At 53.9% G+C, this 57,568-nt stretch carries 49 protein-coding genes; 30 read left to right on the top strand and 19 right to left on the bottom strand.

Annotated features, from left to right (window positions below; all coding sequences use genetic code 11):
* The first annotated feature begins 811 nt into the window (after positions 1 to 811).
* The 18 genes from Q1Q75_RS13440 to Q1Q75_RS13525 all read left to right on the top strand — a co-directional run bounded on the left by Q1Q75_RS13440 (position 812) and on the right by Q1Q75_RS13525 (position 19,204).
* Entirely contained in the window at positions 812 to 1,132 is a 321-nt protein-coding gene (locus Q1Q75_RS13440) for a hypothetical protein (protein ID WP_300671543.1), read from the top strand.
* A 132-nt stretch (positions 1,133 to 1,264) separates the two neighbouring features.
* On the top strand, positions 1,265 to 2,128 hold the full coding sequence (locus Q1Q75_RS13445; RefSeq protein WP_300671546.1) for a hypothetical protein: 864 nt from the start codon (positions 1,265 to 1,267) through the stop codon (positions 2,126 to 2,128).
* A gap of 176 nt (positions 2,129 to 2,304) precedes the next feature.
* A complete protein-coding gene (locus Q1Q75_RS13450) occupies positions 2,305 to 3,228 on the top strand; it encodes a transposase (protein WP_300671548.1) in 924 nt (307 codons plus the stop codon).
* A gap of 784 nt (positions 3,229 to 4,012) precedes the next feature.
* Positions 4,013 to 4,594 carry a class I SAM-dependent methyltransferase gene (locus Q1Q75_RS13455; protein WP_300671551.1) on the top strand — a complete coding sequence of 194 codons (582 nt, stop codon included), beginning with the start codon at positions 4,013 to 4,015 and terminating at the stop codon, positions 4,592 to 4,594.
* Between the two features lie 94 nt (positions 4,595 to 4,688).
* A complete protein-coding gene (locus tag Q1Q75_RS13460) occupies positions 4,689 to 5,144 on the top strand; it encodes a hypothetical protein (RefSeq protein WP_300671554.1) in 456 nt (151 codons plus the stop codon).
* A gap of 70 nt (positions 5,145 to 5,214) precedes the next feature.
* Positions 5,215 to 5,547: a cupin domain-containing protein gene (locus Q1Q75_RS13465; RefSeq protein ID WP_300671557.1), complete on the top strand. Its 333-nt coding sequence runs from the start codon at positions 5,215 to 5,217 to the stop codon at positions 5,545 to 5,547.
* Between the two features lie 1,209 nt (positions 5,548 to 6,756).
* Positions 6,757 to 7,434 carry a M15 family metallopeptidase gene (locus Q1Q75_RS13470; RefSeq protein WP_300671560.1) on the top strand — a complete coding sequence of 226 codons (678 nt, stop codon included), beginning with the start codon at positions 6,757 to 6,759 and terminating at the stop codon, positions 7,432 to 7,434.
* Positions 7,435 to 7,519: 85 nt separating this feature from the next.
* Positions 7,520 to 8,065 (top strand): hypothetical protein, encoded by a 546-nt coding sequence (locus Q1Q75_RS13475; protein WP_300671563.1) that lies wholly within the window; start codon positions 7,520 to 7,522, stop codon positions 8,063 to 8,065.
* Positions 8,066 to 8,554: 489 nt separating this feature from the next.
* Positions 8,555 to 9,154, top strand: a complete 600-nt coding sequence (locus Q1Q75_RS13480) for a hypothetical protein (protein WP_300671565.1) — start codon at positions 8,555 to 8,557, stop codon at positions 9,152 to 9,154.
* Between the two features lie 200 nt (positions 9,155 to 9,354).
* On the top strand, positions 9,355 to 10,404 hold the full coding sequence (locus Q1Q75_RS13485) for a CsgG/HfaB family protein (RefSeq protein ID WP_300671568.1): 1,050 nt from the start codon (positions 9,355 to 9,357) through the stop codon (positions 10,402 to 10,404).
* A 464-nt stretch (positions 10,405 to 10,868) separates the two neighbouring features.
* A complete protein-coding gene (locus tag Q1Q75_RS13490; protein WP_300671571.1) occupies positions 10,869 to 12,347 on the top strand; it encodes a hypothetical protein in 1,479 nt (492 codons plus the stop codon).
* 565 nt (positions 12,348 to 12,912) lie between these two features.
* On the top strand, positions 12,913 to 13,269 hold the full coding sequence (locus Q1Q75_RS13495; RefSeq protein ID WP_300671574.1) for an MmcQ/YjbR family DNA-binding protein: 357 nt from the start codon (positions 12,913 to 12,915) through the stop codon (positions 13,267 to 13,269).
* Between the two features lie 514 nt (positions 13,270 to 13,783).
* Positions 13,784 to 14,422: a PAS domain-containing protein gene (locus Q1Q75_RS13500; RefSeq protein WP_300671577.1), complete on the top strand. Its 639-nt coding sequence runs from the start codon at positions 13,784 to 13,786 to the stop codon at positions 14,420 to 14,422.
* Positions 14,423 to 14,532: 110 nt separating this feature from the next.
* Entirely contained in the window at positions 14,533 to 14,913 is a 381-nt protein-coding gene (locus Q1Q75_RS13505; RefSeq protein WP_300671580.1) for a RidA family protein, read from the top strand.
* Between the two features lie 187 nt (positions 14,914 to 15,100).
* The gene (locus Q1Q75_RS13510; protein ID WP_300671582.1) at positions 15,101 to 16,225 is read left to right on the top strand and encodes a pyridoxal-phosphate dependent enzyme; all 1,125 of its coding nucleotides are present in this window, start codon (positions 15,101 to 15,103) and stop codon (positions 16,223 to 16,225) included.
* Positions 16,226 to 16,462: 237 nt separating this feature from the next.
* Complete coding sequence (locus Q1Q75_RS13515) at positions 16,463 to 17,596, top strand: DSD1 family PLP-dependent enzyme (RefSeq protein ID WP_300671585.1); 1,134 nt, start codon at positions 16,463 to 16,465, stop codon at positions 17,594 to 17,596.
* Between the two features lie 360 nt (positions 17,597 to 17,956).
* Positions 17,957 to 18,187, top strand: a complete 231-nt coding sequence (locus Q1Q75_RS13520; RefSeq protein ID WP_300671588.1) for an RNA-binding S4 domain-containing protein — start codon at positions 17,957 to 17,959, stop codon at positions 18,185 to 18,187.
* Positions 18,188 to 18,250: 63 nt separating this feature from the next.
* Positions 18,251 to 19,204 (top strand): iron transporter, encoded by a 954-nt coding sequence (locus Q1Q75_RS13525; protein ID WP_300671591.1) that lies wholly within the window; start codon positions 18,251 to 18,253, stop codon positions 19,202 to 19,204.
* A 497-nt stretch (positions 19,205 to 19,701) separates the two neighbouring features.
* On the opposite strand, the gene serB is transcribed toward Q1Q75_RS13525, so the two are convergent.
* Together serB and Q1Q75_RS13535 are read right to left on the bottom strand one after the other, a co-directional pair.
* Entirely contained in the window at positions 19,702 to 20,919 is a 1,218-nt protein-coding gene (gene serB / locus Q1Q75_RS13530; RefSeq protein WP_300671594.1) for a phosphoserine phosphatase SerB, read from the bottom strand.
* A gap of 158 nt (positions 20,920 to 21,077) precedes the next feature.
* Positions 21,078 to 22,439: a radical SAM protein gene (locus tag Q1Q75_RS13535; RefSeq protein ID WP_300671597.1), complete on the bottom strand. Its 1,362-nt coding sequence runs from the start codon at positions 22,437 to 22,439 to the stop codon at positions 21,078 to 21,080.
* Between the two features lie 115 nt (positions 22,440 to 22,554).
* Here Q1Q75_RS13535 and Q1Q75_RS13540 point away from each other — a divergent pair, with 115 nt between their 5' ends.
* On the top strand, positions 22,555 to 22,989 hold the full coding sequence (locus Q1Q75_RS13540) for a CBS domain-containing protein (RefSeq protein ID WP_300671600.1): 435 nt from the start codon (positions 22,555 to 22,557) through the stop codon (positions 22,987 to 22,989).
* Between the two features lie 164 nt (positions 22,990 to 23,153).
* On the opposite strand, the gene Q1Q75_RS13545 is transcribed toward Q1Q75_RS13540, so the two are convergent.
* The gene (locus tag Q1Q75_RS13545) at positions 23,154 to 24,335 is read right to left on the bottom strand and encodes a thiolase family protein (RefSeq protein ID WP_300671603.1); all 1,182 of its coding nucleotides are present in this window, start codon (positions 24,333 to 24,335) and stop codon (positions 23,154 to 23,156) included.
* Between the two features lie 152 nt (positions 24,336 to 24,487).
* Positions 24,488 to 26,899 carry a 3-hydroxyacyl-CoA dehydrogenase/enoyl-CoA hydratase family protein gene (locus Q1Q75_RS13550; protein ID WP_300671606.1) on the bottom strand — a complete coding sequence of 804 codons (2,412 nt, stop codon included), beginning with the start codon at positions 26,897 to 26,899 and terminating at the stop codon, positions 24,488 to 24,490.
* Between the two features lie 444 nt (positions 26,900 to 27,343).
* Between Q1Q75_RS13550 and Q1Q75_RS13555 the strand changes: the two genes are divergently transcribed.
* The 5 genes from Q1Q75_RS13555 (at position 27,344) to dusB (ending at position 31,798) form a co-directional block, all read left to right on the top strand.
* Positions 27,344 to 28,435, top strand: coding sequence for a phenyltransferase domain-containing protein (locus Q1Q75_RS13555; protein WP_300671609.1), 1,092 nt, complete (start codon positions 27,344 to 27,346; stop codon positions 28,433 to 28,435).
* Between the two features lie 37 nt (positions 28,436 to 28,472).
* On the top strand, positions 28,473 to 29,195 hold the full coding sequence (locus tag Q1Q75_RS13560) for an acyltransferase (RefSeq protein ID WP_300671611.1): 723 nt from the start codon (positions 28,473 to 28,475) through the stop codon (positions 29,193 to 29,195).
* A gap of 188 nt (positions 29,196 to 29,383) precedes the next feature.
* Positions 29,384 to 29,785: a hypothetical protein gene (locus Q1Q75_RS13565; RefSeq protein WP_300671614.1), complete on the top strand. Its 402-nt coding sequence runs from the start codon at positions 29,384 to 29,386 to the stop codon at positions 29,783 to 29,785.
* Positions 29,786 to 29,801: 16 nt separating this feature from the next.
* Positions 29,802 to 30,674 carry a DUF1848 family protein gene (locus Q1Q75_RS13570; RefSeq protein WP_300671617.1) on the top strand — a complete coding sequence of 291 codons (873 nt, stop codon included), beginning with the start codon at positions 29,802 to 29,804 and terminating at the stop codon, positions 30,672 to 30,674.
* 98 nt (positions 30,675 to 30,772) lie between these two features.
* Positions 30,773 to 31,798: a tRNA dihydrouridine synthase DusB gene (gene dusB, locus Q1Q75_RS13575; protein ID WP_300671620.1), complete on the top strand. Its 1,026-nt coding sequence runs from the start codon at positions 30,773 to 30,775 to the stop codon at positions 31,796 to 31,798.
* 244 nt (positions 31,799 to 32,042) lie between these two features.
* Here dusB and Q1Q75_RS13580 read toward each other — a convergent pair whose 3' ends face one another.
* Positions 32,043 to 32,237 (bottom strand): hypothetical protein, encoded by a 195-nt coding sequence (locus Q1Q75_RS13580; RefSeq protein WP_300671623.1) that lies wholly within the window; start codon positions 32,235 to 32,237, stop codon positions 32,043 to 32,045.
* Between Q1Q75_RS13580 and Q1Q75_RS13585 the strand changes: the two genes are divergently transcribed.
* Positions 32,236 to 32,973: a hypothetical protein gene (locus tag Q1Q75_RS13585; protein WP_300671624.1), complete on the top strand. Its 738-nt coding sequence runs from the start codon at positions 32,236 to 32,238 to the stop codon at positions 32,971 to 32,973. The genes Q1Q75_RS13580 and Q1Q75_RS13585 overlap by 2 nt on opposite strands.
* Before the next feature lie 105 nt (positions 32,974 to 33,078).
* Here the strand turns inward: Q1Q75_RS13585 and Q1Q75_RS13590 are convergent, their stop codons facing one another.
* The 5 genes from Q1Q75_RS13590 to hisI form a co-directional block, all read right to left on the bottom strand.
* Positions 33,079 to 33,378: an HNH endonuclease gene (locus Q1Q75_RS13590; RefSeq protein WP_300671626.1), complete on the bottom strand. Its 300-nt coding sequence runs from the start codon at positions 33,376 to 33,378 to the stop codon at positions 33,079 to 33,081.
* A gap of 9 nt (positions 33,379 to 33,387) precedes the next feature.
* The gene (gene era / locus Q1Q75_RS13595) at positions 33,388 to 34,287 is read right to left on the bottom strand and encodes a GTPase Era (protein WP_300671627.1); all 900 of its coding nucleotides are present in this window, start codon (positions 34,285 to 34,287) and stop codon (positions 33,388 to 33,390) included.
* A 3-nt stretch (positions 34,288 to 34,290) separates the two neighbouring features.
* Positions 34,291 to 34,899 carry a ribosome biogenesis GTP-binding protein YihA/YsxC gene (yihA, locus tag Q1Q75_RS13600; protein WP_300671630.1) on the bottom strand — a complete coding sequence of 203 codons (609 nt, stop codon included), beginning with the start codon at positions 34,897 to 34,899 and terminating at the stop codon, positions 34,291 to 34,293.
* 240 nt (positions 34,900 to 35,139) lie between these two features.
* Complete coding sequence (hisG, locus tag Q1Q75_RS13605; RefSeq protein WP_300671632.1) at positions 35,140 to 36,021, bottom strand: ATP phosphoribosyltransferase; 882 nt, start codon at positions 36,019 to 36,021, stop codon at positions 35,140 to 35,142.
* 232 nt (positions 36,022 to 36,253) lie between these two features.
* Entirely contained in the window at positions 36,254 to 36,631 is a 378-nt protein-coding gene (hisI, locus tag Q1Q75_RS13610; protein ID WP_300671634.1) for a phosphoribosyl-AMP cyclohydrolase, read from the bottom strand.
* A 241-nt stretch (positions 36,632 to 36,872) separates the two neighbouring features.
* On the opposite strand from hisI, the gene Q1Q75_RS13615 reads away from it, so the two are divergent.
* Positions 36,873 to 39,338 (top strand): penicillin-binding protein 1A, encoded by a 2,466-nt coding sequence (locus Q1Q75_RS13615; protein ID WP_300671637.1) that lies wholly within the window; start codon positions 36,873 to 36,875, stop codon positions 39,336 to 39,338.
* Positions 39,339 to 39,434: 96 nt separating this feature from the next.
* Here the strand turns inward: Q1Q75_RS13615 and Q1Q75_RS13620 are convergent, their stop codons facing one another.
* Positions 39,435 to 39,917 carry a DUF523 domain-containing protein gene (locus tag Q1Q75_RS13620; RefSeq protein WP_300671640.1) on the bottom strand — a complete coding sequence of 161 codons (483 nt, stop codon included), beginning with the start codon at positions 39,915 to 39,917 and terminating at the stop codon, positions 39,435 to 39,437.
* A gap of 78 nt (positions 39,918 to 39,995) precedes the next feature.
* On the opposite strand from Q1Q75_RS13620, the gene Q1Q75_RS13625 reads away from it, so the two are divergent.
* Positions 39,996 to 41,168, top strand: coding sequence for a hypothetical protein (locus tag Q1Q75_RS13625; protein ID WP_300671643.1), 1,173 nt, complete (start codon positions 39,996 to 39,998; stop codon positions 41,166 to 41,168).
* Positions 41,165 to 42,520 carry a cation:proton antiporter gene (locus Q1Q75_RS13630; RefSeq protein WP_300671648.1) on the top strand — a complete coding sequence of 452 codons (1,356 nt, stop codon included), beginning with the start codon at positions 41,165 to 41,167 and terminating at the stop codon, positions 42,518 to 42,520. The genes Q1Q75_RS13625 and Q1Q75_RS13630 overlap by 4 nt, the downstream gene beginning before the upstream one ends.
* Positions 42,521 to 42,981: 461 nt before the next feature.
* Here Q1Q75_RS13630 and Q1Q75_RS13635 read toward each other — a convergent pair whose 3' ends face one another.
* The 6 genes from Q1Q75_RS13635 to Q1Q75_RS13660 form a co-directional block, all read right to left on the bottom strand.
* Positions 42,982 to 43,317, bottom strand: a complete 336-nt coding sequence (locus Q1Q75_RS13635) for a hypothetical protein (RefSeq protein ID WP_300671651.1) — start codon at positions 43,315 to 43,317, stop codon at positions 42,982 to 42,984.
* 2 nt (positions 43,318 to 43,319) lie between these two features.
* Positions 43,320 to 43,808: a PTS sugar transporter subunit IIA gene (locus tag Q1Q75_RS13640; protein WP_300671654.1), complete on the bottom strand. Its 489-nt coding sequence runs from the start codon at positions 43,806 to 43,808 to the stop codon at positions 43,320 to 43,322.
* 111 nt (positions 43,809 to 43,919) lie between these two features.
* The gene (locus tag Q1Q75_RS13645) at positions 43,920 to 45,344 is read right to left on the bottom strand and encodes a transferase (RefSeq protein ID WP_300671657.1); all 1,425 of its coding nucleotides are present in this window, start codon (positions 45,342 to 45,344) and stop codon (positions 43,920 to 43,922) included.
* A 210-nt stretch (positions 45,345 to 45,554) separates the two neighbouring features.
* Complete coding sequence (locus Q1Q75_RS13650; RefSeq protein WP_300671660.1) at positions 45,555 to 47,720, bottom strand: SulP family inorganic anion transporter; 2,166 nt, start codon at positions 47,718 to 47,720, stop codon at positions 45,555 to 45,557.
* Between the two features lie 647 nt (positions 47,721 to 48,367).
* Complete coding sequence (locus tag Q1Q75_RS13655; RefSeq protein WP_300671663.1) at positions 48,368 to 49,420, bottom strand: RNA methyltransferase; 1,053 nt, start codon at positions 49,418 to 49,420, stop codon at positions 48,368 to 48,370.
* 161 nt (positions 49,421 to 49,581) lie between these two features.
* Positions 49,582 to 51,348, bottom strand: coding sequence for a Na/Pi cotransporter family protein (locus Q1Q75_RS13660; RefSeq protein ID WP_300671666.1), 1,767 nt, complete (start codon positions 51,346 to 51,348; stop codon positions 49,582 to 49,584).
* A 718-nt stretch (positions 51,349 to 52,066) separates the two neighbouring features.
* Here Q1Q75_RS13660 and ssb point away from each other — a divergent pair.
* Positions 52,067 to 52,687, top strand: a complete 621-nt coding sequence (ssb, locus tag Q1Q75_RS13665; protein WP_300671669.1) for a single-stranded DNA-binding protein — start codon at positions 52,067 to 52,069, stop codon at positions 52,685 to 52,687.
* Positions 52,688 to 53,042: 355 nt separating this feature from the next.
* Here the strand turns inward: ssb and glpB are convergent, their stop codons facing one another.
* On the bottom strand, positions 53,043 to 54,341 hold the full coding sequence (glpB, locus tag Q1Q75_RS13670; RefSeq protein WP_300671671.1) for a glycerol-3-phosphate dehydrogenase subunit GlpB: 1,299 nt from the start codon (positions 54,339 to 54,341) through the stop codon (positions 53,043 to 53,045).
* Positions 54,334 to 55,893: an anaerobic glycerol-3-phosphate dehydrogenase subunit A gene (glpA, locus tag Q1Q75_RS13675; protein WP_300671673.1), complete on the bottom strand. Its 1,560-nt coding sequence runs from the start codon at positions 55,891 to 55,893 to the stop codon at positions 54,334 to 54,336. Before glpA ends, glpB begins: the two co-directional genes overlap by 8 nt.
* A 408-nt stretch (positions 55,894 to 56,301) precedes the next feature.
* On the opposite strand from glpA, the gene Q1Q75_RS13680 reads away from it, so the two are divergent.
* Positions 56,302 to 57,144: a DeoR family transcriptional regulator gene (locus tag Q1Q75_RS13680; RefSeq protein WP_300671676.1), complete on the top strand. Its 843-nt coding sequence runs from the start codon at positions 56,302 to 56,304 to the stop codon at positions 57,142 to 57,144.
* Positions 57,145 to 57,568 lie beyond the last annotated feature (424 nt).

Below are 57,568 nucleotides of genomic sequence, written 5' to 3' on the forward strand. Positions count from 1 at the left end.
GCCGCCCCTTTATTGGCCCTGACCCGTTTCCATGCGGAATGCACGTTTTCGGTGGAAAAGATCTGTTCCAGTAAGTTGTCTCCTGAGGGCTCCACATCCACGACGCGCTGCACCAACACTCCTCCGTTCGGATTCATTATGCAATGCAAGCTCATGGCGTTTCCTCCTCATCCTTCATGTTCGGTCCTTCGGTGGGTGAGACCTCCAGCGATTACCTCGGGGTATCTCGCGGCTCGTTTCCTTAGCGTTGGCGGAACAATTGGACGCTATTTCACACCTACTATGACCTCTGCTGACTCCTGAACGATCACCCCCCGTGTTACAACGACGGGCGCTGCTGCCCTATGCAGCCGCGATGTCGGTCAGGTCTCCCCGGATAATTGCGTGATCTGTCTCTACACAACCGCAGCATTTACCATATCTCCTTGAATCCTGGACTTTGTCATGTTGTGCTGACTCATCCAGAGACTTGGCCTTGTATGCTGTTTCTGTTCGTCGGCTCATAGATTTGCCGTAGACTTCCTCCGGACGAAACCTCACGGCGCCGCCCTTGTCTTAGGCTAGTACTTATGCTAAACCGTTGTTTGGTCAGCAGGATTCACGTACAGAGGACTTCCCATCATAACGACCGGGTCACCTCATAAGATCACGCCCATGCCGGGCGTACACAAATCATTGCACCGGATCGGGCTACAGTTGCACTTTGTTGATCGTCTTCGGTTTTCGAGCGATTTTAACATATTCACCGCTGTCAGTCTTCGCCGCCCTTACCGGTGAATTATGCGTTAAATGCAATCTGGAGGTAAAGGCCATGACAATCAGTAGATTCGATGAATTAACTAAGTGTGTTGGTATAAAGTCAATTAAGGATATTAACGATCAGTACGATTATAAAGATGAAAAACCTAAAGGCGATGGTGATTCTCCGGTAGTTGCATGCGGGCAAAATGATTCGTACAATGAACTTCAAAATATTTACGACAACAAACTCGCCTCATTTGTTTCTTCGCAACGCATAACTGAAAAAGAAGCTATTCATGCACTTTGCGAAGCGTGTCGTGAATTAAAAAATCCAAGAGGTAGAGATGATTTTTATAAATACCTTTCGAAGAAACTTAGTATAAGCATTTAACAATTCGCTGTTGTGGGACCGCTGCCGCTCCGCGGCAGTACCCTCGCTTCGCTCGGCGGCCCCAAAGCTTTGCGTTATATTTTTGATACCTGAATTTAATAAACTCTTAGTGTTAAGATGGATGATATACAAATGAAATTTAACGAATTTATCAACACCGATTTTGAAAATTTTCAAGTTATATTTAATTATTATTTAGAGTTTCTTGAAGAATTATCAAGTAAGAAATTTCCATTTGAAAACGTAATAAAAATAAAGGGTGCAGGAGGAAAATTTCTTAATACTATTGAAAAAATAAGTTATATCCCGCCTCCTTCAAAAGAAAAATATATGGGGCTCGTAGATGAGGTTCTTGATGAGTCAAGGAACTATCGTCAATATGCCGATAAAACAGGACTTTACAAATTTTTATTCCCTAACCACACAATAAGAATATTATCAAGATTACAGGACTCATTTCAAAAATTATACTCTGATTCATTGGAGTTGATAAATGATACAACAAGTAAACTCTATCATTTCGATGAGTTGAAGTTAAATGACTTTTTCAAACCAGAGAACTCAAACAAAGATATTATTAAGAATCTTGTTAATGAAGCAATTGATCTAATAAAAGAGGATGAATCTCTAACTGAAAAAAGCAAAAAAATCATAATTGAATATTTGGAGAAAGCACTTAAAGAACTAGATTACAAATATGTTAATTGGACAAAATTTATAGGGAGAATTAAAGAGACTGTAATTGTGTTGGGAGCCTTAGGTTCATTAATTGGAGGAGCTGGCACCTTGTATAATGCACATGCCAAATTAGAACAAGTAACTGAAACCATACAGAAAACATCTGTAAATATTAATTATACCGTTCTTAATGAAACCTTTAACGCTCAATACATTCAGAATATTGGTTCAATAAATACGTTCATAAAATTACCCGAAAAAACTGATTCAGAAATTAAAGATAAAGTAAAAATCAGCAATATAGTGGATATCAATTAATGAAAGTAGAATAAAGGACGAACCAGGGGACAGGCACCATGCGCTTGACCTACGCGCCAATCTATGAGACACTCACTTTCAACAAGTAACCTGCCTTATTAATTGAAATTCATTCCAGAACCTAATCAATAACAGACCTGTATTTCTGACATGACACACCAAGGAGATGACGCGCTATGCCTCGTATTCCCCGGATGGTCAGGACAGATCCCGGCCAGAAAACCGTTTATCATGTGATCAGCCGAACCGCGCTGGACGGCCTTCCTTTTAAAGATGCGGAAAAAGACGAACTGGTTCGAGTGATCCGTCGATTTTCCATGGTGTATGCCGTGGAGGTGTTGGGTTTTAGTTTGTTAGGGAATCATTTCCACATTCTCGTAGAAGTGAGTCCAGGGGCGATGCTTTCGGATGAAGAGGTGCGGCGGCGTTTTATGCTTCTTCAGACAAAAGGGTCGGAATTTCCTGAAGGGCAGCTTGAGGCTTTCCGAGAAAGGTTTTCCAGCTTGTCTTGGTATGTGAAGGACATCAAGCAGACCTTCTCACGGTACTACAATCGGAAGAAAAAGCGCCGGGGCACGCTCTGGGGGGAGCGGTTTAAAAGTGTGATCGTGGAGAAGGGCGAGACCGTTATCAACTGCCTGGCGTATATTGATTTAAATGCCGTTAGGGCAGGTATTGTGAAGCGGCCGGAGGACTACCGCTGGTGCTCCATCGGGCACCATGTGCAGACGGAAAACCGGGACGGGTTTCTCTCCCTGGACTTTGGGCTGGTAGAGTTCGGAGTGGAGAGCGCAGAACGACTGCAAAAATACCGCGAATTTCTTTATCACGCTGGATCGGTTAAAAAACGGGGCAAGGCCGCGATCCCGGCGCGAGTGTTTCAGTCTGAAAAGGAGAAAAATTTTGAACTCGATCGCAACCGGCGGTTCAGGTCCCGGACCCGGTATTTTACCGATTCAGGCATCATCGGCTCCAAAGCCTTTGTGATTGGAACCTATGACGTTTTTAAGGATCGACTTTATGGAAGCCGGGAACGGGTTCCCAGTCAGGTGAAAGGGCTTGATGGCATGTATTCCATGAAGCGATTGAGAGAGGCCTGACGATTTTCTGTTGCAGTACCTGATCACGTCCGCAATAAAGACAATAATCTGCAAACATTCAAGATGAATTCAGCATCCATTACTTCGGTCGTGAGGGCCTGCGATTTATATTTTGTTTTGGTCATGATCGTTGGAAGGGCTGTTCCTGCATCGGCCTATTCGGGCCTCGATTGACAATCACATCTTAACCCGGCTCGCCCGAAGGGTGAGAAAATCAAACAGAATACCGTGGATTACATTTTGCATTTTTGAAACGGCCAAAAATATCACCGCAATGAGCTGTAATTATCGACTATTCCTTAGGCCTGATTGTTTTCTCATGAAATATCCGGGTTAAGCTCAAATAGAATCACTGGGATTACAACGCTTTTTTGCGGTTGAAATCATGCGAGATGAAAACCCTATGACATGAGATTTCACATCAAGAGCATGTCGCCTGTCCCCTGGCCTCCTGGCCTCCTGGCCTCCTGGCCTCCTGGCCTCCTGGCCTTCTGGCCTTCTGCGCTGCGATTCCTCATGAATATCCGGGCTCACGGTGCGACCCTTGTCTTAGGTTAGTACTTATGCTAAACAACTGTTTACTCGGCAGGATTCACGTACAGAGGACCTCCCGTCATAACGACCGTTTGGAAGTGCGGTTTTTTATCGCTCTTCTTCGTCGTCCGATTGTTGCCAAATATCAAACACTGTCGTGCTTCGGCACCCGACGGGTAAAGCATGCGTTGTGTGAAAAAAGAAACGACAAAGGGGGATTATCAATTACCAATGTAGCGAGTGGAATAACATGGCGTCTTCTGTAGAATTCTCTATTTCCATTGATATTGACCACATTAAAAGACGCTTGCCTTTTACAGCTAAGATTCTTGATTATGGATGTGGTTATGGGCGAATAAGCCGTTTATTGAAAGATGCTGGGTATGAGAACATAATTGGCTACGATACCTCTCCTGGTATGATCGAAAGAGGTCAACGAGAAAACCCGGATTTGGTTTTAAGGCACAATGAAACATTTGAACTGCCAGAGCCTTCCGAACGTTTTGATGCCGCAATAGTCGCAGCCGTTTTTACAAGCCTTCCCGATGAATCCATGCAGGCTATGGTTCTGAAAGAGATGAATCGTATATTAAATAATGCAGGCGTATTGATTTTGTGTGAGTTTCTTCGTGATGACCAGCGGCAGTATGACGCCAAGGGTTGCTTCGTAAGCAAAATTGGAATTCGGATGAAACATTTTCATGAATCTGAAATCCGCTCATTGCTTCATGGATGGGACATCATTCATTTTGAACGTTTAAAAACCGAAGCAATAGGTCGTTCAATGGTACCAGCAGTACACGTCATCGCACATTCGTCACACAACAAATAAATGATCTCGGACGTCACAAAGCGGCTTCGCCCATTGCTGGCCCCGCAACGTCGTGACGCCGGTTATATAAAGGTTCGGGCTCAAAACTATAAACATGAAAAAAGTTGCGGTTACCACATATAAAAAAGATAAATACTACCCACGAGTGATGCAGGCATTTTCAAAAATCCTTACCAAAACCGATGTCGTTACACCCGTGGATGTTTTCATTGAAATGGGAAATCTTTCCAAAGAGAAGCATGATGATTGGCGACAGGGTAAAGTCCCATACCTTGAACATGTTTTCGAAGGAAATCTCTCTAAAGCAAACCGCATTCTCAAAATTATTGGTTTTCATGCCCATGATCTCAACATGGTGCCAAGAATAACCCACTACCACAAGTGGGGTAAGGGCAAAAAACACGCTTTACAGTTTTCAAAATCGGGAGATAAGAAATTAGAAGAAATTTATTCAAGGCATTTTCTTTGGAATCAATCATTTGAAAAGAAACAGGAATATATTGAACGGGCGAAGCCCTATTTTACCTCTCAAAGCCTTGGTAACCCATAAGATGGGGCACTTGGCTCGTTAAATATCCGGGATAGAGGCGTTATGCCCATAAAAATAAGGAGGAGAGATTATGAACCAAATATTTCCAGACCCTATTAGAAATCTTCAAGAAGCTAATATCCCAATAGACGGAATAACAGCGTATCTCTCGCAATCAGAGACTCATCAGATATTATTCATGGAATTTGAAAAGGATACTGATCTACCAGAGCATGCTCACGCAGGTCAGTTTGGCATCGTCTTGGAAGGTAAGATTGAATTGGTCATTGATGGTAAAATGCAACGTTTTACCAAGGGAGACCGGTATTATATTCCTGAAGGCGTAAAGCATTCTGGAAAAATATACGCAGGCTATGCAGATATGACATTTTTTGATGAACCGAATCGATACGTAAAAAAATAGAATTTGGGTTATGGCCGACCCCAAGAAGTGGGCCACGTCTCTTGCAACTTAAGCCGCTGTCCCCAATCATCTTTTTAGATCAGCACAACCCTGATATGTCGTCAAAAAATGGCCAGCTTTAAATAGGAACTCGTTATTGCGGTCTATTGCCGTGGGCAACCCGGCGCAAGCATATAAAAGGAGAAAAAATGTCATCACCACTCATACTTCTCTTGGGTGTCATAATAGCGGTCGTTGTGATTTCAGGATTGGTTTCTGGCAAAATCATTGCGGGTTCGAAAGGGTTTGAAGCAAATTATTATTCCAGGAAAGACAACCCATTGGCATATTATGCCTTCATAGTCATTTATTCATTCATCGCAATTTTCATTATTTATAACTCAATTTGATAAATAGAAACAGTTACAGCTTATAAAGAAACCAAGGAACAGGCGACATGTGCTTGGGTGGCTGGAAATAAACATTGGCTTGCCAGAATTTCGTTGGGTTTTGCCCCGAGGAACGAGTGAGAACGCACAGCAGAAACCTGCTTTCAAGGTGGCTCACCTTGCAGCCGGAGGCATAGTTTTTGTACTTTTATATTTTTCTTGCGACTTTACTTGTTGCCGCGGACTCGATTCAAGCTCTAAACATATGCCTCTCAAGGCAAATGGAAGGCCTCCTATGTCTCAATTCTGTCCTCCCTTGAGGGGTGTAAACACATGTTTCAGTACGTGGGCGCCGAGTATACGGACAGAGCCGACAGTGGATAGAGGACTTCGCCTTGCGTTGCAGGCTCGTCCCACCCATGCACGCCTCAACTCGGTTTCTGACCGTCACCCCATACTTTCATGGTATCCTGCCGCAACAGGACGAAGTCCTTCCGAAGCACCGATACCCCGTTGTCATACCGCGACACCGTGACAGACCACTTCGTGCCCTCTCGCCCTCACCTGGCTGGGCCTAACCCGGATATTTCATGAGAAAGCAATCAGGACTAAGGAATCATTCGTAATGACAGTTCTTTGCAGTGATATTTTCCGTTGTTTCAAAAATGCAAAATGTAATCCACGGCATTCTGTCTGATTTTCTCACCCTTCGGGCGAGCCGGGTGCACTCATCTGCTGCATTATCAGAGCTTTGAGGTAAACCACTACATCTTCAGCTCTGATGCCTTGCATATGAGTGCACCCAACTCATAAAATATCCGGGCTAAGCGGAATAAATCAAATGCAACCATCTAATTTTTTGAATTCAATCATCATAGCAGCCATTATTTTCTTCGGCAGCACTGTTTATGCAAACGAAGTAGAATCAAAATTCCTCGATGCGGGACTGGTTGATGTGAACCGTATTGATGAGACGATTCAAGTCGACCTCGTTAATTCAGACCCCGCAAAGAATTACTTCCGAGAAAATTTTTATTCGGGTCTCAAAACGGCATACTTAAGAAAGGACATTGCCGTTAAGCTTTCCAAAGCCCAAAAAGCCCTGAAGAATAAACATCCAGACTATTCCCTCCTTATCCTTGATGCTGCGAGACCAAGAAACGTTTCCCAATTAATGTACGACAAAATGAAAGGCACTAAGTTCGAAAAATTTGTTGCAAATCCTCAAAAGGGATCGATGCACAACTATGGAATTGCGGTGGATATAACCCTTGTCGATGGCTTTGGAGATGAACTGGACATGGGGTTTAGTCCCTTTAGAAAAAGCACTCTTAATCTTTACTGGATGTTTGCCAGAAAAAAGCTTGGTGCCACTCTTTCAACAAACCAAAGCAGCAATCGGAAATTGCTGGCAGACGTCATGGTTGAATCTGGTTTTATACCTCTTCGATTCGAATGGTGGCATTTCAACGGTATGCCTAAAGTGGACGCAAGAAAAAGGTATCAAATAATCGAATAATGGGTCACTATTTCGCCGACGCCTGCCTTATCTTCAACCTTTGGCCCCGCATCTTTCCGGGTCGGCTTAGCCACAGGAGATCATCATGAAAATTGCCTTATTTTTATGCGTTATCGTGGCTGTATTGTTCTTTCTCATTACCGCCTACTCCAAGAGGCAACCCAAGGGAACTCCCGGCTTAAATGATGATGGCATGATGTTACTCGATGCTGAGGAGTTGGGAGAAGGACACATAGGTTCCTCGTATGAGAATGACGTTATCCCCTTGTTGACGAAGTACATTAGCCATCCAACGGAAATCGACGAGAATTTCGATTCCGAAACGGGGTCCTACAAGGTATCGTCCCAGAACAAGACGTATGTGATCTATTCACCTGAAATGGATTTGAGTGAGGGGCATCCTTGGGGCAATGCGACGTTCGCTTTGTTCGATATTGTAAATCGCCAATTACAGGATTCACCCTACCGGTTCTACGCGATCAATGGTGGCAACGATCTTTGCGGGATTTTCCTGACCTATGAGGCCAGAACACAAGCCATCGAGTCTCTGGAACAAAAAACAGACTGGCCCTATTTACCAGAGGACAACCCTCCATGGTATGGCCAACCACATGATGAGTCGCCGAACTAACCCGAATATTTCATAAATCGAGGAAAAGTCATGACCGCCGAATTATTATACCGAGATCGTTTGATCGAGATTTCAGATGATTCCATCCTATTTCTGAATTACTATTATCCTTTTGGCAATAAACGTGTCAGTTTCAGTCACATCGACACGGTTAGTGTTCAAAAGCCATCGATTCTCAGCGGCAAGTATCGGTATTATGGCACAGGCGATTTTCGAACCTGGTTTCCACCGGACAATCGTTCCTCAAGAGATAAAATTTTCATTTTGAGGCAAAAAAATAAGTGGTGGCGCGTGGGATTCACGGTTGAAAACTCACAGGTTGTTTTAGACTTGCTAAAGAGCAGGTGTTCACTCATTCATAAGGAAAGCTGAGATAAATACAAGACGAATTGATTAACGCTGACGTCACAGCATGGCATCGCTCGTCTCTCCCTGTGATGCTTGATGATGCCGGATTTAAAACGCAATAGGCCAAATGAAGGAAAGTCCATGAGCCATATAGATTCATTCAAACATGAAATCGTCGGTCTGTTTGGAAACGTGCCTGTTTATCACCCCTTGGAAGAGATACAGGGTGATTTTGTCTGTACGCCAAAAAACTTAGTCCTTGGGGGCGGCAGTGGAGAACACCCGGCCCTTGTCATAGAGAGTCCGCTCAAAGCGGTTGCATGGTTTCTCAATCATGAACTTGAGCCATTACGAAACACGGAATTAAGCGCCGAACGATTCCCGTTAAAAACGAAAGTTGATGCATGGTCACCCATCATTGCACCCTACCTGACATCATCACCCCATGACATTCTGACGTTTTATGAGTGGGACAAGGAGACATACAGCCGTTTTGGCACTCTGTGTAAGTCACCCGCCCTTCCCAACCCATTGGACGACGAACCCCTTGAAACCTGGCTGATACTTGGCATGGGCGAATTTGTCTTTTTCGCCATGCCACATCTGGCCCCAGAAATCATGACAAAACTCGAAGACCCATACCCCTGTTTTCATCATACCTACCACAACAATATCATGGTGATTCCCCCCAACATTCCTGTTTATGCAAACGGTGGAAATGCTTTTAAGTATGACCGCTGATTGACGTGGATCAAAGGGTGACGCACATAGACAGGGGCTCAGACAGACTTGTCATGCCGGTGGTTTTTGCGTACTTACAGGAGATCGGCTTTCAAAACCTGTGTATCCAAAAGCTCAACCCCCTGAGCCCCAACAGGGACGCAGCACAAGCTGAATCGTTACAAGATATGTCTAAATTTGCCTTAATATCAGGAGTATAAATGAAATTCAGTTTGTCCAAATTTCACCTTACGTTTATAATCGCCAGTCTTACGGGCTGTCTTTTGATGACATCGTGTGCCACGAAACTAAAGGTCCCACGGCTGAAACCAGCTGAAATCAATCTCTCTTCGTATAAAAATGTGACGGTCGTCCCGTTTAAGGGGTCCCACGGGCGTGAAATCGGCGATACCCTGACTCAAAAATTATTTGAAAGCGACCGTTTTGATGCCTTGGATCGTTCGAACCTGGACCGTATTTTAAAAGAGCAAAATCTCTCTATTTCCGATATATCCAACCCCAATTCATCCATCAAATTAGGCAAAATCGTGGGGAGCAGTGCCTTGATTTTTGGCCAGGTGTACACCAGAAAGTACACCCAAAAACGAAGTTCCGAAAAAGCGACCTGCCGAAAAAATAAAAAGAAATATACCTGTCGCAGATACAAAGTCAAAGGGGAGTGGAACCTGAAAGTCGGATTTAAAATGATCGATACCTCGACGGGAAAAATCATCGCGACCAAGGTGATCAACGAATCAAAAACGAAATCGAAATCGAGAAGGGAGGAAAGGCCCGAGATAACCTGGGATAAGGAAAATGTCTTCGGCTCTCTGCAGAACAGCCTGGTCGACAGGTTTATGAGAATAATCGCGCCCTACACCGTTTACAGCGATGTAAAACTCTTTGAAGATGATGACCTTCCCTGGCTCGAAACCGGGATTAAATTCGCCAAAAATGGTGAGTGGAACACGGCCATTGAAATGTTCGAATCAGCCACGGCTGAAGCGGAGAGAAACCCGGATATTGAACAGAAAATTCGTGCAAGGGCCCATTATAACCTGGGGGTGGCCTACGGCTACAGCGGTCAATACAGCAAGGGGATCGAAGAATTGAGGCAGGCCTGCAAACTCAACCCGGAAGACATTTTCTTCACCGAACTCAAAAAAATAAAGGAATTCCGCCAGGATGAGAAAAGGCTGAGAGAACAGGGCGTCAACACATCCTGCATAGACCGATCTGTAAAGATTACCGCCTTCACCCTGGCGGCCTGATAGGCGATGTAAAGGCCCGAAGCAAAAATAATCATACAAAAAGCCATTTAATTACCACCCTTTCTCAGCCACCATTAAGGACATGGGTGGTTTGTAAAAAATCGTTCTTGGTTCTTGGTTCTTCGTTCGAGGAGTCGCTACGCTCCATCAATTTAAAAGAAGCCGTGTGCTGGCTGCCGACGTCGCAAGCCTTCATGGGTCTACAGCCTTAAAAGTCACAGCAGCCTTGGAACCTCGTTATTTCATTATGTTGTGACTGGCGTTGCATCTCCCTGGGATGGCTGTGAATAAAGGGTATTCAAAAAAAACAATGCCTCCCGTGGCGAGGTGAGCCACCTCGAAAGCGGGTTTACGAATGCGGTTTATTCAAGGGCTGCCAATGACCTTTCTTTTAAACCTGTTTATCAAACTTTTCAAAAGCTTGGCCCTCGTCAGAGCCGCCGGAGGCACAAGCGGAGACCACCATGCCTTTAAAAAAACTAATCACGGCTTTATTCCTTATAATGGCCTGCGGCTGTACCACCGGAAAGCATCCCACCTGGGTGGGTAATGGCCTCCACCCCGGATACCCACCTGACCAGTTCCTCGTCGGCGTCGGGATCTCATCCAGATCACGCGACAGGCAGGCGGACGTTCAAAAAGCCGATACCCATGCAAGGCTGGAGGTGGCCAAGCAGCTGAAAGTAAGCATTCAAAGCCATCTGACCTCCCGGCAAGAACAAAAAGCCCGGTCCTTCTTACCGGAGACATACACATCAAAAACAGTCCAGAAGGTAAAAGAGGATGTTGACCTCTTGCTTGGCGGGGTCACCATTGCTGAGCGCTGGTACAATGAGAAGGATCATCTTCATTACTCTATGGCCGTACTGAACAAAGGGGAGACGGCAAAACGGCTCTCTTCTGACATTGCCCGGCACAGCCACCAGGTAAACGCGTTATCCCTCCAATCTGATCTCTTGCTTAAAAAGGGGGATATCACCGGGGCGTTGCAGAAAAAGATAAAGGCACTGGATCATTACAGGAATTATCTCACCAAAAAACAGAGGGTGGCCGTCCTGAAGCCCCGGGCATCGGGCAGCGCAGACGTCCCCCCTGGCAATCCATATGACAGCCTGATGGAGCTAAAAAACAGCATGGATCTGATCATCCTCGATGGAGACATGCAGGCAGGCAGAATAGGCCGTGCCCTTGACCGGCCCTTGCGAATAAAAGCCCTCTACAATCAAAATACGCCCATCGACCACTTGCCCGTCACCGCTCACATTGCCGATCAGACAGGAAAACCAGAACAAAACAGGACCACCGGAAAAGACGGCACGGCAGCCATAAGGTCGCTTGACATACAAAAAACAGGCAAGCACATGAACCAGATGACGGTCTCAGTGGACTGGAACCGCCTCATCAAAGAGGCGCTGGGAGGAGAGTCAGAAACATCCTGGGAGGGTTTTCTCTCAGGGCCTTCGGTTCATTTCAAATACAGGTTAAGAGTTCCCGAGGTGTCCCATATTCTGATCAAAATTTGTGAACAAGGCCGCTATTCCGGGGTCGATGCCGCCGCCCTGCTGCACTCGACGAGCGTGGACCTGATGAAGAAAAAGGGATTTTTAATAAAAAAAACAGGCCGAGGACAAAACGACCGCACCCTCTGCTCAGGCGCGCTGGGCATTGAATCCATGGTTCGAAGAGACAAACCGCTGTCAGACATTGTTCTCGTTGAGAAAATCAACGTGGATTTCTCCGGCAGACGCGGGCGGGGATACGTTTTCCGGGCAACGATGTCCGTTACGGCCTACGATATGGCCTATCACGAAATCATTGCCTCCATGAATAGCGAAGCTCTGGGCGGTGCTGGCAACAGGAAAACAGCGGCAGAACGGGCCATAAAAGCAGTGGCAGACGAATTGATCCCCCAGATCGCATCCCGGATAGTCGAAGGATTGTAGCTTAAAACCATTCTTCGTGCGTGACTTTTCAGCTATCCATTTTTTCTTTATGACCCCGGTCTGACAGCACCCTGCGATTTTCGTCTTCCCCGCGCAGGCGGGGATCCATGGTGGTTGTGAGAAAGCGTATGCGTTGTGTCTTTTTATGGTGAGGTAACCCGAGCATGGATCCCCGGTCATCCGGTTGTTCCTGCGTTGCAGGGTGTTTCAGGTTGCGGTCAGGCCGTATGCAACGACTCTCCGAAGAGCCGGGGAAGACGATTCCATGGAGCATGGCGGCCTTTTTGATACCCACCTGTTTCTGTTTTTGTGGGCCCGGCCGGTTTGACGGTACCCTGCGATTTTCGTCTTTCCCGCGCAGGTAGAAGGTGCGGGAGCGCCACCCTACGCGGTGATGAAAAGACGTGACGTATTGGCATTTGAATCTTTCTGTCATTTGCCTCGAACAACCTGGAGAAGGCAAGCTGACTAGTTACCTTCGTGCTTGGTGCTTGGTTCGAGGAGTCGCTACGCGCCATCAATGTAAAACAAACCGTAACCATTTTTATATTCAAGGGGCCTTGATATGAAAAAAACGGATCTTGAGACGTATCTATCCGAATTTCCCGGGGCAGAAAGCAGTTATCCCTTTGGACCCGAAGCTCTTGTCTTCAAGGTCATGGATAAAATGTATGCTCTTGTGTCACAAAACGAAGAAACGCCACGCGTCACCTTAAAATGTGAGCCCACATACGGAGAAGAACTGATCACTCAATTTGATTCGATCACTCCGGGTTATTACATGAACAAAAAACACTGGATTACCCTTTCACTCACAGGCGAGGTTGAAGCCGAATTAATCAAAAGCCTGTCATCAAATTCGTATCAAATGATTGTGTCCAAGTTTAAAAAATCCGAGCGAGAGCAATTACAAGACAGATAGTTTCACCCGCATCACCGGGGGTCGGTGATAAAAAGACCTTAATAACTCAAAATCCAGGGGTTATATTCACAGGCTGCGGGGTTTCAAGCGTGGAGGCAGAGCCTCCGGGAAGCATTCCCAGGCGGAGCCTGGGAACGAGAGAGAGCCCAACGCATCGCGCGCTTGTCCCCTGAAGTGGTTGGGACTGACACACCGACAGTTCAGGCGCTTGCGAGGTACAAGGCACTGCCACATCCTCCACGCGAATGCGGACGCGAGATGCCCAGGGTACCGACAGCCGTAGAGCATTCGCAAACCTGCTTTCAAGGTGGCCCCACCTTGCCGCCGGAGGCAGGCTTTTTGACCCGACCTTTCCCTCCCCCCCCCTTCCCTTCCTGCGGTGCCCCTCCCCACCTTTATTTTTTTATTGCTTTTTGTATAATTTTTTATATATTCTATTCAATATCCCGCTGCAAATAAGATTTTTTTATATATTCATACACCCCTTGACCTGAAACCATCCACGGAGCCCTTTATGCACAGCCCCGGTAAACTTCTGGCAACCTATATCCCCATGGCAGATATGATCGCCGCCACTTTCGGCAAGGCCTGCGAGGTGGTGATCCATGATCTCTCCATCCCTCAAAATTCGGTGGTTTATGCCGTCAACAACCACGTCACGGGGCGTCAGGTGGGGCAATCCTTTGACCACCTGATCAAACAGGTCCTGCTCTCCAAGACATTTACAGGGGACATGACGGCCAATTACCGAACCACCACCGATGACGGACGCGAGGTGAAATCCTCCACAGCCCTGATCCGGGACGCATCCGGTGAGGTGATCGGTGCTTTCTGCGTCAACTACGACCTCTCCGCCCTGGGCCCCATGCAGGCGTTCATGGAAAGCTTCCTTTCCCTTAACACGGCCCCCCCAGAACCGGAGACAGCCCCGGTGGAGAACGTGGTGGAGATCGTGGACGACCTCATAGAAAAAATTATTGCCCAGACAGACACCGCATCCATGAAGAAAAAAGAAAAAATCCGTCTCATCGAATTCATGGAGAACAAAGGGGTCTTCCTCATCAAAGGGGCCATCGACAAGGTCGCGGATCGACTGAGTATCTCCAAGGTCACGGTCTACAGCTACCTCGATGAAATCAAAAAAAGAAAATAACCTGAAAAAGCCTCCGGCGGCAAGGTGGGCCACCTTGAAAGCAGGTTACCAATCCGTATGTCTTTGACGAAGGCAAAAGCCAGAACCGTTGCAGAAGGAAGAGATCCACCATGAGAACCATCACCACAGACAACGCCCTGAAACCCGCAGGCCATTACAGTCAGGCCATCATACACAACGGACTCATCTATACCTCCGGCCAGTTTGCCTTTGACGCAGAAACCGGAGAAAAGCATCAGGCATCCATTGAAGAGGAGACCCGGCACGTCCTGGCCAACCTGGAGCTCGTCTTGAAAGAGGCGGGCAGCAGCAAAGAGAAGGTGATCAAAACCACCCTCTACCTCTCCGATGTGGCTCTTTGGGACCAGGTGAACCGGGTCTACGCCGATTTCTTCGGCGACCACAAACCCGCACGCTCCGTGGTGCCCACCCATGGTGAGCTGCACTTCGGATTCCATGTCGAACTGGAAGCGGTGGCGGCGGTTTCCTAAAACAGCAAGCACCCTGTCGCATTTTCAGGAATAATGAGGTGGGCATCTCCAGCAAAAAAGGTTGCCGTATCTCACTCTTCTACGCGAATGCTCCAAAAGCGTTTGAACACAAAGGCCTCCATGCATTCGCATGGGGGTTTCAAGGTGCCCCCACCTTGTTTTCATGCACTTTAATCGAGGACACACCATGGCACGATACATTGACCCGCAAACCCACGAGACCTTCCCCCTTGACGTCCCCCTCTGGAGATCTCCCTCCGGAGGCCCTCTGATGCTCACCGAGTTTCCCGGCATCACACGAAAAGAGATCGACACCACCACCCGCTCCATCTGGCGGTACCGGGCGGCGTTTCCCTTTGAAGTGAGCGAGCCCATCTCCATGGGCGAGGGATGCACCCCCCTGGTGACGAGGGAAATCGGCGGAACCCCCTGTCACTTTAAGCTGGAATGGTTTGCGCCCACGGGCTCGTTCAAGGATCGCGGCACCTCGGTGATGCTCTCCATGCTGAGGCAACAGGGGATCACAGCCGTTCTGGAGGACAGCTCCGGCAATGGGGGCTGTTCGGTGGCGGGTTACGGCGCCGCAGGGGGCCTCGGCACATGCATCTGCGTGCCGGAGTCTACCTCTCCGGCCAAGATCGCCCAGGTTAGGGCCTACGGCGCCGAGGTGGTGCTGGTCCCCGGCCCCCGGGAGGCGACTGAGGCCAAGGCCATCGACATGTCTTCGAAGATCTTCTACGCCAGCCACAACTGGCACCCCTTCTTCCTCCAGGGCACCAAGACCCTGGGCTACGAAATCTGGGAAGATTTTCACTGTTCATTGCCCGACAACATCATCATTCCCGGAGGGGCAGGCAGCAATATTCTGGGATGCCATATCGCTTTCAAAGAGTTGATGGCAGCCGGTGAGATCACCGCCATACCTCGCCTCTTTCTCTCCCAGCCCGCGCACTGCGCCCCGGTGCACGCCAGCTTTCAAGCCGGTGCCGACGACTGGGTGGAGACCGCCTTTGCCCCCACCGTGGCCGAGGGCACCGCCATCAAGCGCCCCATCCGCATGAAGCAAATCCTGGCCGCCCTGCGCGAAAGCGGCGGAAGTACCGTGGCCGTCCCCGAAGAGGAGATCATCGAGGCCAGCCTGTCCCTTGCACGCGTCGGGCTCTACACCGAACCCACCAGCGCCCATGCGGCAGCGGCCTTTACCCGGCTGCTGGAGGCCGGAACCATCAAGGCCTCCGAAACCACCGTGGTGATCCTTACAGGCACAGGAATCAAGACCACCCCGTTTTATGAAGCGCAACTGGCCGAATAAAAACGGCCTCCGGCGGCAAGGTGGCGCCACCTTGAAAGCGGGTTTGCGAATGCGCACTGGGTGTCGGCACTCCGGGCTGAAATGCCTTCGCATTCGCGTGAAGGGCGAGGAAACGCTCAGTGTTTCGCAAGTGCATGAACTGCAGGTGTTCAGGATTCAACTCAGCCGTTGACTTAAAGCGGGTTTGCGAAGACGCAGAGCATCTGCCCACCTAATTTACCATGGAGACTGACAGAGATGAATCTGACAACCCTGGAAACCCCCTGCCTCATTCTTGACAAAAAGAAACTTAAAAACAACATCCAGCGCATCAGCAAGCGCATGGCAACACTCGGGGTCAACCTGAGACCCCACGGAAAAAGTGCCAAGAACATCGATGCCATGAGAATGGCCCTGGAAGGCCAGGAGGGCGGCATCACCGTCTCCACCCTCAAGGAGGCAGAGTATTACTTTGAGCAGGGTATCAAGGACATCGTGTACGCGGTGGGCATCGCCCCGGTCAAGCTGCCCCGGATTCTGCGTCTTATCAAACAGGGCGCTGAGATCACCCTTCTCCTGGACTCCACGCAGCAGGTGCGTTTTGTGGCCGAGGCGGCCGTCAAAGAAGGCATCACCCTTCCTGTCCTCATCGAGCTGGACTGCGACGGGCACCGGTCCGGGGTGACCCTTGAGGATGACAGCCTGATCGCCATCGGAACCCTGCTGCATGAGACGCAAGGGGTCTCCCTCAAGGGGGTTCTCACCCACGCAGGAGAATCTTATCAGTGCCGATCCACCGAGGCAATGACCGCCATGGCAGAGCAGGAGCGTTCCTGTGCGGTGGCCTGCGCAGAGGCCCTTCGACATGCCGGCCTCCCCTGCCCGGTGGTGAGCGTGGGCTCCACCCCCACAGCCAACTTTGCCGAGGACCTCAGCGGGGTCACCGAGGTGAGGGCCGGGGTCTACATGTTCTACGACCTGGTGATGGCAGGTCTGGGAGTCTGCCGTGAAGAGGACATCGCCGTCTCCGTCCTGGCCTCGGTCATCGGCCACCAGAAACGCAAAGGATGGGTCATCACCGACGCGGGCTGGATGGCCCTGTCCAGGGACAGAGGAACGGCGGCACAACCGATCGACCAGGGCTACGGCCGAGTCTGCGGCGTGGACGGCGCGCCCCTGAAAGACCTCATCGTGTCAGGGGCCAATCAGGAGCACGGCATCGTCTCCGACCGCAACGGGGAGGCGATCTCCTGGGAGTCATGCGACATCGGCACCCTGGTCCGTATCCTGCCCAACCACGCCTGCGCCACCTCCGCCATGTACGATCGCTACCATGTGGTTGACGCCTCGGAAGAGATTGTGGACACCTGGTACCGCGTCAACGGCTGGTAAAAAACAAAGGCTGGCCGTCACTATTCAGATCCAAAAAAGCCTCCGGCGGCAAGGTGTGCCACCTTGAAAGCTGTTTGCGGATGTGCTTTGGGTCTACATAAATCTGAAATATATAGTTAAGACCTGTTTGTTAAACCCGTCGTTATAAAATCAGGCAAAAATTTAGCCCCCGGCAGGGCCGCCGGAAGCATAAGCTGAATAGTTACAAAAGAAGAAAGGCAAAATTCGATCTCGAAGCGCCTCCCTTTTCCCTGTTCTTTTAATGACATTTCGTGTATTTCGTCAGCTCTATAGAGAATAAATCTTCAAATACAGAGAGTGCCCCCTTCAGGCACCCACCCCATAAGGAAATACAAAGCCATGACCGAAATCATTACCATCAAACAAGAGCCCATTGAACTTTTCAAAATCATCAAAATCGCCAACTGGGTCAGCGGAGGCGGCGAGGCCAAGTTTGTCGTCTCAGAAGGGCTGGTGGAATTAAACGGCGAGGTGGAGACCCGCAAGGCCAAAAAGGTCTACAACGGAGACGTGGTTACCTTCCAGGAGATGTCTGTAAAGGTTGTCGTCGGGGACACCCCGGAAGAGTAAGCAGCCAGAGATGGCTCGGAAAAAACCGGGTTGATTGGATGTTGCAACACGCGGATGGATGGCATGATGAGCAGGGATATATTCACACAGGCGGCCCGAGAGGGCCTCAGCAAGGGATTGGCCGGATTTCTCTGGATGATGAAGATCCTCGTCCCCATCTCCTTTTTTACCCTGGTGCTGGACTACACGGGCATCATCACAAAACTGGATTTTATCCTCTCCCCGGTGATGGGGATTCTCTCCCTGCCCCCGGTGGCGGCTCTGCCACTGATCATCGGAGTCCTGACCGGCATCTACGGGGCGGTGGCCGCCATGCTCGTGCTGCCCATGGCCCCGGAACACATGACCCTGGTCGCCATTTTTCTGCTCGTCAGCCACAACCTGATCCAGGAGAGCGCCATCCAGGGCCAGTCCGGGATCCACCCCATCAAGGCCACCCTCTTTCGCCTGACGACCTCGATCATCACCGTCCTCATCTGCGCGGCCTTCCTCAACCCACCCGATACCGTGCCCGCAGGCGCTGGCCTGGCCACCGCCTCTGACCCAGCCTTTCTCCCCCTGCTCGAAGCCTGGGCCCTGGCCACCGCCGCCCTCGCCGCCAAGATCTTTCTCATCATCATGACCATCATGACGACCCTTCAGGTGATGAAGGCCTTTAACGTCATCCCCGTGATCTTAAAACCCCTCGCCCCCTTCATGACCCTCATGGGCGTTGATAAAAAAATGGGGATGCTCTGGCTCACAGCCACCCTCTTCGGCCTCTCCTACGGCTCGGCCGTCATCGTCGAAGAGACCCGGGAAAACGACTTCTCAGACGAAGAACTTACAAGGCTCCACCTCTCCATCGGCATCAACCACGCCATGATCGAAGACCCCGCCCTCTTCCTCCCCTTAGGAATCGCCGCCTTCTGGCTCTGGATCCCACGCCTCATCGCGGCCATCGTGGCCGTCCAGGTGCTGAACCTCTGGAGTCGTATCCGACGACCCGCAAAAACCGATGAAGCTGAGGCCGTTTAACGACCATAAAAGCGTGCCTTCTATGGTTAAAGTTCGGGGCAAAAAACATGCCTCCGGCGGCAAGGTGAGCCACCTTGAAAGCAGGTTGCAAATGCGCTTTGCCCCTCGTTCCTCGGGCCAAATCACATTTGCCTTGGGCTTTAGATTTTTTCGCTCCCAGGCTCTGCCTGGGAGTGTTGGGTGCAAGGCTCTGCCTTGCCAGTATGAAAAACCGTAACGGAGGGGTAAAACGCTGAAGTTGCGGGGGGGCAAGCGTGGAGGCAGAGCCTCCGAAGGCATTCCCAGGCGGAGCCTGGGAACGAGAGGAAATCAAGCGAACCTGACGAACTCCGCATCATATTCCCCCGAAATCATAGAACCCGGATCTCCGGCAAAAACGGTTGCCGGGTTTTACCCTTCACGCGAATACGAACGCGGGGTGCCGCAAGTACCAACAGCCGTAGAGCATTCGCAAACCCGCTTTCAAGGTGGCGTCACCTTGCGCCGGAGGCCGGTTTTTAAATCAGGGTATCGCGATCGCGGACCCCCACAAGATACAAGATACTGTCAAGGCCCAGGGTGGAGATGGACTGGCGAGCGCCTTCTTTAACCACGGGCTTGGCGTGGAAGGCGATGCCAAGCCCAGCTAAGTTCAGCATGGGCAGGTCGTTGGCCCCGTCACCCACGGCGATGACCTGCTGGAGGTTGATCTCCTCTTTTTGGGCGAGCATCTGGAGGAGTTCGGCTTTTTTGGCGGCATCGACGATGTCTCCCACCACCTTGCCGGTGAGTTTGCCCTCTTTAATCTCCAGTTCGTTGGCGTAGACGTAGTCGACACCGAGTTTTTTCTGAAGAATCCGTCCGAAATAGGTAAAACCGCCGGAGAGGATGGCGGTCTTGTAGCCAAACTGGCGAAGGTTGGCGATGAGGCGTTCGGCCCCGTCGGTCATGGGAATCCGCTCGGCCACCTTCTGCATGCTGGCCTCGGAGAGCCCTTCCAGGAGCCCAAGCCTGCGCCTTAAGCTCTCTTTGAAATCAATCTCACCGCGCATGGCTGACTCGGTAATAGCCGACACCTGTTCGCCCACCCCGGCTTCGGCGGCCAGCTCATCAATCACCTCGGCCTGAATGAGGGTGGAATCCATATCAAAGGCCACCATGCGGCGATTTCGCCGGTAGGGGGTGTCCTCCTGAAGGGCGATGTCGATGCCGAGACGGGCGGTGATCTCCAGAAACGCCTTCCGTATGACCTCCAGATTCTGGGGGTTGCCCCGAACGGATAGTTCGACGCAGGAGGGCTTCACCACCTTTTCCAGGTCAACAAGGGGCATGCGGCTGGACAGACGGCTAATGCCGTCAATATTCAGGGCGTTTTCCGAGAGGACACGCGACACCTCGGCCATATGACGAGCCGTGATCTTGCGACCCAAGAGCGTGACGATGTACCGTTTCTTCCCGGCGGCCGCCACCCACTCCGTGTACCGATCATCGCTGATGGGACGGAACTTGACGTTGATATCCAGGTCATGGGCGGCAAAGAGGACCTCTTTGACGATGGGGGCCGCCTCGTGTTCGATGGGAATCCGAATGAGAATACCCAGGGAAAGATTATCGTGGATCACCGTCTGGCCCATGTCCAGAATCTCCACCTCGTACTCGGCCAGAATCCCTGTCAATTGTGCGGCAAGACCGGGCTTATCCTGGCCGTAGATGTGGATCATGATCAGTTCATGCATGCGTGTGCTCCGGATAGTATGGAAGGTTCACGGGTTTAAAAGACTGGCGTCAACACCTTAAAGTGGCGTTGTTATACCATCCCCGACATGGCATGAAAAGGGAAAGACTTGTGATACAGACTCAAAAAGCATGGCCGCCGGAGGCTCTCTTTAAAAAACTACAGCCTCTGGATAAGATAGACATAAACCGAAATAACGCTCTTCTCTTTCATTTCATGGAACATGGGCAGGACCTCTTCCCGGCGCTGGGTCTCCACCAGGGGGGAGAGGTAGACGCACCCTTTTTTTCGGGCGCTTTCTGGAAGTTCAGAGAGAAGCGTCATCAGGGTCTCCCGGTGCGGATCGGAAAACGTAGTCCCCAAAAGAAAGTTGGCGGAGACCTCCACGCCGGGGTAACGCTCATTGACCCGAACCATTTTATAAAGGGAGTCACGGACCATCTCCGGCGTAATGGGCTTGCCGAGCTCTTTTAAAGTGGGGCCGTCCACAGACTCCAGGCCCAGGTTGATATAGACCTTGTAAGGCAGGGCCTCCAACCTCTCAAAGGTGGCTTCATCCGAGGAGAGAAACGATCCGGCGCTACCAAAGAGAAACAGGGACGGGGTCCCCCCTTGAGGCCGCTCAAAGCCAAAGGCCTCATAAGACAAGGTGGCGGCAAAAGAGATCCGCTCGATCCCTGCGGCCAGGGCATCGTGATCCCCCACGAAAATGGCGTTCAGATTTTGAAGATTGGAGCCGTAGAAGCCTTTCAGCGCCTCGATCTGTTCCGCGATCTCGGTGTCTGTTTTTGGAGCGAACGGTGCCCGGGACTTCACCGTACAGAAACGGCACTTGTACAGGCAACCGTCGGCAATGTTCACGGGAATAACCTCGTAATCGACGCGGCGCGTGTCCGGAGGCAACACGGAGACCCGCCCCCCGATGATGCCGTGGAGGTCTTCGGCCTGGGCCATGAGGGTGTTGTCGTCATTTTTACGGATCACGCGTTCCACAAAGTCCCTCATCTCTTCGGTCAGGCCTTCCAGGTTTGAGGTACAAAGGGTTCCGTAAACCTGGGACCACGCCGAAAAGGAGCTGGCGATGCCGGGCTCCGTATAGGGCGTCACCTCGCGGATGGCATTGCTTTCGTAGGAGAGGCAAGGCAGGTAATCCTCGCCCACCCACTCCTTCACCCGGCCCTGTCCCCTGTCGAGACCCACAGAGTAATAAACCCAATCGTTGCCCCAGCTCCGCTTCAACCACTCCCAGGGATGGGGCCAGGCCTGGGTGAGCCCGCGCATGTAGCGAATCTCGCCGGTGGGGTTAAAGTGAAAGGCAAACGCCCGGGTCCGGATCTCCCCGTAGAGGCCATATCGCACCGGGTAAGCGCCCTTGGCAGTTGGGACCGCGCCCCGGGTATTGATGATCACCACCAGATCTCCCAGGCAGCAGGAGTTCATCTCTTCGTCACCCATCTCCGCCTCCAGCCACTCATCGGTCTCCTGAAACTCGTCCATCGTCTCCATCCTGATAAAAGCCATAATTTTACAGATCTCCTCTCCTTCCCCCGAGAGATCATTGACAGAGGCCCACTGCAAATCTAAAATAAATAAATTGTTTCAGAACAAGAAATAACACAGGGAGAAAGGGCACGCCATGAATGTGAAAGAGATTATGTCCAAGCGAATCGTCACCATTGAGATGGATGACACCTTGCGGGTTGTCAGGGACATCTTCAGCAACGTGAAATTTCACCACCTCCTGGTCGTTGAACACAGCAGGCTCTACGGCATCCTTTCCGACCGCGACCTCCTGAAGGCCCTAAGCCCCAATCTGGAGACCGCCGCGGAGACACTTAAAGACCGGGCCACCCTCAACAAAAAAGTGCACCAGATCATGAGCCGGGAACCCATCACCCTGCCCGAAAAGGCCGGGGTCCGAGATGCCATCCGCCTTTTCAACACCGAAACCATCACCTGCATCCCCATCGTAGACGAAGAGAACCGGCCTGTGGGAATCATCAGCTGGCGGGATATCATAAAAATGCTGGGAAAAATGGTCTGCCAAAAATCCAGCAACAAAACGGCGTAAGAGCTGCCCCCTCCCCAAAACAAAAAAAACCCGCTGGCCGAGCTGGCAACCCACCGTTTACGACAACCTGAAAAAGCCATACAAAAAAAGGGGGCCGCCTCGATCACTCGAGACGACCCCCTTTGAATTACTTTTCTTCACTCCGATCAGGAGGAAGGCATCAATCAGAAGCCTTCAACTCTTTCGAAGATGGCGCAAGCACCCATACCGCCACCGATACACATGGAGACGATACCGTATTTGCCACCGGTACGCTGAAGGTTAGCAATCAGCGTTGCGGTCAGCTTGGCACCGGTACATCCCAGGGGATGGCCCAGAGCGATGGCGCCGCCGTTGAGGTTGATCTTGGACTCGTCAAGACCCAACTCTTTAATGCAATGCAGAGACTGAGTAGCGAAGGCTTCGTTGAGCTCGATGACGTCAATATCGTCAAGCGTCATACCGGCATTCTTCAGTGCCTTGGGAATTGCATACTTGGGACCTACACCCATTTCGTCGGACTTGCAACCGGCGACAGCGTAAGTAACAAGCTTAGCAATGGGCTTAAGACCGAGGCGCTCACAAGCATCCTTGCTGGCAATCAGAGTCGCGGCAGCGCCGTCAGTGGTCTGAGACGAGTTGGCTGCGGTGGAGACACCCCCGGCTTTGAAGGGGGAGTTCAAACGAGAGATCCCTTCAACGGTGGTCCCGGGACGAACGCCGTCGTCTTTTTCGACCATGAAGATCTCTTTTTTGAAGGTTCCATCGGCCTGCTCAACAAATTTATGGGCGGGCATGGGAACGATCTCAGTGAAGTACCCTTTCTCCTGAGCAACAACGGCTTTGTTCACGGAACGAACAGCAAACTCATCGCACTCCTGACGGGTAATCCCGTAACGAGTGGCCACGTTCTCAGCTGTTACACCCATGGAGATATACGCTTCGGGCTTCTCAGCAGAGAATTCAGGGTGAGGACGGGGAGAGTGACCGCCCATGGGGACATAAGTCATGGACTCAAGCCCGGCACCCACGGTGATATCAGACCAACCGGCCTGAACACGAAGGGCAGACAAAGCGATGGCTTCGATGCCGGATGCGCAGAAACGGTTGACCGTGGCCCCGGACACTTCGTCAGGGAAACCAGCCATCTGAGCGGCAACACGGGCAACGTTCAGGCCCTGCTCGCCTTCGGGGAAGGCACAGCCGCACATCACGTCATCAATTTCAGCAGGATCGATCCCTGCTTTGTCAACACACGACTTCAGGATAAAGGTAAGAAGGTCCTCGGGACGGGTTTCCTTGTAGAGACCTTTCTTATTTTTACAACCAGGAATTCTCACTGATTGAACAATGTATGCATCTCTCATGTTCTATTTCCTCCATTTTCCTGATGCTGATTTTTCACATCCACCGGAGTGAGGCACAAGGTGCATATTCTCACCCTGTGCGCCCACGGCGTGATGCATGTTATCTTCACAGGCATCAAAATTGAACGCAAGGCTCTTGATCCAGCCGCCAATTAGTTACGGAGAGGCTTGCCAGTTTTCAGCATGTGCGAGATACGAGCAATGGTCTTCTCTTCCTTGAGGAAGTCGATGAAGGCATTACGCTCAAGCTTCAGAATGGCTTCTTCGCTTACTTCGGTGTTGGATTTCACGTCGCCGCCTGCAATAACAAAGGCGATACGCTTGGCCAACATGGCGTCGTGCTCTGAAAGGAACCCACCATTGAGCATGTTGAAGATCTCGGCGTTAACCATGGAGTACCCTTCACGACCCATGACGCGGACTTTCTTCTTGATGGGGGGTGCATATCCATCTTCCACCAGACGCAGGACCTCTTTCTTCGCTTCACCGATCAGGAGATCACGGTTCATCACAATACGGTCTTTGGTGGCAGAGAGGTGACCGTTGGCAACGGCACCGGCAGCACTCATGGACACTGCAGCCATCGCAATCTTCATGAAGACAGGGATAAAGAGCTTGGCAAGGTCCATGTCTTTTTCAATGCCACCTGGGAGCCCATTGATGAACTTCTTCCACAGGTTCAGACAGCCACTGCCTGCAGGCAGAAGGCCAACACCGATCTCAACGAGGCCCATGTAAAGCTCTGAGTGGGCAACGATCTTATCTGATGCAAGACACACTTCACAACCACCGCCGAGGGTCATGCCATAGGGGGCAGCCACAACAGGGAAGGAAGAGTAAAGGGCGCGGAGCATACCGGTCTGACCTTTTTCAAGGAAAGCGTCCAGCTCTTCGTAAGCACCTTTTTCAGCCTGGCCAAGCACATAAGCAAGGTCAGCACCGGCAGAGAACGCACCGGGCATGCCGCCGGCCTGGTTACCGATCACAAGGCCCACACCGTACTCATCCACGTGGTCAAGGCAACCGCCCATGAAATCGACGATTTCGCCGTTCAGAGCGTTCATCTTGGTGGTAAACTCAAGGCAGAAAACGCCGTCGCCGATGTCAATCAGAGATGCAGAGGGGCAAGATTTAACCACTTTGCCATCTGCCTTGGCAGCCGCCAGAGACAGAGCAGATTCGCTCAAGGGCACGTCAACGTAAGCAGCTTTTGCGAAATCGTAGTACTGGGGAACCCCATTTTCTACGCGATAAAAGCTCTCAACGCCGGCATCAAGCATGGCTTTGACCTTGGGAGAAACGGCCAGACCTTCGGCTTCCATTTTCTCAGTGGACTTGCGCACGCCGACAGCATCCCAGGCTTCGAAGGGACCTACATCCCAGCCGTAGCCCCACTTCATGGCGTTGTCGATCTCAACCAGAGACTCGGCAATTTCAGGAATGCGGTTTGCGCTGTAAGTCATCGCGTTGGCGGTACACTTCCAGACAAACTTGGCGCCTTTGTCGTCACCATACATAATGGCTTGCATCTTCTCTGCGGGAGTGCTTGCTTTCTTGGCTGCGTCGAGGCAGGGGAAAGAGGCTTTTGCCGCATCGATATACTCGCCAGAAGCGGGATCAATCTGCTTTTTCCAACGCTTGCCGTTTTCGTCTTTGCCCTTCTTGTAGAAACCTTCCTTGGTCTTGTTGCCAAGTTTGTTTTCTGCAAGCATCTTCTTAACGAAGTCAGGCATCATAACGGTGTCGCGCATTTCGTCATCGGGGCAGAGCTCATAAGAGTTGTCAGCCACGTGAACGAGGGTGTCAAGGCCTACCAGGTCGGCGGTGCCGAAGATGGCGGTACGGGGACGACCCATGGCGGGACCCAGGAGGGCATCCGCTTCAGCCATGGTGATGCCGTCTTCAACAACACCCTGAAGAACGCGGCCGATTCCCTGGATACCGATACGGTTCCCGATAAAGTTGGGAGTATCTTTGGCCCAGACAATCCCTTTACCAAGGTTGACTTCGCCGAAGTGAGCGATGAAATCGAGAACTTCCTGCTTGGTCTCTGCTCCGGGGATAAGCTCCAGGAGATGCATGTAGCGGACGGGGTTGAAGAAGTGAGTCCCGAGGAAATGCTCTTTAAAGCCTGCAGAGAGACCGTCAGAGATTTTGGCAAGGGGAATACCAGAGGTGTTGGAGCTGATGATGGCATCGGCTTTTCTCACCTTGTCGATACGGGCGAAGAGTTCCTGCTTGATCTTCAGGTTCTCCACAACCACTTCGCAGATCCAGTCACACTCGGCCAGCTTGTCGAAGTCGTCGGTCAGGTTGCCAGTCTCGATGAGAGCCGCATCTTTCTTTGTCATGAACAAAGAAGGTTTGGCAGCCAAAGTGGCTTTCATACCATTGTTTACCATGCGATTACGAGCCGCAGGGTCTTTCTTCTCCTCGTCGGTGAGGTCAAAGGGGACGATGTCCAAAAGGAGCACCTTCACGCCTGCAGCAGCCATAAGAGCCGCAATGCCGCCGCCCATGATCCCGGACCCGATCACTGCAGCTTTTCTGATTTTTCTACTCATAATTCCCTCCTGTGCATAATAAATTACAATCACGCCATAAAATGAATGATCGTTCAATTTATATATTGACAATCAATGTTGTAGCAGACGGATTATTTGTGTGTCAAGAAAAAACAAGTCTCACACAATTACCCCCGCTACTGCCACCCATAGACCCTAATATATAGTCTTTTACAAGTTTTTTGCTACCACATACACGCTTCGGCACATACTTTGTATACAACCAATTTAAGGCAATAATACCAATTGAATGACACATCATTCAATTACCGACCGCCCCACCCTGCCTTCGCCGATAACCCTCCCACTTCAATCTGAATATCCAAGTCCGTCCTTGATTCCACCCCCCCCATCTGCTAAACAACATCGTTATATTTGACCAATCGGTATAACATTCTGGACTGCGTACCTCACTTGCCCCCCGGGCACCGAGCTGCAGGGCAGATGAGCGAGAAAAGTGAGGTGGTGTTCATGGAGTTTAAAAAATTAAACAAGGAGAGGGTGGCGACTCTGGATCTTGACCCGGTGGTGGATTCCATCGTTCAGACCCAGCTCCCCACAGGCGAGATCCCCTGGAGTGAAGGCGACAAAACCGACCCCTGGGACCATGTGGAAGCCGCCATGGGCCTTGCTGTGGGAGGACGCATCGAAGAATCCCGGCGCGCCTTTGCCTGGCTCGCCTCCATGCAGCTCGAAACGGGAGGCTGGTACGCCTCATATAGAAACGGAATCCCGGAAGACAAGACCCACGACACCAACATGAGCAGTTACATGGCCGTCGGTATCTACCACCATTATCTTATTACAAATGATCGAGAATTCTTAAAGACCTACTGGCCTACCTTAAGAAAGGGCCTCGATTTTGCCCTCGCACTCCAGGCCCCGGGCGGAGAGATTCACTGGGCCACCAGCCCCGACGGCGTGGTGGATCCCATGGCCCTTCTGACGGGCTCCAGCTCCATCCACATGAGCCTCAAATGCGGCCTCGCCATTGCCCGCGAGTTGGGGTACACCATGCCCCACTGGGTCGAGGGACGACACAAGGTCAGGGAAGCCATCCGCACGCGCCCCCACTCCTTTAATGTCACCAAATCCAGATTTTCCATGGACTGGTTTTATCCCATCCTCTGCGGAGCCCTGACCGGCGCCGAGGCCCAGAAGCGACTCGACAAATACTGGAAAAAATTTGTCATGGAGGGTCAGGGGGTCCGATGCGTCTCCGACGAGCCCTGGGTCACCGTGGCGGAAACTGCCGAGTTCATCCTGGCCCTTTCTGCCATGGGGCACACCAAAAAGGCCCACATCGTCTATGACTGGATCAAGGATTCCCGATTTGACGACGGCTCCTATTGGTGTGGTTACACCTTCCCGGACATGGTCATCTGGCCCGAAGAGAAGCTTTCCTGGACCAACGGAGTGATGCTCATGGCCGCCGACGCTCTTTTTGACCTGACCCCGGCCGGGCGCCTGTTCCAGCATGATTTCTGGGAGACCCACGAAGCTCTGGAAGAAGACAGGCTGCCCCTGTGTTTATAATCTCCTCTCAACCCCTCAAGGCGCCAGGACGTATGACGTGAAAAAAGACCACAGACCTTATTGGTTGAAACGCTGCTACATGCTGTTTCAAAAGCACTATACAAACCGCTACATCCGTCCCCAGCTTGATACCATGGGACGCGGTGGCATGTACATGAAACCCTGGCACCTGGAGCTCTTCGGCGGCCCCATCCGTATCGGATCCTATCCCACGGTCATCGCCGCCCCGGACCGAAAGGTACGCCTCACCATCTGGGCCGCCGAAGCCGGCGTGAAAGGCATTACGATCGGCGACTACTGCCTCATCTGCCCGGGGGTTCGCATCCTGGCCGCCTCGGAGATCACCATCGGCGAGAGCTGCATGATTGCCAGCGGCGCCTACATCACAGACTCCGACTGGCATGGAATCTACGACCGCAGCCTGCCCATCGGCAAGACCAGCCCGGTGGTCCTGGAAGAAAATGTCTGGGTGGGGGACAGCGCCATCGTCTGCAAAGGGGTGAAAATCGGAAAAAACAGCATCATCGGCGCCGGAGCCGTTGTGGCGTCTGATATACCGGAAAACGCGATTGCCGTTGGCAACCCGGCCCGTGTCATCAAGTATCTCGACCCGGAGACCAAAGTCCGGACCCGGGGGGAATGGCTGGAAAACCCCAGGAAACTGGCCCGTGAATTCGACATCATCGATCGGGACCAGCTCAAGGGAAACTCCGTCATCGGATGGTTCCGGTCCCTCCTCTTCCCCCGAAAAGGCGACTGAAGACCCCACGGCAAAGCATTCATTGGCGCGCCACAGCCCGATCGGTCCTGACGAGGTGTCCCACGAATCCCAAAGGGCATCTTTTCGATTTCCAATTTAGCGAAAAAGGTGCATAATGCAACTTCGGAAAAATGGGCCGCGGCCTTTTTTTCATGGTAAAACACCCAGTTGGAAGCAAGGAGCGTGACATGTCCGGTAGCATGACGTTTGAAAAGGACATCGTACTGATCTATTACGAAGACACCCCCCTGGCGTTCGCTCGTATTGAGGAGATCTGGGAAGATGACAAGCCCGACTGGTTCCATGTCAAGCTGCTCTTCCTTCAGTTGCCGGTCCATTCGGCGACCTGGATTTTAAAAGGGGCTTACATTGACGGGGGTGAATTCACCATGGGCGGCAAACGCATGCGTCTTGAAAAAGTAGTCTGCCCTGAAGAAGACCGTGGGGAGGACTCCGACGACGACTCCTTTGATGAGATTCTTGAGATGCCCGAGATGCCAGAGATGGAAGAACACCTCGCCGTCAACGACGCGGATCCCATCCAGAAGCAATCTGACGCCAAGGTGATTCAGTTTCCCTTCGGAAAATAAGCCCCGGCGAACAGGGATGACGGCCATTACAACCAAACGACGAATCCTCTCCGTTTCCCGGCGAAGTGACATCCCAGCCCACTACCTGGACTGGTTCATGGCCTCCGTGGAAAGAGGAGAGGCACTCGTTGACCATCCGTACACCCACGCACCCCAGAGCATCCCCCTCACCCCGGAAACCGTCCATACCCTCGTTTTCTGGACCAAGGACATCGGCCCCTTCCTGAAACGGGGATGCGACCGCATCCTCGAAAAAAAAGGCTTTCATCTCTACTTCAACCTCACCGTAAACAGCGACTCCCCCATTCTGGAGCCGGGCATCCCCCCCTTGACGGAGCGCCTGGACGCCCTGGGCGAACTCTGCCAGCGCGTAGGGCCCCGCGCCGTCACCTGGCGTTTTGACCCCATCTGCCACTTCCGGGATGCCAACGGCCAGCCCCACGACAACCTCCACGATTTCACCCGCATCGCGCAAGGGGCCTGTGATGCAAAAATCCATCGCTGTATCACCAGTTTCGTCGACCTCTACCCCAAAGTTGTCCGCCGCTCCCGAGCCGCCGGAATCGAGTTGACGGATCCCTCCATCCATGAGAAAGTAGCCGTCGTTTTGCGTTTAAACAGGGAGTTGCAGCGTCTGGGCATCGATCTTTTCACCTGCTGCGAAAATGAGCTGCATGCAGCTCTGCCCTTTGGCACCGGCATCACCCCGGCGGCCTGCATTCCCGGGCCACTGCTGGCGGATCTTTATGGCGGCGGCCTCTCCCTTGCCAGGGACGCAGGCCAGAGACGAAGCGCCGGATGCCAGTGCACCCAAAGCCGGGATATCGGGTCCTACACCCTTCACCCCTGCCCCTCAGGCTGCCTTTACTGCTACGCGAATAAAGGGTAGGCAAACGGAAGATGTTCCCTCCGACGGCGAAAAGCCCGCCGGGGAAGGGCGGCGGCATCGCGCCCATGACAACCTCAAATGATTTGAATTAAACACGGATGATGAAACGTTTTACGATTGGACAGATTGAATTAGAGAGCCCCACGATCATGGCTCCCCTGGCGGGGGTCACCAACCTTCCCTTTCGCCTGATGGTCAAAGAGATGGGGGCAGGCCTCGTGGTCTCCGAGATGGTGAGTGCCAACGGCATGATTTACGAATCGGACAAAACCTATCGCCTGATGGAGAGCCGCCCCGAGGAAAAGCCCTTATCCGTTCAACTCTTTGGCTCAGACCCGGCCAACATGGCCGAAGCGGCCAGACGGGTGGAGGCCACCGGGGCAGAGATGATCGACATCAACTGTGGCTGTTCGGTAAAAAAGGTCCTCAAGACCGGTTCCGGCTCGGCCCTCATGGATAAACCGGCCCTGGCCGAGGAGATTTTTAAAGCCGTCAGAAAGGCCATCTCCATCCCCTTGACCGTGAAGATGCGCTCGGGCTGGGATGCCTCAGGAGACGGTGCGATGCTCCTGGCCAGGATCGCGCAAGACGCGGGCGTCGATGCTGTGGCGGTTCACCCCCGAACAGCAACCCAGGCCTTTCGCGGCCACGCTGACTGGTCCATTATCAAGCGGGTAAAATCAGCCCTTACCATCCCCGTCATCGGCAACGGCGACATCCTCACCCCAGAGGACGCCCTTCGTATGCTTGATACGACCGGTTGCGACGCCGTGATGATCGGCCGGGCAGCCATCGGCGATCCCGCTCTTTTTAAACGTATTAACGCCTTGTTATCAGGGGATATCGTAAAGCCTCGTCTGGTTGACCACTTTGCTATGATGGAGAGGTACTTCACAGACAGTCTTGACTATTTTACCGATGAGTTCATCGCCTGCAAAACCATGCGAAGCCGTCTGGGGTGGTTTGTCAAAGGACTTCCCGGTTGCAGCGCCTTCCGAAAGGAGGCCATCACCCTGTCCACACGCGTAGAAGGGCTCGCCCTCATTCATGCCTATAAAGAGAAACTCTGCGAGGGTGAAATGAATGAAAAAGTAATGGCATCCGGGCGTTTTGCCGATTTTTAGTCATCTGAAAATCTTCACACCCCTCCCCCGTTTATCAGGCGTTCATTTATTCTACGCTTCGCCAAGAGCGCATCTCCCCCCTGTTTTTCGGCGAATTCTCATTTTCCCGCACGCGTAACGGAGCAACGATTCCATTTGACAACATGAGAAATATCTGTTAGCAAAAAAAATCCGCATAAAAAGAGAACTGTCGACCCTGGGGGTCGACAAACGTTCCCGAACGACATCACCCGTCAGAGGTGAATTAGCCGATAAAGGAATGATTTATCATCGCAATTTTTATGTTGGCGTCACCCGAAGGCCAGCCAGCCTCTGATGAAAACATCGAGACGGACGAACCTTTAAAGGGAACACGCATTTCGCTGCCCAAGACGGCGCCGAGCAACATCTCTTGCCATAAGAGTTGCGTACCATCATCAGGCACAGGAGTATTTTTCATGAGCGATTTTCTCCAATCCATTCGCAACCAGTCCAAAGACAAACGTTATCAGAGCAACAACCAGCCCCGTCGCCCCTACGACAACGCAAACAACTCAAGTAACGGAAGTCATCACAACCAGCAGCAGAGCCACCACAACAATCAGCAGTACCAAAGCAACCAGAACAATCAGAGCAACTACCATCGCAACAACGACACTCAGAACAACCAGAACAACTACAACCGAAACAACGACAACCGCCGATACAATCAGCAGCGCCCCCGTAACGATTTTGGCCAGAAAGACGAATCCCTCGGTCTGATCAAAGAACTTCTGGAGACGATGATCGCGCAGCAGAGTCAGGCCATGGAAATCCATGAACGCAGGACGTTGGCGGAAGAACGCAAGGCCGAGGCCATCGAAGATATTGCCAGCATCATCAGCTCTCTGGCCGGTGCCGAATTCCCCGCCATCGACAAGGTGGTGTCCGGTATGGACGCGGTGGCACGTGAGTTTGAAGAAGAAATGGCTCAAGATGAGGAAGAAGCCATCCTGGACGAGCCCGGCATCGATGAGACGCCGGCCATGGAACTTTCCAAGGATGAGATCATCGCCCTGATCAACAAAATGCGCGGCGAAGGGTCCACGTACAATGAAGTGGCGGCCCATCTCACCGACATGGGCCTGGCGACCTTCTCCGGCCGTGGCAAATGGCACGCCCAGACCATCCACCGGCTCTGCCAGCAGGAGAGCTAGCCTCATCTGGAGAGACCCGAAAAAAAGACCAAAAAACAAAAGGCCGACCTCTTTCTAAAAAAGAGATCGGCCTTTTTGTTCGTTCAACACGCAATGGGGAAAGGGCTATACACCACCCTTTTTTACGCCTTCAAGCCAGGCGTCCCATTCCATGGGAAGGAGCTGCTTCTTTTGGGTGTTACACGCCTTGCAGCAGGGCACCACATTGCCTTTGGTGGTTTTCCCGCCTCGAGCCAGGGGGACCACATGATCCATGGTGAGCTCGGCAGGCTTCACCGGCTGCTCACACCAGTAGCAGATGCCTTTATCACAACGGCGCTTCCACCACTGGCTCTGGCGCATCTCCCGTGCCTTTTGACGCTCTTTTTTAATCGCACCTTCGTCGACACCCACATACCAGTCCATATCCGCTCCTTAAATGCCGAGGCGCCTGATGGCCTTGGTATCCGTACACCAGTTCTTCTCCACCCGGACAAAAAGCTTCAGGAAGACCTTTTTCCCCACCATCTCTTCGATGGCATATCGGGCCTCTTCTCCAATGGATTTGAGTTTGCTGCCGTTTTTCCCAATGATGATGCCCTTCTGGGAATCCCGCTCCACATGAATGGTCGCCTCGATATGCACCAGCTTCTTCTCGCGCTCGAAGGTATCCACCGTGACCGCCGTGGAGTAGGGAATCTCCTGGCCGGTAAGACGAAAGATCTTTTCCCGGACCATTTCCGCCACAAAGAAACGCTCGGGCAGATCGGTGATGACATCCTCAGGGTAAAAGGGAGGTCCCTCGGGCATAATTTTGGCAATTTCAGCGAGCAGGGTGTCCACCTGGTCGCCATGCTTGGCTGAGAGAGGAACGATGGCATGAAAGGCATGAATGCCCCGCCATTTTTCAATATGAGTCAGGACCTCGGGTTTTTTGATCCGATCCACTTTATTAAGGCCCAGAATCACCGGGCGATTGACCTTCTGGAGCTGTTTCACCAGGTAGGCATCCGACTCCTCATCCGGCTCATATACGTCGGTCATCAAGATCACCACATCCACGTCACCCAAGGCGGTCAGGGCCACGTCCACCATGCGCACGTTCAGCGCACGGCTGGCCTTATGAACACCGGGAGTGTCCACAAAAACCAGCTGCATCTCCGGTCGGTGGACCACACCGAGAATCCGATGCCGTGTGGTCTGGGGCTTTCGCGAGGTAATGGAGAGTTTCTCACCCAGCAATTTGTTCAACAGGGTCGATTTCCCAGCGTTGGGAGCCCCCACCAGGGCCACAAACCCACTTTTAAATCCGTTAAAATCGTGTTGCTTTTCCATTTTTTACTCCTCCGCCGACAAGGCGGCCGGTGATCCGATCAACTCTGTTATGGCCTGCCAGGTCTCCTCACAACCACTCCGTGAAAGAGTGGAAAAAGGAATCAACTGGCTGCTTTTCAGTCCCAATTCTTTGGCAATACGTGCCACATTGCCCTGCCGCTTGTTGTTGGAAAATTTATCCGCTTTCGTCAGCACAACGCGGAAAGGAATGCCGTGGGCCCGAAACCACTCAATAAGGTTGAACTCATCTTCCCGGGGAGAGCGCCTGATATCGATAAGAAGCAGCGCCCCTTTAAGCGATCGGCGCTCGGCCAGATAGCTTTCCACCATGGGCCCCCACTCTTTGACCACCCGCTTGGGGACCTTGGCATATCCGAACCCCGGAAGGTCCACGAAGGTAAAGGCATCGTTGATGTCAAAAAAATTGACCAGCTGGGTACGCCCCGGAGTGGAGCTGGTTTTCACCAGACGCTTTCGGTTCACCAACACGTTAATAAGGGACGATTTCCCTACGTTGGACCGTCCGGCAAAGGCAATCTCCGGAAGCCGAAGCGGCGGGTACTGGTCAGGCTTCACCGCACTGGTGACGAACTCGGCTGAGATGATTTTCATGGTCTGCTTCTTTCCTGGCGGCCCTGCAAAGGACATCACGCCGCCGCGTCATAAACGACGACGCTTGGGGCGCAGCCGTTTTGGGTATACAACGAAAAGCCCGGGCCATGGGGCTCCGGGCGTATATTTCAAGCACAATTTCGGATAAGAAGGGCATCCCTTCTTCCGAGTGTATTCATATCTTTACCACAACCGAGAGGGCCTCTGCTACAAAAAAAGAAGAGCCCCTCTCGATTTTAGCTACTTGTGAATCACCTTGTTCAGCGGGTATTCGATAATGCCTTCGGCGCCCTCCTTGAGAAGCCGGGGAATAAGATCCCGCACCGCACTGGAATCCACCACGGTCTCCACCGAAAGCCAGTCCGACTTGTACAGATGCGCCACCGTGGGGGCATGAAGGCTGGGGAGCATCGCCACCACCCGCGCCGCATCCGCCTCCGAGACGTTCATCTTAAGCCCCACCAGCTGACCGGCCACCAAGGCCCCTTTCAGGAGCATGGCCATCTCTTCAATCTTCTCCCGCTTGGCCGGATCGGCCCAGGCCTCCCGGTTGGCGATAAGCTGGGTGTTGGTCTGCATGAGCTCATGGATCACCCGAAGCCCATGGGCTTTGATGGTGCTCTCCGTTTCGGTAATCTCGACGATGGCGTCGGCCAGGCCGGACACCACCTTCGCCTCGGTGGCACCCCAGGAAAATTTCACCTTGACGTCGATGCCCCGGTCGGCAAAAAACCGTTTCGTGACCCCCACCAGCTCGGTGGAGACGGTTTTCCCCCGAAGGTCTTCAAGGGTCTGCACCGGAGAATCATAGGCCACGGCCACCACCCAGCGAGCTGGTTTGGCACTCACCTTGGAGTAAACCAGGTCCGTCACCACCTGAACGTCCGATTCGTACTCACCGATCCAATCCAGGCCGGTGAGCCCCACATCCAGGGTGCCGTTTTCCACGTTGATGGCCATCTCCTGAGCCCTGCAGAGGGCACAGGTGATGGTGTCGTCATCGATTCCGGGGAAATAACTTCGCCCGCTTACCGATACATTCCAGCCGGCCTTTTTGAAGAGGGCGAGGGTCGCCTCCTGAAGGCTGCCTTTGGGAAGTCCAAGTTTCAACTGCTCGTTCATACACACTCCATGCATGAAGGCTTCGTCAACCCACCGAAGACTTCGGTCTGAGCCCGACACATCACGCACCGGTCCCCCCTCAAAGAGAGAGCCCCTGCCGGGCGTCCATCAAAATCCAGGTCGCCACCCTAAGTTTTATCCCCTGAGAACAAAATACCGACGACCCCTTCTTACGCATCGATCATGACTCGTGCAGCGGTCATTTTTTCGAAGGCCCCATTTTTCGAGGCCCTTATTTTTTATAGACCTCATCCGGGTCAAAGAGGGGGGATCCTGTCACCACAAGCGAATCCCCTTCCATCTTTCGGAAAAAACAGCTCTTGTACCCCAGATGGCAGGCGGCTCCGCCCTTCTGAACCACCTTAAGCAGGACCGTATCCGAATCGCAGTCAATGCGGATCTCTTTGACGAGTTGCTCGTTTCCGGAGCTTTCACCCTTGACCCATAGTTTGCTTCGAGACCGGCTGAAATACGTCGCTTTTCCCGTCTCCACCGTGAGCTTGAAGGCCTCTTCGTTCATAAAGGCCACCATGAGCACGTCCCCGCTCTCCCAATCCTGCACCACCGCCGGAAGAAGCCCATCAAATTTTGTATAATCCAGTTCTACCATTCCATCTCCTTGATATATCGTAAAACGTTACTGCCGAGCCAGTCATGCTTCCTTGCCTAATCGTTGCCTTCGTCCTTGTCAATTGCTTTTTCATTCCCGCCCCTTGCATCAGAGGCGAATCCTTGATAGTTTTTTTCGATTGTACTATGACATCCGACAAACTTGATAAACATCCGAAGCCCTCCTCACCTTCGTCCCGAGAGAGGCCGCACAGGTTATTCATACAAACGAAGAGACTCTCATGACCGCACCCTCCGATCCCAGTGACCCGAATGCAGGCCACGATCACCAGCCGAATCTCGTAAAAAAAGAGCGACACCTGTTGCGTCTGCTCTTAAAAATAGCGTTCCTGGGGTTCTGCCTGGCCCTGGTTGCCGGCGTCTCCATCTACCTATACTTCAGCGCCGATCTCCCTAAAATTGCCAGCTTAAGAGACTACCGCCCCCCCACAGTCACCGTGGTCACCTCCGACGACGGTCGAAAAATCGGGGAGTTCTTCCGGGAACGCCGCATCGTCATTCCCCTGACCGAGATGCCACCCCAACTGCTCCAGGCCTTTGTCTCGGCCGAGGATGCCCGCTTTTACAAACACCGGGGCATCGATCTCTTCAGCATCATCCGGGCCTTTACCAAAAACCTGAAGGCCGGTGCCATCGTCCAGGGAGGCAGCACCATCACCCAGCAGGTGACAAAATCCTTCTTTCTCACCCCGGCGCGGAACTACACCCGAAAAATCAAGGAGGCGATCCTGGCTTACCGCCTGGATAAAAGCTTTGCAAAAAATGAGGTCCTCTACCTCTACCTGAACCAGATCTACCTGGGCCACGGTGCTTACGGGGTAGAAGCCGCTGCAGAGAACTACTTCGGCAAAAAATCCAAAGACCTTAACCTGGCAGAATGCGCCATCCTCGCCGGCCTCCCCCAGGCCCCCAGCCGCTACTCCCCTTTCCGGTACAAAGAAAAGGCCAAACAGCGGCAAATTTATGTCCTCAACCGCATGGTGGAGGAGGGCTACATCACCAACATCGATGCCACCGAGGCCATCAACACCCCGCTGGACATCAAACCCCGACGCAACTGGTATATTGAAAAGGTCCCCTGCTATACCGAATACGTGCGTCGCTATGTGGAAAAAAAATACGGCGCCGATGCCCTCTACGAAGGGGGGCTGAAAATCCAGACGGCGGTGAACATCGAGATGCAGAAAATCGCCCGAAAGGCCGTCACGCAGGGTCTTGAGGCCCTGGACCGGCGTCAGGGCTATCGCGGCCCCCTGGGCCACCTGACGCCCGCTGAGATGGAGAAAACCGCGACCGAGATCACCCTGGAGATAGAAGGGAAAAACATCACCGAAGGGTCTGTTCTTAAAGGGGTGGTGGAACAAGTCGATGATAAAAATGGCGAAGTGCTCGTCCGATGCGGCACCCGACGCGGCGTGATCCCCCTGGCCAATATGAAATGGGCCAGAAAGCCCAACAACGCCCGAGGTTACTGGCAGGACCGCCTCAAAAAACCCGGAGACGCCCTAACCGTGGGTGACCTCATCCTCGTCAAGATCACAGGCCAATACGATGGCAAGCTGGAGTGGACCCGAAGCGGTTCCAGCGAGCAAACTCTGGAGCTACTCAGCAAGTCCGAGCTCTGGTCCCTGGCCCTTCACCAGGAACCCTTCTCGGAGGCGGCACTCCTCTCCATTGAGGCCGACACCGGATATGTCAAGGCGATGATCGGAGGACGGGATTTCCTGAACAGCCAATTCAACCGGGCCACCCAATCCAGGCGACAGCCTGGCTCCGCCTTCAAACCCATTGTCTACGCCGCCGCCATTGACAAAGGGTACACCCCGGCCACCGTCATCATCGACTCCCCGGTGGTCTATCTGGATGAAAACAGGGACTTCACCTGGAAACCCAACAACTACGAGCGCACCTTCCACGGAGCCACCCTGTTGCGGGAAGCCCTCACCAAATCCATGAACATCATCACCATCAAAGTCTTAAAAGAGATCGGGGTCAACTACGCCATCGATTATGCGGGACGGCTGGGCATCACCTCGCCCATTAATAAAGACCTCTCCATCGCCCTGGGCTCTTCCGGGGTCTCCCTTCTTGAGCTGGTACGCGCCTACTCGGTCTTTGCCAACCTGGGTTATCTGGTGGAGCCCACCTTCATTACCCGGATTGAAGACCGTGACGGCACCGTCCTGGAAGAGGCCATCCCCATCAAAAACCAGGCCATCGAACCCGCCACCGCTTACCTCATGACCAGCCTGCTGAAAAGCGTGGTGGAACAGGGCACCGGTCGCCGCGTTCGAAAACTGGGTCGCCCCGCAGCGGGTAAAACCGGGACCACCAACAACCTCTACGACGCCTGGTTCATGGGCTACACCCCCACGTACGTCACCGGCGTCTGGGTGGGTAACGACCAGAAATCGCCCCTGGGCAAAAGCGAAACCGGCTCCCGCGCCGCCAGCCCCATCTGGCTCGATTTCATGAAAGGCATCCTCGCCAAAAAACCGGTGAAGGTCTTTGAAATTCCACCAGGGGTCGTCTTCACCAAAATTGACGCCGAAACGGGCCTCCTTCCCGGCACCGACACCCAAAAAACCCTCTTCGAATGCTTCAAAGAAGGCACCGTCCCCACCGAACAGTCCCACCCCCTCACCCAGGAAGCCGACCACGACGAGGTCTTCAAGGAAAATCTGTAAAAGAAAAATCCTTGCAAAAATGCTGGGAGTTCAGGATCTTGCAACTGACTCCCAATGCACATTCGCAACCTCGCTTTGAAGGGGGCTCACCCTGAGTTACCCCATCCGCTCTTCCAGGGTATCGATCTCGGCTTCGCTGAAGACCCGAATGCCATGTTGTTCCAGGAGGGCGGCGGTGACGCCACGGCCAGGGATACGGGTACCGTTAAAACGGCCGTCGTAGATCAGGTGACTCCCGCAGGAGGGGCTGCGTTCCTGGAGGAGGGCAAAACGCACCCCCTTCTCTTGGCAAAAGCCCAGGGCTTTTCGGGCACCGCTCAAAAAGGCACCGGTGAGGTCGGCCCCTTGTTCCGTGGTGACCCGGGCCGCTCCGGTGAGCACGGCCTCCCCGCCCCCGTCCCCCGTGATTTCCGACGGATCCCGGGGGGTGGAAAGCCCTCCTTCCACCTCGGGACAAAAGAGCAGGGCCCGTCCCTCCCGAAGCCAGGTATGAATTCGAGGATCCACGGATTCAACCGGTGTCCCATTGTAGCGCACATTTTCTCCTGCCAGGCAGGCACTGATCATCAACCGAAGCATGTTTACATTTCCTTCAATCCATCTATATAATTGCGGCAACCATTCCTTATCATTCACTCTCCCAGGACAGGATGATTCATGTCGATATTTATCACCCTCTTCACCATCCTTTTTTTCGCCCTGCTCGGTTACCACCTGGTCTATCGAAACCCAGGGGGACGTTTCCACCTCTCCGGTGCCGCCTTTCTTCTGGTGGGGTACCTGCTGGGTCCCGACCTGCTGGGGATCCTCGACGAAAAAACAGCGACGGAGCTCACCCCTTTAAGCGGATTGGTCACCGGCTGGGTGGGGCTGATGTACGGCCTTCAGCTCGACCTGCCTTTTATGAAGCGGCTGACCCCGCCTTTCCTGCTCTCGGTCTGTCTTGACACCGGGCTGACCCTGCTGATGTTTTTAGGCGGGACCTTCGTCCTTTTCCCCCTGTTGGGGCCGGAATACACCCTCTCTCTGGCCCTGACCATCGCCGCCACCGCCGCCTGCAGCTCCCAGGCCGCCCTTGTGATGGCCAGCCCAAGGCTGAAACCCACCCGTTCGGCCACCGCCTTGATGCGCATCGCCACCGCCGGCAGCCTCATCAGCCTCTGCATCTTTGCATCGGCGTTTTTCTTCAGCAGCCCAAGCCCCTCAGCCGATGGGCTCTCCATGGAGATCCGCACCGACCTGCCCACGATCCTGATGGCCACGGCCGTCCTCGTGGTTCTTTACACTCTTTTTTTCTCCGAACGCCGTCGCCGGGAAGAGATGATCCTCATCGTCACGGGCATGGTGGTCCTCACCAGCGGCCTGGCAGCCTCCCACCATTTTCCGCCCCTGCTGGCCAACGGCATCACCGGTTTTTTTCTTGGGAACACCACCCGATACCGGGACCGCATTTTATCCATGGTGATCATCCTTGAAAAGCCCCTTTACCTGCTTTTGCTTATTTTACTGGGCGCACGCCACATCCCCTTGTCATCGGCCCTTCTGGGGACAGCCGCCCTTTACCTCCTCCTTCGATCCCTGGCCAAAATGGGGGGGGGCTTTCTTATCTCCCTCTTACATACCGACATCGTCCTGCCCAAAAGCTCGGGAACCGGCCTTCTGGAACAGGGGGGCCTCGCCCTGGCCATCTGTTTTGATGCCCAGAACGCCTTCGCCAACCCTGTCACCCACAACCTTGTCACCGCCATTCTCCTGGCGACCCTGGTCAGTGACCTGACCGGACGACTCACCTGGGGAGACCTGGTCCCCGTGCGGGAGAAAAAGCCATGAGCCCGAACCGCCGCACCCTTATCGTTCGCAACATCCTCACCCTGGGCATGACCGTGGCTCTTTGCGCCTGGTCCAAGCAGATTCCCGTCCACACCGGCTGGCAAGTGGGGGGAAGCATCAACATCACCCTGGCCGCCACCCTGCTCTGCGGTTTTCTCGCTGCAGAGCTTCTCTCCCATATCGGCATCCCAAAAATCACCGGGTATATCCTGGCCGGGGTGGTGGCTGGCCCCCATGTCAGCCAGTTTCTCGACTTTGGGACCGTTGCAAAGCTCCAACTCATTAACGAAGTGGCCTTAAGTTTTATTGCCCTTCACGCCGGGGCCGCCCTGGACCGAGCCCTGCTCTCCGGGCGTACACGCGCCCTGGTCCTCAACCTGGCCCTGCAAAGCCTTCTGGTCCCCTTGCTGGTCTTCGGGGCCATCATGATCACCGCCCCTCTTTTTGCCTTCACCGCACAGATCACCCAGCCACAGCTGCTGGCCCTGGCCCTGCTCTCCGCCATCATCGCCATTGCCCGGTCCCCGTCGTCTGCCATGGCCATCATCACCGAATGCCGAGCCCGAGGCCCCTTCACAGAAACCGCCCTCGGCATCACCGTGGCCATGGATGTCCTGGTGATCATCCTCTTTACCGGCGCCATGGCTGCCATCGCCCCCCTTCTGGGGGGAAGTGAAACAAAGGGCTGGCACCAGGCCGGAATCCTGGGCATTGAGCTCGCCGGCTCCCTGACCGTCGGCGCCCTTCTGGGGTTTGCCATCCGCACCTTCTACAAACGGGTGGGCAAAGACCACGTCCTGTTTCTCCTGTTCATCGCCTTTACCGTCACGCGCCTCTCCGAACTGACAGGGCACCAGCTCAGCGCCCTGGCGGAACTTCACCTCACCTTAGAACCCCTGCTCATCTGCATTACGGCAGGCTTTGTGGTCCGGAACACCACCCCCTTCGGGGAAGAGCTCGAAGAGGACCTGATGCGCATCTCACTGCCCATCTATGTCCTCTTTTTCTCCGTGGCCGGGGCCTCCCTCGACCTGGCCGCCCTGGCCGCATGCTGGCCCCTGGCCCTCATCCTCGCAGGCTCCCGCGCCGCTGGCCTGGCCCTCTCCTCCTGGGCGGCAGGCCGCATGGCAGGGCTCCCCGAAACAGAGTGCCGCGTCGGCTGGATGGCCCACCTCACCCAGGCCGGAGTGGCCATCGGCCTCACCCAGATCATCGCCCGGGAAGACCCGACCACCGCCGCCTACTTAACCACCCTCACCCTGGCCGTCATCACCCTCAACCAGTTCATCGGCCCGGTGGCCTTCAAACGGGCGCTGATTTTAACGGGGGAAGAGGGACAGGATCGAAGGTAAAAGTGGCAAAGTGCAAAAATCAAGCCTCCGGCGGCAAGGTGAGCCACCTTGAAAGCTGGTTGCGGATATAACCGACCACGCCGAGAACCTTTGTCGGACTTGCGATATTTTTGTAAATTTCATCGTTGCGGGTTCCCCGGATTATAGATGGGCACGCTTCGCGCTTTGCCCATCCTACGAGACCTTCGCAGTGCTGCTGCTAATGATGGTGGTGGTGATTGCTGAGAAAGGATGGCAATCCGCTTTCGAGGTGTTTTCGGTATAGTGGCTTCCACACTCGACGCCGGAGTTATTCCGAAAAAAATCATTCTTTGGATTGAAACAGGAGCACTCGCAGCTCATGTGCTTGTGACACCCCATGCACAGCCCCACACCTCAGGCGAATGCGGACGCATTGCTGCCTAAAGTCACCACGCCCAATGCGCATTCGCAAACCCGCTCTCAAGGTGGCACCACCTTGTTTAAATCAGGTTGGAGAGGGGGCCGCCTTCGACCATGGGGGTGACGACATAAAAGCCGCGCTCTTCGCGAGTGCCGGAGATGGTCCGACCGATAAATTTTTTCAGGCGGGTTAACAGGGCCTCGTGTTCCACGATGGAGAGGATGGCACGGCTTCGCGTGATACCGCCTCCGGCCATCAGGCGAAACCCGGCAAACAGGGGGACATGATGGCTGATGATCTCCAAGGCGTCGGTGGCTTCGACCACGGCGCTCATGGTGACACCCAGATCCATCAGGCCGGTGATAATCTCATCAGCGGTCTCTTCACGCTGCACCACAACAATCATAAAATACACGATTACACCTCCCCCCCGTACCAGGCGATCTCCGCATCCTTTTCAAATCGCCGGATGGCCTCCCAAAGCGTTTCGGCATCCGGAGATTGCCGAAGGGCCTCAGGAAAGGTCTGCTGCTTGCACAGGCGTGCTGTCCTGGCGAGAATCTGAAGGTGTTCAGACGGATTGGTGATGGGAATGATCAAGGCCAGCACCACGTCCACCGGCAGCTCATCAATGGAATCGAAATCGACGGGACTGGCCAGGCGTAAGAGAAAGAGGGTGGTTTTTTGGCATTGGGATGAGGTGGTATGAGGCAGGGCGATCCCCAGGCCAATCCCAGTGGTAAAGCTCATTTCACGTTCCTGGAACCCGGAAAAAAGGGTGGCGGCATCCACCGCCAACCCTGAGGCAGAGGCTTTCTCTGCCAAAAATGCCAGTACGGCCTCTTTATCCGGCAGATCGACCCCCACATAGATATGATTCGCGTCAAGACACTCTCGGATCTTCATGGCTGCCCCTTCCTCCCAGGTATCACAAGAGATTCATGGTTTACGGTCAAACCGGAGCCAAGGCTCCTCTCCGCCCCAGACGCCCCCCGTGTGAGGGGCGTTTGGTTTGTCCTACGGCTGGATATCAATGGTGGGAAAAATCCCCTTCATCTTCCCCGAAAGATAAGGCTGCAGGGTATTGTAGGAGATCATGTGCCCCGCCTGAGCGTGGCCCCTCACCCTGTTAACATCCCCAAAATACGCCCCATTGGCTTCCAGTATATGGTCAATCCGATGCTCAAAGCCATGAACAAGATCGTACCCGCTGCCGGAGAAGCGTAAATTCCCCAGCGTCACCTCACCGGTGACCTTGGCGAGATCATCCAGGGAGATGCTGTGGGTCTTCAGGTCTTCGGCATTGCGAACAAACCCCCAAACGGCGTGCCGTTCCGGGATCTGCAACGGCTCCTCCACGTCAATGATGGTATGGGGCATCACCATGGAACCGGCACCAATGGACACGGGCATACCGGGCTTCCCGTTAATGAAGGAGTTAAACCCCACAAACACGCGCTCTCCCAGATTGGCGTTGATGATCTTGGCGCCGTGGGCGGTGATGTCATTTTTCTCCAGGCGGGAGTTGATGACGTAAGAGTGCTCCTGGGCGTTGGTCCCCGGCCCCATCCAGGCGTTGTCCAGATAGGCTCGCTGAGAGACCAGGACATTTTCATGGATATGAGTGTCTCCAGACACGTAAGCATACCGATTAAGGGCAGACTTGCTGCAGACCGTCACCGGGGTGGTGCTGACAGCGGAACTGTAGATATCGCTGTAGTCATCTTTCCGGCTCTCCATAAAATCCCAGAGCACCCCTTCCGGCTTGCCACCGGGGACGTTCTTGATATAGCGGGCCAGCACCTCCGGGTCATATGTATACTTGAACTCAAAGGTCTCCCCGTTCATCCAGATGGTGCCGTCTGGGATCTCAAGATGATACAGGTCCGAGGCACTCTGAACAAATGAAAACGTGCCCACCTTACAGCCATGCAGGGAGGTCAAGTCCACGGTGGCGAAGGGTGCAATATAACAGCCCTCCACCAGGGCGCCGTGAATGTTGGAATAAAAACTGGCCAGGGTGTTGCGAATCAGAAACTCCTCCGGAGCCTCCGGATCATGGGAGTAGTTGTGAATCAGCGCCTTGATGAGGTAGCTGTCCTTGATATGGATCTCCTCATCTTTTTCCACGGGCACTTCCACCCCTTGGAAAAGAATGGTGTCCCCTTTCCGCTTCAGCTCATCCCCACGGACATCGGTCTTGTAAAGGACGGCGTTGTCGGTAAAACATTTGCCGAGGAAATAGCTGCCTGCCAGACTTGAATTCTTAAAATTTACGTGGAGAGGGTGATGGCTGGTTACGCCGTAAAAGGCGTTGAATCGAAGCATCTGCTTGAAGGGAACCACCCCTTTGGCAAAGGGCTCCGCATCGAAAGAAAATTTACGCAAGTTCACATTGACCCGGGCAACCACCCGATCAATCAATTTTTCCAACTGTTTCATCTTAACCTACCTCCTTATATCGCCGAATCAGGAAAGGGGGTTTTTGCCCCCATGCCGCCTTAAAAAAAACAGCGGCATGGTCGTCCGGGCTTCTAAACGGTCCATGGACCGTCCTGTTCGGCAATGACATCCTGCGTTGTGAGGGAGGGGGACGAACCATTCGACCCGTCCCCCCCCCCCCTCGTATCTGAACCGATCCTTCACATCGGATCAGACGCTGACCGCTTCTTCAACGGGGAGATACTTGGACAATGGACATCCACCGCAAGCCCCCTCTTCGTGAATCTGCTTGTAGATAACGGTCAGGGCCTTCTCCCCATTGGGGTAGATGTTTTCTCGACCGATGGTCTCCAGGAGATGGGTACGTTCCAGCACGGCGATCACCTCCTCCTTCATGGAACTAAAGGAGATGCCACGCCCACTTTCACGGACGGTCTCAATCAAAATAGCCAGAGCCTCTTCACCGGAGGCGTCCACATCGTTGATGCCACTGGACTCAATCAGAACATGGCGAAGATCGGGTTTCTCCGTGATAAACTCCAGCACCTTATCTTCGAGGTAGGAGGCGTTGGTAAAGATAAGGGGCCCGTCAAAACGAACCACGGCGATATGCTGGCACTCGCGCAGACCAAACTTCACCGAACTTCTGAAGGTCAGATCCTCGGATCTTGAGAGCAGGGCCACACGGGGACGCAGGTTCTTGTAGATGAAAACGATAAAGGTCAGAGCCACCCCCACCATGATCCCCTCTTCCAGATGGGGCGCAAAATAGAGGGTGCAAAGGAAGGTGATCACACTGATAGCGCCGTCAGCTCGCTTGGCTTTCCAGGCATGCACAAAGCCCTTCACGTTGACCAGCCCGATCACCGCCATCATGATCACCGAGGCGAGGACCGCCTGGGGCAGATGGTAGAGAAGCGGGGTAAAAAACAGCAGGGTCAGGGCCACCATCACGCTGGTCACCACGGAAGAGATCCCGCTGGTGGCATTGGCCTGAAGGTTCACGGCAGAGCGCGAAAAGGAGCCGGAGACCGCGTAACTCTGCCCGAAAGAGCCCACGATGTTGGCCAGGCCCTGTCCGATGAGCTCCTGGTTGGGATCGAGCTTCTGACCGGTCTTGGCCGCCATGGCCTTGGCGATGGCGATGGCCTCCATAAAGCCCAGCAGAGAGATAATCACCGCAAAGGGCAACAACTGCAGAAAGGCACCCATAAAGGACACATTGTTTGGCAGCTGGGGAATCCCGACCTTCAGGCCCTTGGGAATGTCTCCGACAACAGCGCCGGCGCCGATCATCCTCAACGAGGCCAGGTCCAAAGGCTTGTTCCCCACCTTCAACCGCCATCGTTTTCCATCGGTTGCCACACCGGCAGGTTCTTCGCCGCTCACATAAAAAGCCAGGCTCTCCCCGGCGTCTTTGGGAGACGCGAAATGGACCAGACGCAACGACTCTCGAATCCCCCCGGAGGAGGCCTTCAGGGTTTTGATCTGTGCGTTGATCTGAGCCAGTTTATACTCAAGGTCCAGCTGCTCGGAAGAGGGGATATGGCCCGTGGCATGATCCTGAACGGCCTGAAGCCGGGTATTGATCGTGGCACGCTCACCGCCCAGTGCGGTAATCGCCTCCACGTCCCGGTTAAAATCATCAATCATGGCCGTCACGACAGGGGCTTTGATACCGGTCACAGGAGCCGAGACGTCATCATTAAAATTGAATGCAAAAGAGATCACCGTGGTGACCGCGACCGCCACAAGCACATTCGGTATCTTTGGATTGACCCGTTTTAAAAAGACCATGATGGCAATGGAAAAAGCCCCCATGGCAAGGGTTGGCAGGTGGGTGTAATGAATCGCAGAACGGCAGACATGAAGAATCGTCTCATAATGATGAGGCGACTTGTCCACATAGACCCCGAAGAGTTTCGAGAACTGGCTGGAGGCGATGATGATGGCTGCCGCGTTGGTGAAGCCATTGACCACCGGGTGGGAGAGAAGATTCACCACCAGGCCGAGTCGCAAGACCCCCAGAAGGAACTGGAAGGTCCCCACGGTGAGTGCCAGCAATACCGAGTAGGCGATGAATTCGGTACTTCCAGCCGTCGCAAGCGGTTCCAGTGATGCCGCCGACATAAGGGACACCACCGCCACCGGACCGGTGGCCAGTTGACGACTGGAGCCAAAAAGGGCCGCCACCATGGGCGGTAAAAATGCGGCGTACAGGCCGTAATAAGCCGGAAGCCCGGCCAGCTGGGCATACGCCATCGATTGAGGAATAAGAACCATGGCCACGGTAATGCCAGCCATCACGTCGGTTCGCAACTTTCCTGTGTCGTAGTCCTTAAACCAGAGCAGAAATGGAAACACTTTGGTCAACATAACGCTACTTCCCCCTGAAAATCCAAAAATTAATTCATAAACCTCTTTTTCCTATTCGTAAAAGGAACTTCCCTGTCCTTTTATTTCCTGTATCAGATATGAAGGACCCAAGCACAAGCCCTTCTGGTTATTCATAAAACAATAGGCCCAGCGTCCCGAGACACGATTTCGTCCATCCACCCCGGCACGCGTTCATTTCACTGCTTTTTACTGCTGAAAAAAACACGCATTGGCCTTCCCAAACCAAAAAAAAGTTCTTTTCGAGCAATTAGAATGCAGATATATGACAGTGGAAATTTTGTCAATTGGAAAGCCCCTAAGGGGATGATTCCCTTCCTTTTTCCCATTTCACCACCCGGTCAAACCGAAAAAAAGAACTCATCGGCGAGGCCTCATGTCCGTCAATAATCCCACTGATTTTTTCACGATACGGGTCCCGCGAACCTCTCCCGGCCGGCCCCTTTGTCCGTAAAACCGGACGCCCAGCCAAAAACCAGCATCGACCACACAAACAACGTTTACCCATGCATCAGTACACCCCCCCACAAAACCCGAAGTACGGCGACACCATCCGGATGATCAAGGCACGATCATGCATCAAACAAGGAACTTACACAACCGCGCCTCCACCCCGAGCCTGTCTGGGATCAGAAAATCTGCCCTGTGATGACAGAAAGATCCAGGCCGCCATGGGACATGGGGTGCTCATGAAAACCTGGCGGCAAAGGCCGTGGAACCTGCTGCCGAGGGATAGCAATGGCCGTTCGCCACCCTTTCCAACGGGCAGCAAGACAGGAGAGCAGTTTCCTCATTAAATCGTCGTTCCCATCCTTAATCCTCAGGCCATAAGGTGGGTTGAAAACCACAAGCCCCGGCCCCGCCGTCAACGTGGCAGGGTCAAGGGCAAAGAAATCACAGGATTGAAGGGCCACGGCTTCGCCAAACGGCATGAGATCCAGGGTCTTTTGAAGACGCTCCACCGCCCCACCATCCAGGTCAGAGGCAAAAATCACCGGGGACGTTGGGAGTCGCCCCCCCCCTGCCGCTTCCCGTTTCATGTGATCAAACCCCTTCTCCCGAAAAGAGGGCCACTGCTCAAAGGCAAAGTGCCGAAACAAGCCGACAGGGGTGCCAGTGACCTGCATGGCCGCCTCCAGACTGAAGGTCCCGGCCCCGCACATGGGATCCACCAGAGGCTCCTCACCGGTATAACCCGCCATGGAGAGGATGGCAGAGGCCAGCGTTTCTCGAATGGGGGCACGTCCCCCATGGGTTTTCACCTGGCGCTTGTAAAGCGGCTCCCCCACGGCGTCCAGGGAGAGGGTAAAACGATCGTTTTCCCCCCGCACATATATTTTCTGAGGGACCTGGCCCTCCCCCTCCGGTAAGGCACGACTTACCACAGCCTTTACCCGTTCGGCCACGGCACCGGTGTGATAGAGGCGGCAATGATGGGTGGTCACCACCACCTCAATCTCGGCATGGGCAGGCAACCAGAGCTCCCACGGAATTTCCGCCGTACGGCGCTCCAGCCGCGAAAAACCGTCCGCGCTGAACTCCCCTAAGCGCACCAGAATGCGATTGGCCAGGCGAAGCCTCAGCGCCGCCTCCCACATCTGTTCGAGGCGGCCGGAAAACTCCACCCCTCCGGTGACCCGTGAGACCGTCAGGCCAAGGGATGTCTCCATCTCCTGCGCCAAAAGACCTCCGAGGCCGGGCGCTGCACTGACATAAAAGGTATGCTCACGGGCCGCTACGCGGCGGCGAACCCTCTTTTCGAAGGCAGAGTCACCTTTTTTTTTCTCTTGCGGCTGTTCCAGATTCTGGTCCTCCCAATCACGTGATATAAAACGCGCGCCCCTCATATTAAGAGGGCTTTATCGCGGGTCTGTGTTTCTAAAAATGTTTTTGCAATGTTGGACGAATAAACAATAATTTGAACCATCATGTTCATCAACTCCATGTGGACCTCATGGGTCTCCATGGACGCCACCTGTTTCCCTACCATGCGGTCGAGATGATGCACCCGGTACTGCAGTTCCAGGTCAAGGTACTTTCGCTCCTTGGCCATGATCCGCTGCGCTTTTTCCAAGTCCTGCTCGGCAAACGCTTCCTTTAAGAGGCGAATCTGTTTGCACACCTTCTGGTGATAAATGGTCAGCTCCTCGCGTCCCTCCTCCGAAAAATCGTGGGACAGTTCCCGTTTTTTCTTGATCAGAGGCAACACATTTCTGTGGATAATATCCCCGATACTTTCCATATCCCTGACAATGGAGACCATGGCGTACACCACCCGAAGCTGGGATTCAGACGCCCCGCTCCGGGCAACCTTGAGAAGGTAGTCGGTGATCTTCTCTTCGAGATAATCGATCTCCTCCTCGCGCATATCGATCCCCTCAAGAAGGGTGAGTTCCGGGTAGACTTTATCTCTTTTGGGCCTCTGGGTCACAAAGGGAACGGAGACGGCCTTGAGAAGGTGTTCGAGGGCCGCCGCCATGCGGGAAATTTCAGCACGGGCCAGGTCCACAGCCAGGGCAGGCGAGACGATCTTGCTCTCATCAAGAAAGGTGGTGGTATACCGGGGAATCGGGCAGTCCGTCTCCGGGAGTATCCGCACGACCAACCGGGCAAAGGCATCGGTGAAGGGCAGAAAAATCACCCCGATCACGATATTGAACACGGAGTGGGCGTTGGCAATCTGACGGGCGATATCAGAATTGAACTCGTCCCCCAGCCAGGCAATACATAAGGTGAACTCGGGAGTCCACCCGATAAACAAGAGCACCCCGATGATACGAATCATCACGTTGGCCAGAGCCACCCGCTTGGCATCCCGGTTGGCGCCAATGCTGGCAAAACCCGCGGTCACACAGGTGCCGATGTTAGCCCCCAGCACCATGGGAATCGACGCCTCCAGAGAGATCAACCCCTCCAGGCCCAGCACAATCAAAATACCGATGAAGGCCGTGGAACTCTGAATCATGGTGGTCAGGACCACGCCGATGAGAAGCCCCAGAAATCGATTTTCCAGGCCCGAGAGCAGGGTGATCACCTCCTGGCTGCTGCGCAACGGACGCATGGAATCGCCCATCAGCTTCAAACCATAAAACAGGACACCAAAGCCAAGGAGAACATCCCCAAAGGCTTTTGTGGAATCATTTTTCGATAAAAGCCGGATCAAAAAGCCCGTGGCAATCATCAACAGGGCGTAATCGGTCACTTTAAAGGCGATCAATTGGGCCGTGATGGTCATGCCGATGCCCGCACCGATCAACACCCCGATGGTCTGCATGAATTGCATGAGCCCCGCCTGGACAAAGCCCACCAGCATCACCGAGGTGGCACTTCCCGACTGAACCAGCATGGTCACCACAATGCCCAGAAGCATCCCGCGGTACTTGTTTTTGGTCAGGTTGGCCAAAATGGTCCGCAATCGGTCTCCGGCAGCTCGCTGCATGCCCTCGCTCATCAACTCCATACCGAAAAGAAAAAAAGCGAGCCCGCCCATCAAACCCATGAGCTGAAGGCCCCAATGGATTTCAGAAAGATCCCCGGCCCAGGCATCCGCCGCAAAAAAAGTAATTCCTGCGGCCCCCACCCAGGCCAATATTTTCTGTTTACCCGTCATACAATACCTGCCTCTCGTCAATTCATCCATCGACTGGAGAGAGTCTCGCAAGCCACCGACCCATGGCCGACCTCTCATCCAGGATATCCCAAGTCATGCATCAAAAAATATCCTCGTTCAGGGGGCACGGCCACGCCCTCCCCCTTTCGGCCCTGAACCACAGCCCCTTGATTTTTCAAAATCCCTCGCGAGTCGGCCTTAATCTGCGGCTGAGGGATGCAAATCATCTTAGTGAAGGCACTTAGCTGCCGTCAACAGGATTTAAGCCCTCCACAGGCCCTCCCGGCCCGAAATCCAAGGCAACGGTGGGTATCGGGCAGATTGACAACCCTTTCGATATCTTGTATCTAATCCTTCATAATGCATGCATACGCCCGATGAGATGACAGGGTCGCCCCTATGGACCGCCCATCCCCTGCATGCCGGCAACTCTGCCGAACGACCGTGAAACAATACCAAAGGCAACTTTGCACACCCCGTCCCAAACAGGGTGCCTTGTTTTTTTGCAAAGCCCGCTGAAGATTCTTCAGCGTTCGTAATAAGTCGGCATTCAAAGTGCCTCGCAACACCATAAGGTGTTGCACACGAAGACCAGCGACACCATTTAATCTATGGAAGAAGAGAGCGCTTTCGACTTTTTTACGAGGCCATCACAAAATAATTGATCTGTACATCAAGGGCTTCGGCCCGTTCGATTTGACCTTCCAAGGAGGCATCCATGGCCAGTTTAAACAAGGTGATGATTATTGGGAACTTAGGCAGAGACCCTGAGGTGAGCTACACCCCCAGCGGTCTTGCCATTTGCAAATTCAGTCTCGCCACCACCGACGTCCGGGTGGACCGCAACAGCGGAGAGCGCACGGAGCGAACCGAGTGGCACCGCATCACCGTGTTCGGGAAAACCGCAGAAAACTGCGGCCGATTCCTCGCCAAGGGCAGGCAGGTTTATGTCGAAGGACGCCTCCAGACCAGCTCCTACGAAAAAGACGGCATCACCCGCTACTCCACAGACATCATTGCCAACCAGGTCACCTTCCTGGGCAGTCGCAACGCGGACGGCGGCGGTCAGCAGGCTGGCGGAGGTTTCGGCGGGGGACAGACCAACCAGCAAGGCGGTGGGTATAACCAAAACCAAGGCCAAGGCCAGAATCAAGGCGGTGGGTACGGCAACGCCGGCGGCTATCCCGGAAGCTACAACAACACGCCCCAGCAGCCTGCGGCACAGCCCCCCCAACAGCCTGCGGCACAGCCCCAGAACGGTGGCTTTGGGCAGGGAGGTGGCTACGGAGGCGGAGACACAGGGTTCACCAACCCGCCCGACGACGACATCCCCTTCTAGGATATCTGTCCCTGGGCCAAAAGGGCCACACAAGACTCAAAAGGCCTCCTTGGTAAACCAAGGGGGCCTTTTTTTTGTCTGAAACGTTACATGAATGCGGATGCGGGTGCGAGGTACTGAGAGTTCCGACAACAATCGAGCATTCGCAAACCCGCTTTCAAGATGGCTCCCCTTGCCGCCGGAGTTATTCCGGTTAAAGTCAACGGCTAAGTTGGATTCTGAGCACCGACAGCTCATGTCCTTGCGACGCACTGTGCGTTTCCTCGCACTTCACGCGAATGCGAATGCGAGGTACTGAGAGTTCCGACAACAATCGAGCATTCGCAAACCCGCTTTCAAGGTGGCGCCACCTTGTTCAGGCGCCACAGGACTCAGCCGCCCTGAATGCCGTGGCGATGGAAATACCCGCCCCGCTTTTTTCCCGTTTCCAGTCCTGATGGGCCAGGATGCTGCCGGCCACAAAGAGGTTGGAGTTCACGGGCCTGCCCCCTTCGGAAAGAGGGTGCATCTGTTCATCGGACTCCACCCCGGCCCGATTGACGGCATGCCCCTTCGGATCAAAGAGGTCACATCGGTGCCATGCCTCCCTGCCGGACGGCTGGGCAACGTAAAGATCCAGAAGGGGTTCTGTCACACGGCACCGATCTCCCACCAGCCCTCCACCCATAAAGCGCCCGGTGGCCAGGATCATCTTGCGGGCCGAAAGGGTTTTCTCGTCTCCCCGAAGGGAGGCAGTGATGGAAAATCCAGTGTCGGTCTCGGTCACGACCTGAGCCCGTCCGCCCACAAAGGTGGCCACGCCATACCGTGAAAAAGCCCGATCCAGAGCTTCCCGCAATCGAACCCCCGCAGCGGTGGGGGGCATGCCCGGGATTTCAAAACAGGGGACACCAAGGGAGGCTTCCAGATGTTCCAGGGCCTCACGGCTCCTTTCCATGCCGATGATCGGGGGCAAGCCCACGGCCTGGTGGCCGTCGAGATGGGGACGGAGGGCCTGAATCAGCCGTTCCCGTCCCTTTGGAAGATCCAACTCCCGGGCCAGGGCTTCGGCATAAAGATCCCCGGGTCGCCCCAGCCCTTCCGGCGCAATCTCCACCGCCGAGAGGGTGGGCCAGAAGCCCCTGGCGGTCTGGGCCACCTGGCTGGCCTCAAAGCCTTTGAGCCCCCGGATCCCCACAATGAGCGTTTTCCATCGTTGTTCAAGGGCCGTTGCCCCCGCCATCATGGTCTCCGGCAGGGCATAACTGGCCTTAACCGTTCCCACACTGGTGATCACCCGACCATTTTCAGGACAAAGCTGATACCCCACCCCCTCCTCGGCAAGAACGCTTATGAAGGACTGAAAGGCCTCTCGAATCGTACCCGCCCCGAGTTTCCCATACGGGTGCCCCGGGGTCGATTGAACCAGGGCATCCACAGTATCCCAGGGCCGGGTGGTGTACGCGCTCTCCCCGGGGATCATGCCCACCAGGTCAAAGAGCCCGCTGGACAGGGGCAGCTGGCTGCCACTCCCCACCACGGCCACGGAGAGCCCACGCTTGGCAGCAAACAAAGCCGCGGCACTTCCAGCCAGACCGTTTCCAATGACCACAACATCCCAAGGGGCCGTCCAGGGGTCTCGGGCCACACCCTCTGTGCATCCGGGGTTAATCATGCTCCACCTCCATCCCAAACAATCCACACTGCAAGGCTTCATGCAACTCTGCACGCGCCAGGTTATCCCCCCAGGAGACAGGCCGCATTCCCTTCCAGCGCTCCTTATAAAAACGCCTCAGGCCGGAGATTCCTGCATCCTGCGTCAAGTGCCCCTGGCCATACATCCAGGCCGCCAGCCGCAGCCCGCAAAAACTTCCCTGGCAGGCCCCTTTCCCCACGCGGCTGCGAAGTCCCACCTCCGCAAGGCCCGTCGCCAGCCCCTGCTGTTTCAGAGAGGCAACCAGGGAGGAGATCACCGACTCAGACACCATTTCGCACTCACAGATCATCCCGTCCCCGGCCTGATGCCCTGACATCCATTTTTTCGGAGCAGCACCGGGTTCAGTCCACAGGGCACCGCTACTGACCGGAAGCGGGCGCGTCCGGGTCACACAGGGTCCGCCCGTCCCAAGATAATGACACACCGCATCGGCCGCTCGTTCTGCCATCAGGCGGTAGGTGGTGAGCTTTCCACCGGTAATGGTAAACACATTCTCCACACCCTCGGCTCCATGATCCATCAGCCTGAACCCCCGGCTGACGGTGCGATCATCGCCCCCGCCCGAGGCACCGAACAAGGGTCGGACCCCACTGTAGGCACGAATCATCCGCGTGCTGGCAAGACGGGGAATCAGCGCCGATGCCTCTTCCACAATGCGATCCACTTCCGCAGAGGTCGGCCAGGCAACGTCGGGGTTCTCCACCGGCGTCGAGGTGGTCCCCACAATCGAGACGGTCCCTCCGGGTACCACAATATCGGCATCGGAAGGGCGACGCAGACGATTCACCACGCAGCGGGTCATGCGATGATCCGTCACCACAAGGGTCCCTTTGGAGCAACGCACCGGCGTCTTGGCCCCGGCGATGGCGGCCACATACCCGGCCCAGGCTCCGGCGGCATTGACCACGCAGGTGGTCTCCACCTCCAGGGTCTCACCGGTGGACCGACGCTGCAACACGGCATGGGTCACCCGAGGACCCTGCCGCTTCACCCCGACAAAGGCGGTGCCGCAAAGCAACTCCGCCCCATGACTCAAGGCATCGGCCACGTTGTCCAGGGAGAGGCGAAAAGGATCCACCGTCGCGTCATTGACCTCATAGGCCGTGATCAAATGTGTGGAAAGACTCGGTTCGAGAGCGCGGGCTTCCGCCACATCCATCTGACGATGAGGGATCCGGCTCTGGGAGAGGAGCCCCTCAAAATCTTCCATATCGTTTTCATTGTCCCCTTCAACCCCCACAAAAAGGCCGCCCGTGGCCTCGATACACTGGGGAGCCATCTCACGGAGCAGGATGTTTTCGTCCTGGCACTCTTCCGCAGAATCCCTGTCCGTCAAAAGATACCTCGCCCCGCTGTGGAGCAGGCCATGGTTCCCGCCCGAAGCCCCGGAGTTGATATCGCCTCGCTCCACAATCAAAACACTGAGCCCTCGCAGTGCAAGGTCCCGTGCCACGCCGCATCCTGTCGCGCCCGCTCCGATGACCGTCACATCGGCTTTCATTCGTTTCATAATCCCCTGATGCTCCGTGAAAGAGTCAGAAAGTTCCTTCATTAAGAGTCATCCCGCGTCTCGCATGTCACAGACGAATCAACGCCGCTCGCCCAAAGGCCCCTCACAGCTCCGGATGTTCGATTTCCAAAGCAGAAGTGCCCCCCGAAAACACCGCCGGAGATAACCTCTTAATCATCTGAATTCCATGGGGAAAGGCGCATAAAGAACCACTCTCTACGGTCCCGTGGCCAAGTTCGGAATCGACCCTTCGGCCATCCATGCTCTCCAGATTGTTCATAACACAACACAAATTTTCGGATTTGAAAACCATAAACCGTCAATTCAACCCCACCAAAGTGAGACAATATCTCTTGAGAAAAAGGGATTACGATGTTATCACACAACAAACCAGTAAGGTTCGTTCTCATGAAAAACGAAAAAAGGAGAGTAGAAGTGAACACCGGGGATCGGGAATACAATGCGACGGATGTCATCCGAACCCTGCCGAGACGTCAGAAGGCGATCTATGACATGGTCCTTGAAAAGGGCTTTGTCTCCATCGAAGGGCTCTCTCAGCACTTCTCCGTGACGCCCCAGACTATCCGGCGGGATATCAACAACCTCTGCAGCGCCAAACTGCTCCAAAGATACCATGGAGGGGCCGGCCTTCTGAACAGCGTGGAAAATTTCACCTACTCCACCCGAAAATCCCTCTGTTCGGAAGAGAAAATACGCGTGGCCAAACACGTGGCACAGTTCATCCCCAACAACGCCTCCCTTTTTCTTGATATCGGTACCTCCACCGAAGAGGTGGCCCGAGCCCTGGTGGACAAAACCGGGCTTCGCATCATCACCAACAACCTGAACGTCGCCTCCATCCTGGGGCAGAACCGCGGGTTTGAGATTCTGGTCTCCGGCGGCGTGGTCCGAAACCACGACCTCGGCATCACCGGAGAGGCCGCCATCGACTTCATCAGCCAGTTCAAGGTGGACTTCGGCATCATCTCCGTCGCCGGCATCGACCCGGACGGCACCCTCATCGACTTCGACTACAACGAAGTCCGCATCGCCCGCGCCATCATCAGCAACTCCCGCCAGGTCTTCCTCGTGGCCGACCACTCCAAGTTCAACCGCAGCGCCATGGTGCGCATCGGCAATCTGGAAGAGGTGGACGCCCTCTTCACCGACCGCACCCCACCAGCCGGATTCCTCGAAATCATCAAACGAGGCGATGTCAACCTGCACATCGCACCCGGCGGGAAACACTGAGAAAAAATGCCTCCGGCGGCAAGGTGGCGCCACCTTGAAAGCGGGTTTGCGAATGCGCATCGAGAGTCGTCATTCCGGGCTGAAATGCGTCCGCATTCGCTTGAAGTGCAAGGAAACTCACAGTACCTCGCAAGTGCATGAGATGTAGATGGACGGAATTCAATTCAGCCGTTAACTTTAACCGGAACAACTCCGGCGGCAAGGTGAGCCACCTTGAAAACGGGGTGGCGAACGCGCATCGGGAGTCGTCATTCCGGGCTGAAATACGTCCGCATTCGCTTGAAGTGCAAGGAAACTCACAGTACCTCGCAAGTGCATGAGCTGTAGATGGACGGAATTCAATTCAGCCGTTAACTTTAACCGGAACAACTCCGGCGGCAAGGTGAGCCACCTTGAAAACGGGGTGGCGAACGCGCACCGGGAG

The sequence above is a fragment of the Desulfoluna sp. genome (genome assembly GCF_030145185.1).
In the GTDB taxonomy this organism is placed as follows: Bacteria; Desulfobacterota; Desulfobacteria; order Desulfobacterales; family Desulfolunaceae; genus Desulfoluna.

Coding starts and splice junctions, on each gene's coding strand:
- Q1Q75_RS13540 (WP_300671600.1), top strand. CDS start 22,555: ATGAATGTGAAAGAGATTATGTCCAAGCGAATCGTCACCATTGAGATG.
- Q1Q75_RS13490 (WP_300671571.1), top strand. CDS start 10,869: ATGCCTTTAAAAAAACTAATCACGGCTTTATTCCTTATAATGGCCTGC.
- Q1Q75_RS13505 (WP_300671580.1), top strand. CDS start 14,533: ATGAGAACCATCACCACAGACAACGCCCTGAAACCCGCAGGCCATTAC.
- Q1Q75_RS13680 (WP_300671676.1), top strand. CDS start 56,302: ATGAAAAACGAAAAAAGGAGAGTAGAAGTGAACACCGGGGATCGGGAA.
- Q1Q75_RS13650 (WP_300671660.1), bottom strand. CDS start 47,720: ATGTTGACCAAAGTGTTTCCATTTCTGCTCTGGTTTAAGGACTACGAC.
- Q1Q75_RS13580 (WP_300671623.1), bottom strand. CDS start 32,237: ATGAAAAATACTCCTGTGCCTGATGATGGTACGCAACTCTTATGGCAA.
- Q1Q75_RS13615 (WP_300671637.1), top strand. CDS start 36,873: ATGACCGCACCCTCCGATCCCAGTGACCCGAATGCAGGCCACGATCAC.
- Q1Q75_RS13620 (WP_300671640.1), bottom strand. CDS start 39,917: ATGCTTCGGTTGATGATCAGTGCCTGCCTGGCAGGAGAAAATGTGCGC.
- Q1Q75_RS13630 (WP_300671648.1), top strand. CDS start 41,165: ATGAGCCCGAACCGCCGCACCCTTATCGTTCGCAACATCCTCACCCTG.
- Q1Q75_RS13510 (WP_300671582.1), top strand. CDS start 15,101: ATGGCACGATACATTGACCCGCAAACCCACGAGACCTTCCCCCTTGAC.
- yihA (WP_300671630.1), bottom strand. CDS start 34,899: ATGAAAATCATCTCAGCCGAGTTCGTCACCAGTGCGGTGAAGCCTGAC.
- Q1Q75_RS13555 (WP_300671609.1), top strand. CDS start 27,344: ATGAGCGAGAAAAGTGAGGTGGTGTTCATGGAGTTTAAAAAATTAAAC.
- Q1Q75_RS13625 (WP_300671643.1), top strand. CDS start 39,996: ATGTCGATATTTATCACCCTCTTCACCATCCTTTTTTTCGCCCTGCTC.
- Q1Q75_RS13465 (WP_300671557.1), top strand. CDS start 5,215: ATGAACCAAATATTTCCAGACCCTATTAGAAATCTTCAAGAAGCTAAT.
- Q1Q75_RS13520 (WP_300671588.1), top strand. CDS start 17,957: ATGACCGAAATCATTACCATCAAACAAGAGCCCATTGAACTTTTCAAA.
- Q1Q75_RS13660 (WP_300671666.1), bottom strand. CDS start 51,348: ATGACGGGTAAACAGAAAATATTGGCCTGGGTGGGGGCCGCAGGAATT.
- Q1Q75_RS13500 (WP_300671577.1), top strand. CDS start 13,784: ATGCACAGCCCCGGTAAACTTCTGGCAACCTATATCCCCATGGCAGAT.
- Q1Q75_RS13440 (WP_300671543.1), top strand. CDS start 812: ATGACAATCAGTAGATTCGATGAATTAACTAAGTGTGTTGGTATAAAG.
- era (WP_300671627.1), bottom strand. CDS start 34,287: ATGGAAAAGCAACACGATTTTAACGGATTTAAAAGTGGGTTTGTGGCC.
- Q1Q75_RS13445 (WP_300671546.1), top strand. CDS start 1,265: ATGAAATTTAACGAATTTATCAACACCGATTTTGAAAATTTTCAAGTT.
- Q1Q75_RS13535 (WP_300671597.1), bottom strand. CDS start 22,439: ATGGCTTTTATCAGGATGGAGACGATGGACGAGTTTCAGGAGACCGAT.
- Q1Q75_RS13460 (WP_300671554.1), top strand. CDS start 4,689: ATGAAAAAAGTTGCGGTTACCACATATAAAAAAGATAAATACTACCCA.
- Q1Q75_RS13450 (WP_300671548.1), top strand. CDS start 2,305: ATGCCTCGTATTCCCCGGATGGTCAGGACAGATCCCGGCCAGAAAACC.
- Q1Q75_RS13495 (WP_300671574.1), top strand. CDS start 12,913: ATGAAAAAAACGGATCTTGAGACGTATCTATCCGAATTTCCCGGGGCA.
- glpB (WP_300671671.1), bottom strand. CDS start 54,341: ATGATTAACCCCGGATGCACAGAGGGTGTGGCCCGAGACCCCTGGACG.
- Q1Q75_RS13480 (WP_300671565.1), top strand. CDS start 8,555: ATGAGCCATATAGATTCATTCAAACATGAAATCGTCGGTCTGTTTGGA.
- ssb (WP_300671669.1), top strand. CDS start 52,067: ATGGCCAGTTTAAACAAGGTGATGATTATTGGGAACTTAGGCAGAGAC.
- hisI (WP_300671634.1), bottom strand. CDS start 36,631: ATGGTAGAACTGGATTATACAAAATTTGATGGGCTTCTTCCGGCGGTG.
- glpA (WP_300671673.1), bottom strand. CDS start 55,893: ATGAAACGAATGAAAGCCGATGTGACGGTCATCGGAGCGGGCGCGACA.
- dusB (WP_300671620.1), top strand. CDS start 30,773: ATGATGAAACGTTTTACGATTGGACAGATTGAATTAGAGAGCCCCACG.
- serB (WP_300671594.1), bottom strand. CDS start 20,919: ATGCATGAACTGATCATGATCCACATCTACGGCCAGGATAAGCCCGGT.
- Q1Q75_RS13455 (WP_300671551.1), top strand. CDS start 4,013: ATGGCGTCTTCTGTAGAATTCTCTATTTCCATTGATATTGACCACATT.
- hisG (WP_300671632.1), bottom strand. CDS start 36,021: ATGAACGAGCAGTTGAAACTTGGACTTCCCAAAGGCAGCCTTCAGGAG.
- Q1Q75_RS13570 (WP_300671617.1), top strand. CDS start 29,802: ATGACGGCCATTACAACCAAACGACGAATCCTCTCCGTTTCCCGGCGA.
- Q1Q75_RS13545 (WP_300671603.1), bottom strand. CDS start 24,335: ATGAGAGATGCATACATTGTTCAATCAGTGAGAATTCCTGGTTGTAAA.
- Q1Q75_RS13485 (WP_300671568.1), top strand. CDS start 9,355: ATGAAATTCAGTTTGTCCAAATTTCACCTTACGTTTATAATCGCCAGT.
- Q1Q75_RS13470 (WP_300671560.1), top strand. CDS start 6,757: ATGCAACCATCTAATTTTTTGAATTCAATCATCATAGCAGCCATTATT.
- Q1Q75_RS13515 (WP_300671585.1), top strand. CDS start 16,463: ATGAATCTGACAACCCTGGAAACCCCCTGCCTCATTCTTGACAAAAAG.
- Q1Q75_RS13640 (WP_300671654.1), bottom strand. CDS start 43,808: ATGAAGATCCGAGAGTGTCTTGACGCGAATCATATCTATGTGGGGGTC.
- Q1Q75_RS13550 (WP_300671606.1), bottom strand. CDS start 26,899: ATGAGTAGAAAAATCAGAAAAGCTGCAGTGATCGGGTCCGGGATCATG.
- Q1Q75_RS13585 (WP_300671624.1), top strand. CDS start 32,236: ATGAGCGATTTTCTCCAATCCATTCGCAACCAGTCCAAAGACAAACGT.
- Q1Q75_RS13475 (WP_300671563.1), top strand. CDS start 7,520: ATGAAAATTGCCTTATTTTTATGCGTTATCGTGGCTGTATTGTTCTTT.
- Q1Q75_RS13525 (WP_300671591.1), top strand. CDS start 18,251: ATGATGAGCAGGGATATATTCACACAGGCGGCCCGAGAGGGCCTCAGC.
- Q1Q75_RS13645 (WP_300671657.1), bottom strand. CDS start 45,344: ATGAAACAGTTGGAAAAATTGATTGATCGGGTGGTTGCCCGGGTCAAT.
- Q1Q75_RS13565 (WP_300671614.1), top strand. CDS start 29,384: ATGTCCGGTAGCATGACGTTTGAAAAGGACATCGTACTGATCTATTAC.
- Q1Q75_RS13590 (WP_300671626.1), bottom strand. CDS start 33,378: ATGGACTGGTATGTGGGTGTCGACGAAGGTGCGATTAAAAAAGAGCGT.